Annotated in this window: 52 protein-coding genes and 2 pseudogenes (1 of these 54 only partly in view); 31 read left to right on the forward strand and 23 right to left on the reverse strand. The window is 72.0% G+C overall.

All coding sequences use genetic code 11. The features are described from left to right. Together BMY74_RS33520 and BMY74_RS33525 are read left to right on the forward strand one after the other, a co-directional pair. Positions 1–282: pseudogene (locus BMY74_RS33520) on the forward strand (cytochrome bc1 complex cytochrome b subunit); the annotation flags it as partial. A 278-nt stretch (positions 283–560) separates the two neighbouring features. Then, complete coding sequence (locus BMY74_RS33525) at positions 561–944, forward strand: STAS domain-containing protein (RefSeq protein WP_177230050.1); 384 nt, start codon at positions 561–563, stop codon at positions 942–944. A gap of 17 nt (positions 945–961) precedes the next feature. On the opposite strand, the gene BMY74_RS33530 is transcribed toward BMY74_RS33525, so the two are convergent. From BMY74_RS33530 to BMY74_RS33540, 3 genes are all read right to left on the reverse strand, one after another. After that, positions 962–2,293 carry a jacalin-like lectin gene (locus tag BMY74_RS33530; RefSeq protein WP_089922543.1) on the reverse strand — a complete coding sequence of 444 codons (1,332 nt, stop codon included), beginning with the start codon at positions 2,291–2,293 and terminating at the stop codon, positions 962–964. Between the two features lie 127 nt (positions 2,294–2,420). Next, on the reverse strand, positions 2,421–3,305 hold the full coding sequence (locus BMY74_RS33535) for a helix-turn-helix transcriptional regulator (protein WP_089922544.1): 885 nt from the start codon (positions 3,303–3,305) through the stop codon (positions 2,421–2,423). 189 nt (positions 3,306–3,494) lie between these two features. Continuing rightward, positions 3,495–4,298: an SDR family oxidoreductase gene (locus BMY74_RS33540; RefSeq protein WP_089922545.1), complete on the reverse strand. Its 804-nt coding sequence runs from the start codon at positions 4,296–4,298 to the stop codon at positions 3,495–3,497. A gap of 156 nt (positions 4,299–4,454) precedes the next feature. Between BMY74_RS33540 and BMY74_RS33545 the strand changes: the two genes are divergently transcribed. The 5 genes from BMY74_RS33545 to BMY74_RS33565 all read left to right on the forward strand — a co-directional run bounded on the left by BMY74_RS33545 (position 4,455) and on the right by BMY74_RS33565 (position 9,167). Continuing rightward, a complete protein-coding gene (locus BMY74_RS33545) occupies positions 4,455–5,309 on the forward strand; it encodes a helix-turn-helix domain-containing protein (protein ID WP_089922546.1) in 855 nt (284 codons plus the stop codon). Positions 5,310–5,337: 28 nt separating this feature from the next. After that, on the forward strand, positions 5,338–6,570 hold the full coding sequence (locus BMY74_RS33550) for an ATP-binding protein (protein ID WP_245786496.1): 1,233 nt from the start codon (positions 5,338–5,340) through the stop codon (positions 6,568–6,570). A 118-nt stretch (positions 6,571–6,688) separates the two neighbouring features. After that, complete coding sequence (locus BMY74_RS33555; RefSeq protein WP_089922547.1) at positions 6,689–7,156, forward strand: cupin domain-containing protein; 468 nt, start codon at positions 6,689–6,691, stop codon at positions 7,154–7,156. Positions 7,157–7,250: 94 nt separating this feature from the next. Further along, entirely contained in the window at positions 7,251–8,189 is a 939-nt protein-coding gene (locus BMY74_RS33560) for an NADP-dependent oxidoreductase (protein ID WP_089922548.1), read from the forward strand. A 27-nt stretch (positions 8,190–8,216) separates the two neighbouring features. Next, on the forward strand, positions 8,217–9,167 hold the full coding sequence (locus BMY74_RS33565) for an alpha/beta hydrolase (protein ID WP_089922549.1): 951 nt from the start codon (positions 8,217–8,219) through the stop codon (positions 9,165–9,167). 125 nt (positions 9,168–9,292) lie between these two features. Here the strand turns inward: BMY74_RS33565 and BMY74_RS33570 are convergent, their stop codons facing one another. Then, entirely contained in the window at positions 9,293–9,556 is a 264-nt protein-coding gene (locus BMY74_RS33570) for a UBP-type zinc finger domain-containing protein (RefSeq protein ID WP_089922550.1), read from the reverse strand. 56 nt (positions 9,557–9,612) lie between these two features. Between BMY74_RS33570 and BMY74_RS33575 the strand changes: the two genes are divergently transcribed. The 3 genes from BMY74_RS33575 to BMY74_RS33585 are packed head-to-tail and all read left to right on the forward strand — an operon-like array spanning position 9,613 to position 13,066. Then, positions 9,613–11,280, forward strand: a complete 1,668-nt coding sequence (locus BMY74_RS33575) for an NAD(P)/FAD-dependent oxidoreductase (RefSeq protein ID WP_089922551.1) — start codon at positions 9,613–9,615, stop codon at positions 11,278–11,280. Then, entirely contained in the window at positions 11,281–12,693 is a 1,413-nt protein-coding gene (locus tag BMY74_RS33580; protein WP_089922552.1) for an ATP-binding protein, read from the forward strand. A 25-nt stretch (positions 12,694–12,718) separates the two neighbouring features. Beyond that, a complete protein-coding gene (locus tag BMY74_RS33585) occupies positions 12,719–13,066 on the forward strand; it encodes a hypothetical protein (RefSeq protein ID WP_089922553.1) in 348 nt (115 codons plus the stop codon). 35 nt (positions 13,067–13,101) lie between these two features. Here BMY74_RS33585 and BMY74_RS33590 read toward each other — a convergent pair whose 3' ends face one another. Further along, positions 13,102–14,067, reverse strand: coding sequence for a LysR family transcriptional regulator (locus BMY74_RS33590; RefSeq protein WP_089922829.1), 966 nt, complete (start codon positions 14,065–14,067; stop codon positions 13,102–13,104). A gap of 115 nt (positions 14,068–14,182) precedes the next feature. Here BMY74_RS33590 and BMY74_RS33595 point away from each other — a divergent pair, with 115 nt between their 5' ends. From BMY74_RS33595 to BMY74_RS33610, 4 genes are all read left to right on the forward strand, one after another. After that, positions 14,183–15,028, forward strand: coding sequence for an alpha/beta fold hydrolase (locus BMY74_RS33595; RefSeq protein WP_089922554.1), 846 nt, complete (start codon positions 14,183–14,185; stop codon positions 15,026–15,028). Next, a complete protein-coding gene (locus BMY74_RS33600; RefSeq protein ID WP_245786497.1) occupies positions 15,025–16,401 on the forward strand; it encodes an MFS transporter in 1,377 nt (458 codons plus the stop codon). The genes BMY74_RS33595 and BMY74_RS33600 overlap by 4 nt, the downstream gene beginning before the upstream one ends. Before the next feature lie 178 nt (positions 16,402–16,579). Further along, a complete protein-coding gene (locus tag BMY74_RS33605) occupies positions 16,580–17,122 on the forward strand; it encodes an SRPBCC family protein (RefSeq protein WP_089922555.1) in 543 nt (180 codons plus the stop codon). Beyond that, the gene (locus tag BMY74_RS33610; protein ID WP_089922557.1) at positions 17,119–18,294 is read left to right on the forward strand and encodes a zinc-dependent alcohol dehydrogenase; all 1,176 of its coding nucleotides are present in this window, start codon (positions 17,119–17,121) and stop codon (positions 18,292–18,294) included. Before BMY74_RS33605 ends, BMY74_RS33610 begins: the two co-directional genes overlap by 4 nt. Positions 18,295–18,340: 46 nt before the next feature. On the opposite strand, the gene BMY74_RS33615 is transcribed toward BMY74_RS33610, so the two are convergent. Further along, the gene (locus BMY74_RS33615; RefSeq protein WP_143091796.1) at positions 18,341–19,381 is read right to left on the reverse strand and encodes a hypothetical protein; all 1,041 of its coding nucleotides are present in this window, start codon (positions 19,379–19,381) and stop codon (positions 18,341–18,343) included. A gap of 363 nt (positions 19,382–19,744) precedes the next feature. Here BMY74_RS33615 and BMY74_RS33620 point away from each other — a divergent pair, with 363 nt between their 5' ends. After that, a complete protein-coding gene (locus tag BMY74_RS33620) occupies positions 19,745–20,839 on the forward strand; it encodes an ATP-grasp domain-containing protein (protein ID WP_089922563.1) in 1,095 nt (364 codons plus the stop codon). A 133-nt stretch (positions 20,840–20,972) separates the two neighbouring features. Further along, a pseudogene (locus tag BMY74_RS33625) lies at positions 20,973–21,134 on the forward strand (TetR/AcrR family transcriptional regulator); the annotation flags it as partial. Positions 21,135–21,344: 210 nt separating this feature from the next. On the opposite strand, the gene BMY74_RS33630 reads toward BMY74_RS33625, so the two are convergent. Then, on the reverse strand, positions 21,345–21,980 hold the full coding sequence (locus BMY74_RS33630) for a TetR/AcrR family transcriptional regulator (RefSeq protein ID WP_089922565.1): 636 nt from the start codon (positions 21,978–21,980) through the stop codon (positions 21,345–21,347). Positions 21,981–22,112: 132 nt separating this feature from the next. Between BMY74_RS33630 and BMY74_RS33635 the strand changes: the two genes are divergently transcribed. Then, entirely contained in the window at positions 22,113–22,865 is a 753-nt protein-coding gene (locus BMY74_RS33635; RefSeq protein ID WP_089922567.1) for an SDR family NAD(P)-dependent oxidoreductase, read from the forward strand. A gap of 32 nt (positions 22,866–22,897) precedes the next feature. Here BMY74_RS33635 and BMY74_RS46720 read toward each other — a convergent pair whose 3' ends face one another. Then, a complete protein-coding gene (locus BMY74_RS46720; RefSeq protein ID WP_281245018.1) occupies positions 22,898–23,026 on the reverse strand; it encodes a hypothetical protein in 129 nt (42 codons plus the stop codon). Positions 23,027–23,162: 136 nt separating this feature from the next. On the opposite strand from BMY74_RS46720, the gene BMY74_RS33640 reads away from it, so the two are divergent. Beyond that, positions 23,163–24,617, forward strand: a complete 1,455-nt coding sequence (locus BMY74_RS33640; RefSeq protein ID WP_089922569.1) for a serine/threonine-protein kinase — start codon at positions 23,163–23,165, stop codon at positions 24,615–24,617. 6 nt (positions 24,618–24,623) lie between these two features. On the opposite strand, the gene BMY74_RS33645 is transcribed toward BMY74_RS33640, so the two are convergent. After that, positions 24,624–27,767 (reverse strand): GH92 family glycosyl hydrolase, encoded by a 3,144-nt coding sequence (locus tag BMY74_RS33645; RefSeq protein ID WP_089922572.1) that lies wholly within the window; start codon positions 27,765–27,767, stop codon positions 24,624–24,626. Between the two features lie 432 nt (positions 27,768–28,199). Between BMY74_RS33645 and BMY74_RS33650 the strand changes: the two genes are divergently transcribed. From BMY74_RS33650 to BMY74_RS33665, 4 genes are all read left to right on the forward strand, one after another. Next, the gene (locus BMY74_RS33650) at positions 28,200–28,862 is read left to right on the forward strand and encodes a hypothetical protein (protein ID WP_089922574.1); all 663 of its coding nucleotides are present in this window, start codon (positions 28,200–28,202) and stop codon (positions 28,860–28,862) included. Beyond that, positions 28,849–29,265: a phage holin family protein gene (locus BMY74_RS33655; RefSeq protein WP_089922576.1), complete on the forward strand. Its 417-nt coding sequence runs from the start codon at positions 28,849–28,851 to the stop codon at positions 29,263–29,265. The genes BMY74_RS33650 and BMY74_RS33655 overlap by 14 nt, the downstream gene beginning before the upstream one ends. Continuing rightward, positions 29,241–29,858, forward strand: a complete 618-nt coding sequence (locus BMY74_RS33660) for a DUF3618 domain-containing protein (protein ID WP_089922581.1) — start codon at positions 29,241–29,243, stop codon at positions 29,856–29,858. The genes BMY74_RS33655 and BMY74_RS33660 overlap by 25 nt, the downstream gene beginning before the upstream one ends. 194 nt (positions 29,859–30,052) lie before the next feature. Continuing rightward, positions 30,053–31,027 carry a DMT family transporter gene (locus BMY74_RS33665; protein WP_089922583.1) on the forward strand — a complete coding sequence of 325 codons (975 nt, stop codon included), beginning with the start codon at positions 30,053–30,055 and terminating at the stop codon, positions 31,025–31,027. Between the two features lie 61 nt (positions 31,028–31,088). On the opposite strand, the gene BMY74_RS33670 is transcribed toward BMY74_RS33665, so the two are convergent. Genes BMY74_RS33670 through BMY74_RS33725 form a run of 12 tightly spaced genes read right to left on the reverse strand, consistent with a single transcriptional unit; the run spans position 31,089 to position 42,844 of the window. Continuing rightward, a complete protein-coding gene (locus tag BMY74_RS33670) occupies positions 31,089–32,348 on the reverse strand; it encodes an aminotransferase family protein (protein WP_089922585.1) in 1,260 nt (419 codons plus the stop codon). Between the two features lie 13 nt (positions 32,349–32,361). Then, positions 32,362–33,156: an enoyl-CoA hydratase-related protein gene (locus tag BMY74_RS33675; protein ID WP_089922587.1), complete on the reverse strand. Its 795-nt coding sequence runs from the start codon at positions 33,154–33,156 to the stop codon at positions 32,362–32,364. A 9-nt stretch (positions 33,157–33,165) separates the two neighbouring features. After that, positions 33,166–33,654 (reverse strand): flavin reductase family protein, encoded by a 489-nt coding sequence (locus BMY74_RS33680; RefSeq protein ID WP_089922590.1) that lies wholly within the window; start codon positions 33,652–33,654, stop codon positions 33,166–33,168. A 21-nt stretch (positions 33,655–33,675) separates the two neighbouring features. Further along, positions 33,676–35,004, reverse strand: a complete 1,329-nt coding sequence (locus BMY74_RS33685; protein ID WP_089922593.1) for a TrpB-like pyridoxal phosphate-dependent enzyme — start codon at positions 35,002–35,004, stop codon at positions 33,676–33,678. Next, positions 35,001–35,651 (reverse strand): 4'-phosphopantetheinyl transferase family protein, encoded by a 651-nt coding sequence (locus BMY74_RS33690; RefSeq protein WP_089922595.1) that lies wholly within the window; start codon positions 35,649–35,651, stop codon positions 35,001–35,003. The genes BMY74_RS33685 and BMY74_RS33690 overlap by 4 nt, the downstream gene beginning before the upstream one ends. Continuing rightward, positions 35,648–36,838: an acyl-CoA dehydrogenase family protein gene (locus BMY74_RS33695; protein WP_245786498.1), complete on the reverse strand. Its 1,191-nt coding sequence runs from the start codon at positions 36,836–36,838 to the stop codon at positions 35,648–35,650. Before BMY74_RS33695 ends, BMY74_RS33690 begins: the two co-directional genes overlap by 4 nt. Beyond that, the gene (locus BMY74_RS33700; protein ID WP_089922597.1) at positions 36,835–37,095 is read right to left on the reverse strand and encodes a phosphopantetheine-binding protein; all 261 of its coding nucleotides are present in this window, start codon (positions 37,093–37,095) and stop codon (positions 36,835–36,837) included. Before BMY74_RS33700 ends, BMY74_RS33695 begins: the two co-directional genes overlap by 4 nt. A 14-nt stretch (positions 37,096–37,109) precedes the next feature. Continuing rightward, a complete protein-coding gene (locus tag BMY74_RS33705) occupies positions 37,110–38,642 on the reverse strand; it encodes a type III PLP-dependent enzyme domain-containing protein (protein WP_177230051.1) in 1,533 nt (510 codons plus the stop codon). Continuing rightward, positions 38,639–40,120, reverse strand: a complete 1,482-nt coding sequence (locus BMY74_RS33710; RefSeq protein ID WP_089922600.1) for a class I adenylate-forming enzyme family protein — start codon at positions 40,118–40,120, stop codon at positions 38,639–38,641. The genes BMY74_RS33705 and BMY74_RS33710 overlap by 4 nt, the downstream gene beginning before the upstream one ends. Beyond that, entirely contained in the window at positions 40,117–40,395 is a 279-nt protein-coding gene (locus BMY74_RS33715; protein WP_089922603.1) for an acyl carrier protein, read from the reverse strand. The genes BMY74_RS33710 and BMY74_RS33715 overlap by 4 nt, the downstream gene beginning before the upstream one ends. Continuing rightward, positions 40,395–41,888 (reverse strand): amino acid adenylation domain-containing protein, encoded by a 1,494-nt coding sequence (locus BMY74_RS33720; RefSeq protein ID WP_089922605.1) that lies wholly within the window; start codon positions 41,886–41,888, stop codon positions 40,395–40,397. Before BMY74_RS33720 ends, BMY74_RS33715 begins: the two co-directional genes overlap by 1 nt. Continuing rightward, the gene (locus tag BMY74_RS33725; RefSeq protein WP_143091797.1) at positions 41,885–42,844 is read right to left on the reverse strand and encodes a cysteine peptidase family C39 domain-containing protein; all 960 of its coding nucleotides are present in this window, start codon (positions 42,842–42,844) and stop codon (positions 41,885–41,887) included. Before BMY74_RS33725 ends, BMY74_RS33720 begins: the two co-directional genes overlap by 4 nt. Before the next feature lie 538 nt (positions 42,845–43,382). Between BMY74_RS33725 and BMY74_RS33730 the strand changes: the two genes are divergently transcribed. The 8 genes from BMY74_RS33730 to BMY74_RS33765 all read left to right on the forward strand — a co-directional run bounded on the left by BMY74_RS33730 (position 43,383) and on the right by BMY74_RS33765 (position 51,268). After that, on the forward strand, positions 43,383–44,684 hold the full coding sequence (locus tag BMY74_RS33730; protein WP_089922611.1) for a glutamate-5-semialdehyde dehydrogenase: 1,302 nt from the start codon (positions 43,383–43,385) through the stop codon (positions 44,682–44,684). Then, positions 44,681–44,971 (forward strand): acyl carrier protein, encoded by a 291-nt coding sequence (locus tag BMY74_RS33735; RefSeq protein WP_089922614.1) that lies wholly within the window; start codon positions 44,681–44,683, stop codon positions 44,969–44,971. Before BMY74_RS33730 ends, BMY74_RS33735 begins: the two co-directional genes overlap by 4 nt. Beyond that, a complete protein-coding gene (locus BMY74_RS33740; RefSeq protein WP_089922616.1) occupies positions 44,968–45,951 on the forward strand; it encodes a hypothetical protein in 984 nt (327 codons plus the stop codon). The genes BMY74_RS33735 and BMY74_RS33740 overlap by 4 nt, the downstream gene beginning before the upstream one ends. Next, positions 45,948–46,985, forward strand: a complete 1,038-nt coding sequence (locus tag BMY74_RS33745; protein WP_089922619.1) for a saccharopine dehydrogenase — start codon at positions 45,948–45,950, stop codon at positions 46,983–46,985. Before BMY74_RS33740 ends, BMY74_RS33745 begins: the two co-directional genes overlap by 4 nt. Beyond that, positions 46,982–48,139 carry a saccharopine dehydrogenase family protein gene (locus tag BMY74_RS33750; RefSeq protein WP_089922621.1) on the forward strand — a complete coding sequence of 386 codons (1,158 nt, stop codon included), beginning with the start codon at positions 46,982–46,984 and terminating at the stop codon, positions 48,137–48,139. Before BMY74_RS33745 ends, BMY74_RS33750 begins: the two co-directional genes overlap by 4 nt. 138 nt (positions 48,140–48,277) lie before the next feature. Beyond that, positions 48,278–48,637 carry a zf-TFIIB domain-containing protein gene (locus BMY74_RS46840; protein ID WP_089922624.1) on the forward strand — a complete coding sequence of 120 codons (360 nt, stop codon included), beginning with the start codon at positions 48,278–48,280 and terminating at the stop codon, positions 48,635–48,637. Positions 48,638–48,980: 343 nt separating this feature from the next. Then, a complete protein-coding gene (locus BMY74_RS33760; protein ID WP_089922627.1) occupies positions 48,981–50,516 on the forward strand; it encodes an MFS transporter in 1,536 nt (511 codons plus the stop codon). 134 nt (positions 50,517–50,650) lie between these two features. After that, a complete protein-coding gene (locus tag BMY74_RS33765; protein ID WP_089922840.1) occupies positions 50,651–51,268 on the forward strand; it encodes a TetR/AcrR family transcriptional regulator in 618 nt (205 codons plus the stop codon). A gap of 273 nt (positions 51,269–51,541) precedes the next feature. Here BMY74_RS33765 and BMY74_RS33770 read toward each other — a convergent pair whose 3' ends face one another. Together BMY74_RS33770 and BMY74_RS33775 are read right to left on the reverse strand one after the other, a co-directional pair. Next, a complete protein-coding gene (locus BMY74_RS33770; protein ID WP_089922630.1) occupies positions 51,542–54,097 on the reverse strand; it encodes an ATP-binding protein in 2,556 nt (851 codons plus the stop codon). Between the two features lie 40 nt (positions 54,098–54,137). After that, on the reverse strand, positions 54,138–54,404 hold the full coding sequence (locus BMY74_RS33775; RefSeq protein ID WP_089922632.1) for a hypothetical protein: 267 nt from the start codon (positions 54,402–54,404) through the stop codon (positions 54,138–54,140). Positions 54,405–55,080: 676 nt separating this feature from the next. Here BMY74_RS33775 and BMY74_RS33780 point away from each other — a divergent pair. Beyond that, positions 55,081–56,988, forward strand: partial view of an AfsR/SARP family transcriptional regulator gene (locus BMY74_RS33780; protein ID WP_089922634.1) — the 5' portion only. 1,077 nt of this gene lie beyond the right edge of the window; 1,908 of the gene's 2,985 nt are visible here — the first part of the coding sequence; it begins with the start codon at positions 55,081–55,083; its stop codon lies off the right edge, out of view.

Genomic DNA, 56,988 nt, shown 5'->3' on the forward strand with positions numbered 1-56,988 from the left:
CTGCCGCATGGTGAGTTCATCGAGATCCACCAGCCGCTGGGCCCGGTGGACGACCACGGCCACCCGATCGCGCTGGCGTATCAGGGTGCGTCGGTGCCGAAGAAGATGAACAAGCTCGGCTCGGCCGGTCACCCGGTCGCGGGCAGCACGTGGTCGCCGGACCCGGTCGAGGAGACCGTGGCCCTGCAGAACGCGCGCAAGCACATCCACGCCTCCGAGGGCACCAGCTCACAGGACGAGGCGAGCGAGCTCGCGGGCAGGCCCTCCGACCCCAAGGCCTGACCCCCGGTGTGCGGTCGACTCCGGTGAGCCGGCGGTGGCGAGCCGCCACCGGCTCACCGGCCGAGCCGTCGTGGACGCCAGTGCCGGCTCGGGGTCGGTGAGATCGCGGCAGGCCGCTTCACACGCCCGGCAGGCTTCGACGCAGGTGCACCCGACGGGCCCGCCTCGCGCCGGTCTTGCGATCGTCGCCGAGACGAATAAAATCTCTGCCCGCAAGCCCGGCACGCGGACGCGTGCCCGTCCCGACGTCAGGCCGCGAGAGCGATGGGAGCGCTACCGTGACCAACACCCTTACCTCGCCGCTGCACGTACAACGTGAAGTGGAGGGGCTCGCGATAGTGGTGCGAGCCACCGGCGAACTCGACCAGAGCACAGCACCGGCGTTCCGCGCCGAGCTGCGGTCCGCGCTCGCGATGGCGACGTCGTCGCTGCCGGTCGTGGTGGACCTGACCGGGGTCACGTACTTCGGGTCGATGGGCCTCAACGAACTCCTCGCCCACCAGCGGCTCGCCGACGAGGCCGGTGTTCCCTTCCGGATCGTCGCGGCGCATCGGGCCGTGCTCCGGCCTGTCGAGGTGTCGGGACTGGACCAGGTGCTCGACGTGCACCCGGACGTGGAGCGGGCCCTGCTCCCCCGGCAGCGCGACCGGTCCGCCGGGTGATCTGGACCCGCACGCGGTCACGGCACCCTGGTGAAGATCACGCCCAGCGAGTCGACCTCGCTTCCCGCACGCCCGTGGAAGCCCGCGATCTGCCAGCCGTCCGGTGCCGTGAAGGTGGTGGCGCTCGACGTCGTGCCACCACCGGAGAGGGTGCGGCCGGTGGTGGTCGTGAAGCTCGCGTGGAAGATCCGCGTGTGCCCGTCGCGCTGACCTGAGTGCAGGGTGAGCGAGCGCAGGTGCTCCCCCGGCGCCAGCACGAGCTCGTGAGCCGTGCCACCGCTGCCGCCGTGGCTGACGGCTGTGCCGTCTGCGAACGCGAGTCCCACCTGGTCCACTCGCGTGCCGGCGCGCAGGCTCACCTTCGTGACGCGCTGCGCGAGGGGAACGGCGGCCACGTCGGTGAACGCGGTTCCGTGCGGGCCTCCGAAGGGGTCGGTGAGGGACAGCGCGGGATCGAGCGTCCAGCGGAGGTCGGCCGCGATCGGGTAGTGGTCGGAGAGCATCCTGTCGTCCGCGGTGCGGAAGGCCGCGTTCTCGTTGGCGTAGCGGACGAGGTCGAGCGTGATGTACCTGTTGCCGCGGAACAGGATCTTGTCGACCACCTCGCAGGCGTCGGTGACGGCGCGGTCGTCGCACACCAGCGCGGGGCCGCCCGCCGCGGGTGGCACGCCGCCGCGTTCCTCCCGCACCCAGGCGTCGGTGAGGCCGTTGGCCGTCACCAGTTCGCGGATGTTGTCACCGGAGCGGGTGTAGCGGGTGTTCGTGTCACCCGCGATCACGACGGCGTTGCCCGCGGAGTTCTGGCCGACGAACCGGGAGAGCTCGCTGATGTTCGCCCGCCGGGCGGCGAGGTCGGCCTCGGTGTCCCCGGCGTTCGCGTGCACGTTGTAGAAGTCGACGAACACCCCCTCGGCCAGGCGGATCCGCGACCAGGTGAACCCCTTGGGCGTCAGGCAGTCCGTGCCGTTGCACCGGTCCCAGCGGTCACGGGTGAAGTCCGAGTACGCGTTGTCCGACAGCGTGTTGAGCCCGTCGCCGAACGGGACGCCGCCACTCGTGGGGGTGCGGAACGGGTGGGTGTTGTTGGCGTAGAGCGACGCGTGGTAGTTGAAGTCCTCTTGCACGTGCACCACGTCGTACGGCCGGATCCGCTGGCCGATGATCGGCGTGTTCACCCTCGGGTTGCCACTGGACAGGCCCTCCGGCAACCCCGCGACGTTGTAGCTCAGCACGGAGAACGTGCCGGTGGCCGGTGGCGCCGCGGCGGCGGTACCACCCGCGACCGGCACCGCGCTCACCACCAGGAAGCCGATCGCCGCAACGGTTCTCGTCAACTGGACCACGCGCATACCGGAACTCCTCGCAGGGTGGGGAGCAGGACGCCGCGAGGCTAGAACAACACGAGACAGTTTCACATATCACGGAGATGACAACATCGTGTGCACATCGCAACGGCGATGACAACGGGAGTGGCCGTCAGCCGGGTGCCCGGACCCCGGTCGCCGGGCTCTCCTGGCCCGCCGCCCACGACGCCAGCAGGGCCAGGCCGTCCGCGGCCACCGTGCCGGTGGGCGCGGTGTAGACGGTCAGGACCAGACCGGGATCGGCTGGCATCTCCAGCGACTCGACGTCCAGGTCGAGCCGGCCCACCACCGGGTGGTGCAGGCTCTTGCGCCCGGACCGGTGGAGCCGCACGTCCTGCGACGCCCACCGCCGCCGGAACAGCTCGCTGCGCGTCGACAACTCACCGACCAGGGCGATCAGCTCCTCGTCGTCCGGGTCGCGGCCCGCTTCCATGCGCAGCTTCGCCGCCACGTCGCGGGCGATGCGGTCGTGGTCGACGAAGAACGCTCGCGCCGCCTCGGGCTCCAGGTAGACGAACCGCGCGGTGTTCGCCGGCCGCCGGGGGTCGGCCAGCACCGGCGAGAACAGCGCGCGGGCGAGACGGTTCGCGGCCAGCACGTCGTAACGGCCGTTGCAGATCCACGCGGGTGCGTCGGTCATGGCGTCGAGCACCTGCTGAAGCGCCGGACGCACCGGTACGGCGGGGCGGCGGGACCGGCCGGGTGCGCTGGACCGCCGTGCGAGGTGGAACAGGTGGTCGCGCTCGGCCTCGTCGAGTCGCAGGGCGGACGCCACCGCGTCGAGCACCCCGTCGGAGGCGCCGGCGAGACCGCCGCGCTCCATCCGCACGTAGTAGTCGACCGAGATCCCCGCCAGCAGAGCCACCTCTTCGCGGCGCAGTCCCTTGACCCGCCGGTTGCCGCCGTAGGCGGGCAGTCCGGCCTCCTCGGGGGTGATGCGCGCGCGGCGCGAGCTGAGGAACTCCTTGACCTCGGTGCGCTGGTCGATCTCGGCCACCCCTGTCCACGGTCGAAGGGAGGTGTCCAGTGGTGTGGCGCAGAAGGTTGCCGGGGGAATCCGTGCTCAGACGGGTGCATCGTGGTGCCGCCCCCACGTCCTCGTACTGGTGGTACGGGGGCGTGGGGGCGGCACCACGAGGCGCCCTGCTGGGCGCGCATTACCTCGCCGACCTTCTGCGACGCACCACTAGGTACCCGATGCGGTCGTGGCGATGCCGCCGTCCACGGGGATGACGGTACCCGTGAGGTAGGAACCGGCCCGGCCGGCCAGGAACACGGCGACGCCCGCCATGTCGTCGTCCCGGCCGAGGCGGCGCAGAGGGGCCTTCGCCACGATGGCGTCGCCGACGGAGTCGAGCGTCGACGCCATCATCTCCGACGGGAACGGTCCCGGCGCCACCGCGTTCACGGTGATGTGCTGCGGGCCCAGTTCCCTGGCGAGCACCCTGGTGAGCTGGTGCAGACCCGCCTTGCTGCTGGCGTAGGAGTAGTTGGGGGACGCGGCGACGTGGACGGCGGCGATGCTGCCGATGTTGACGACGCGCGCGGGGTCGTCGGCGGTCCCGGCCTTGCGCAGGGCCGGGAGCAGTGCCTGCACCAGCCAGAACGGCGACTTGAGGTTGAGGTCGAGCACCTCGTCCCAGGCCTCGTCCGGGAACGTCTCCAGCGGCTCGCGCCACATGGCTCCGGCGTTGTTGACGAGGACGTCGAGGCGGCCCGACTCGGCGGTGACGAGATCGGCGAGGCGCCGGCACTCGTCGTGCCGCGCCAGGTCGGCGGGGATCGCCAGGACGTCGCCGAACTCGGACAGCAGGTGCTGCGCCTGTGCGCACCTGTCCGCCTTGCGCGAGCTGATGGTGACGCGGGCGCCCGCCTGCAGGAGGCCGCGCGCGATCATCATCCCGATGCCGCTGGTGCCGCCGGTGACGAGGGCGTGCTTCCCGCTCAGGTCGAAGAGCTCCGCGTGGGTGGTGAAACGGTGGTCCGCCATTGGTGTTCGTTCCTTCTGCCGTGGAGGCGTGCTCGACCAGGTTCACAGGCGTGCGGGACGTCCGGGAGACCCTGCTGACACAGGTACTGCGAGAACCCCCTTTCCAGGGCCAGGGCGATCCAGAGCCGCATTTGCTCCATAAGGGACACTGGCGTCATGGCGTTGCAGGATCTCGGCGCGGAGGTGCGCCGCTTGCGCGAGACCACGGACCCCGCCGCGATCGGCCTGCCGGCGGGGCGCAGGCGGGCCCGGGGTGTGCGGCGGGAGGAGCTCGCCGAGCTGGCCGGGGTGTCGGCGGACCACGTGCGGCGGCTGGAGCAGGGGCGGCGGCACCCGTCGGCCGCCGTGGTGAACGCGATCGCCCGTGCGTTGCGCGTCGGGCCGGCCGAGTACGAACGGCTGTGCGCCCTGGCCGGGTACGCCGCGGCCGACGGGCGGGTGCCGCGGGAGGCCGGGGCGGCGGCGATGCGGTTGCTCGAGCGGTTCCCCGGCACCCCGGCGTTCCTGACGGACGCGGCGTGGAACGTCGTCGCCGTCAACGGTGCCTGGATGGCGTTGGGGGCGGGCAGGTCGAACAGGGTGGCGCGGGACTGGAACGTCGCGTGGCGCACGTTCTCCAACGCCCACCGCGAGATCAGCCGCGGGGACGACCACGCGGCGGCGTTCCGCGCCACGCTCGCCACGCGGCTGCACAGCACGTTCCTGCGCTACCCCGGCGACGAGCCGCTGGCCGAACTCGTCGACGAGTTGCGGACCACCAGCCGTTCGTTCGACGTGCTGTGGCGTGCGCCCAAAGCCGTTGCGGCCTATGACGATCGCGCGGTGTTCCGGCATCCCGGCCTGGGTGACATCGCGCTCGACGGCACGTTGCTCGACGTGCCGGGGGACAACCTCCAGGCGGTCGTCTTCACGGCCGCGCCGGGATCGGGTGACGCGGGACGGCTCGGCGAGGCCGTCCGCGCCTCGGCCGGGCCCGCGATCATCAGGGTGGGACAACCTGGCCCAGGCTGATCGCCCCCGCTGAGGTGATCCTGGGGCGGTGTTGATCAACACCTCGCTCCGGGACGCTCGCCTGGTGGGCCGGGACGCCGAAGTGGCGGTGCTGGACCGGGTGCTGGCTGGCGCCGGGTGCGTGGTCCACCTGCACGGGCCCGGCGGCATCGGGAAAACGGCGCTGTTGCGCCACCTCGCGCGGCAGGCACGCCTCGCCGGGCGCGAAGTGGTGGAAGTGGACGGACGGCTGAACGACGACCGGCACCGCGTGGAGGAGGCCGCCGCGCTCGCGTGCGTCAAGCCGGACGTGGTGCTCCTGATCGACGCGGCGGAACGGTGCCGACACCTCGAACCGTGGCTGCGCGACACGTTCCTGCCCCGGCTCGCGGACGGCGCGGTCGTGGTGCTCGCGAGCCGGGCCTCCCCCGATCCCGAGTGGACGCTCGATCCCGGCTGGGCCCGGCTCTTCACCGCGGTGGTGGTGCGCCCGCTCGACGCCAGCGCGTCCCGGACCCTGCTCACGCACCGGGGCCTCGTCGCGGACCAGCGGGACGCGGTCCTCGCCTTCGCCGCGGGCAACCCGCTCGTGCTCTGCCTCGCCGCCTCGGCCGGCGGGTGGGAACCCAGCGGTGACGCGCTCACGACGCTGCTCGACCGGCTCGTGGGCGAGGTGCCGGACGCCGCCCACCGGCTCGCGCTCGACGTCCTCGCGCAGGCCGGTGTCACGCGCGAGTCGTTGCTGCGCAGGGTTTTGGACGACGAGGACGCGGCGACGGCGTTCTCGTGGCTGCGGCGGCAACCCTTCGTCGAGAGCATCGCGGACGGACTGGTCCCCCACGACGCCGTGCGGGCCGTGCTCGACGCCGACCTGCGCTGGCGCGATCCCGAACGGCACGAGGACCTGCGGGTCGCGGTGACCCGCGCGGCCGAGCCCGATCGCCTGGCGCACAAAGCTTTCGAGGAAGGCGTGATCACCGCGTTGCGCACGTGGCGGACTCCACGCGAGTTCGCGACCAGCGTGCTGCTGCGGTCGCACCTGGTGCCACCGGACTCGGCCGACCCCGTCTCGGATCTGCGCGGTGCCATCGGAGCGGCCGTCGACGCGTTGCGGGTCGATCCCGCCGGGGTCAAGGCGCACGACGCGCTCGTCGCCACCTACATCGCGGCGTCCGGCACGCACCGGGCCACCGCGCGCCGGCTGGGCGTTCCGTACGGCACGTACCGGCGCCATCTCACCGCGGCCAAGGAGCGGCTCGTCGAGCACCTCCTGGCCCGGTGAGGTGAGCACTGCTGGACACAGGTGGACACGTCGAGGACGTGGCGACCGGACGCCTTGGCACACCAGGGTTTCCGCACGAGGGAACGGCGCCACCGCGCCCCACGACCGGAGGACGACCTTGAGCATCCCCTACCTCGCCCAGCGGGAGGACCAGCAGCGGCTCGAGTGGATCGGCGGGAGCGTGTTCAGCGTCCTGCTCGACGCCGAGGCGACCGGCGGGCAGCTGACGGTCGGCCGTTTCGACGCCGGACTGGGCGAAGCGCCGCCGTGGCACCTGCACACCAACGAGGACGAGGTGTTCCTCCTGCTCTCCGGCTCCGCGCTGGTGTGGGCGGGCGACGAGGAGCACGAACTGCGCGAGGGCGGCGTCGTCTTCCTGCCCCGCCGGATCCCGCACAGCTACCGGATCACGTCCGACCGGGCGGACCTGCTGCTCATCTCCACGCCCGGCGGGCTGGAGAAGATGTTCCGCCACGCCGGGCGCGACCTGCGGGAACCTCGCCCCGACGGGTTCGAGATCCCGCTGTCGCTGCTCGCCGAGGCCGCCGAACTCTCCGGCAACGTCGTGCTCGGTCCTCCCCGCTGACGTGCCGCACGTCATTTTGCTTCGAATTCGAAGCAGGTCTACCGTCAGTCCCAGTTGCTTCAAGTTCGAAGCAAACGGCAGAGGGAGAGCAGTCATGAAGGCAGTGCGTTTCCACGAGTTCGGCGGCCCCGAGGTCCTGCGGTACGAGGACGTCGAGCAGCCGGTGCCCGCGGCCGGTGAGGTCCTGGTCCGGGTCGCGGCCACGACGTTCAACCCGGTCGAGGGCAACATCCGCCTGGGCGTCATGCAGGGGCCGATCCCGGTCGACCTGCCGCACACCCCCGGCCTCGACGTCGCCGGCGAGGTCGCGGAACTGGGTGAGGGCGTCGAGGGCCTCGCGGTCGGTGACGAGGTGATCGGGTTCTTGCCGATGACCAAGCCCGGAGCCGCGGCCGAGTACGTCATCGCGCCGGCCGCCGCCCTGACCCCGGCGCCCAAGGGGGTCCCGCTGGCCGATGCCGCCGCGTTGCCGCTGGTGGGCCTCACCGCCTACCAGGCGCTCTTCGACCACGGTCAGCTGGAGGCCGGGCAGCGGGTGCTGGTCAACGGCGCGGGCGGACCGGTCGGCGGTTACGCCGTCCAGCTGGCCAGGCAGGCAGGGGCGCACGTGATCGCCACGGCCAGCCCGCGCAGCGCCGAGGCCGTGCGGGCCGCCGGTGCCGACGAGGTCGTCGACCACACCACCACCAGCGTGCTCTCGGCCGTGACCGAGCAGGTCGACCTCGTGCTCAACCTCGCCCCGGTCGACCCGGACGTCCTGGCCGGGCTGCCGTCGGTGGTCCGTTCCGGCGGCGCCGTCGTCAACACGACGATCTGGATGCCCGCCCCCACCGACGAGGAACGCGACGTGCGCGGCGTGAACCTCTACGTCCGCAGCGACGCCGAGCAACTGGCGAAGCTCGTGGCACTCGTCGACTCCGGTGACCTGCGGGTCGACGTCGCACAGCGCGTGCCGCTCACCGACCTGCCCGAGATCCACGTCCAGGCCGCGTCCGGCGAGGTCCGCGGCAAGGTCGTCTTCCTGGTCGCCTGACCACCCCCACCCGCAGAGGAGCACGCCATGTCACTCGGCCTGGACCCCGAGATCGCCACCGCGCTGGCCCCGATGGCCGGCGCGATGGCGGAAGCCACCCCACCGGCCGTCGGCGACGTCGAGGCGCGCAGAGCCCTGTGGGAACCGATCATCGGCGCCGCCGGAACCGCTCAGCCGATCCCGGCCGACGTGACCACGACCGACCACCACGCCACGGCGGACGACGGCGCCCGGATCATGATGCGCTGGTACGCCAAGGAAGGCGCGGAGCCCGGCCCGGCCGTGCTGTTCTTCCACGGCGGCGGCTACATCTTCGGCCACGTCGACCTGTTCGACGGGCCGGTCTCCCGGTACGTGTCCGCGAGCGGGGTGCCGATGCTGTCCGTCGAGTACCGCCGCGCGCCCGAACACCCCTTCCCCACCCCGCTCGAGGACGCCTACACGGCACTGCGCTGGCTGCACGACCACGCCGCGGCACTCGGCGTCGACCCCGCCCGCATCGGCGTGATGGGCGACAGCGCCGGAGGCGGGATGGCGGCGGCGCTCGCGATCCTCGCCCGCGACCGCGGCGGCCCGGCCATCGCCCGGCAGATCCTCGTCATGCCGATGCTGGACGACCGCACCACCGAGGTCGACCCGCACGTCGCGCCCTACGCGCTGTGGTCCTACGACGACAACCTCACCGCGTGGCCCGCGCTGCTCGGCGACGCCGCCGGCGGACCGGACGTCCCGGCCACCGCGGCACCCGCCCGGCTGGAGGACGCGACGGACCTGCCGCCCGCCTACATCGAGGTCGGCCAGCTCGACGTATTCCGCGACGAGGACCTGGCCTACGCCGTGAAGCTCAGCCGCGCCGGGGTTCCGGTCGAGTTCCACCTGCACCCCGGCGCACCGCACGAGTTCGACTCGATCGCCTTCGAGTCCGACGTCGCGAGGCGCGCCGTCGCCGACCGCGTCCGGGTGCTCAGGTCGATCTGACCGCCGGAGCACGTCGTTGGTGTGGCGGGGGGTCGAGCTCGCCGGGCGGCACACGGTGATCGTCAGGCCTGCCGACCCCGCGGCACCGGCGCTGTGCCTGGCCGGACGTCACCGTCCGGAGCGGGTCACACGAGCGTGTTGTCCACGAAGCACCAGCGCCAGGTCTCCCCCGGCTCGAACGAGCGGATGACCGGGTGGCCCTCGTCGGCGAAGTGCTTCGAGGCGTGCTTGGCGGGCGAGGAGTCGCAGCAGGCGACCTTGCCGCAGCCCAGGCACAGCCGCAGGTGGACCCACCTGCCGCCGACCTTCAGGCAGTCCTCGCAGCCCTCCTGCGTGGACGGGGTGGGCTCGGCCCCCAGCTCGGCGATGTGTTCGCACTTGGTCGTCACGAACTGACCGTACCTCGGTTGCGGCCGGCGGCCGGATGTGGTGTTTGACTGGACGCATGACGACTGCCGGTCGCGTCGCGCGGCCTTCGATCCTCACGGTGGACGACGACCCCGCCGTGTCGCGGGCGGTGGCGCGCGACCTGCGCCGGAAGTACGGCGAGCAGTACCGGGTCGTGCGCGCGGAGTCCGGGGCCCAGGCGCTGGAGGCCCTGCACGAGATCAAGCTGCGCGGCGAGGAGGTCGCGGCGCTGCTGGCCGACTACCGGATGCCGCAGATGAGCGGCATCGAGTTCCTCGAGCAGGCGATGGACGTGTTCCCGCAGGCGCGCCGGGTGCTGCTGACCGCCTACGCCGACACCGACGCCGCGATCCAGGCGATCAACGTCGTCGACCTGGACCACTACCTGCTCAAGCCGTGGGACCCGCCCGAGCAGAACCTCTACCCGGTGCTCGACGAGCAGCTGCGCGCGTGGGCGGTGAGCGACCGGCAGCCGCCGCAACGGGTGCGGGTGGTCGGGCACCGCTGGTCGCCACGCTCCTACGAGGTGCGCGACTTCCTGGCGCGCAACAACGTGCCGTTCCGCTGGCACGCGCTCGACGAGCCGGAGGCGCGCTGCCTGCTCACCGCCGCGCACCAGGACGGCACGACCCTGCCGGTCGTCGTCACCGCGGACGGCAAGGCGCTGGTCGACCCGTCCGACGCGGAACTGGCCGCGGAGGTCGGCCTGAGCACCGAGCCGTCGGCCGACTTCTACGACCTGATCGTCGTGGGCGGCGGACCGGCGGGACTCGGCGCCGCGGTGTACGGCGGGTCGGAGGGCCTGCGGACCGTCCTGGTGGAACGGATCGCGACCGGGGGCCAGGCGGGCACCAGCAGCCGCATCGAGAACTACCTGGGCTTCCCGGACGGCGTGTCCGGCGGCCAGCTGACCGAACGGGCCCGCAGGCAGGCGGTCAAGTTCGGCGTCGAGCTGCTCACCACCCGCGACGTCGTCGCCCTGGAACGCCGTGGCGCCGCGCGGGTCGTGCGGTTCGGCGACGGCACCGAGCTCGCCGCCCACACCGTGATCCTCGCGACCGGGGTGTCCTACCGGCTGCTCGACGCGCCGGGACTGGGCGCACTGACCGGCCGCGGCGTGTACTACGGCGCCTCGACCACCGAGGGCCCGAACTGCGCGGGCCAGGACGTCTACCTCGTCGGCGGGGCGAACTCCGCCGGGCAGGCGGCCGTCTACTTCTCCGGCCACGCGCGCAAGGTCGTGCTGCTGGTGCGCGGCGACTCGCTGGAGTCGTCCATGTCGCGCTACCTGATCGACCAGCTCGCGGCGATCCCGAACGTCGAGGTGCGCACGCACACCGAGGTCAGCGGCGGCACCGGTGAGGACCACCTGGAGACGTTGACGTTGCTGCACAACAAGTCCGGCGAGACGACGACGGTGCCGGCGGGCTGGCTGTTCGCGTTCATCGGCGCCGCCCCGCGCACGGACTGGCTCGACGGCACGCTGGAACGCGACGAGCACGGCTTCCTGCTCGCGGGCCCCGACCTCGGCGGCACGCCACCCGGCTGGGACCTCGACCGCGCGCCGTACCACCTGGAGACGAACCTGCCCGGCGTGTTCGTGGCGGGCGACGTGCGCGCGGACTCGGTGAAGCGCGTCGCCTCCGCCGTCGGCGAGGGCGCCATGGCCGTCACCCTGGTCCACCGCTACCTGGAGAGGTCGTAAATGGACAGGCTCACCGCGGCCGAGCTGCGCACGCTGTTCCTCTTCGAGAAGCTCGACGACGCCCAGCTCGACTGGCTCGCCGCCCACGGCCACGTGGAGACCCGCGCCGCGGGCACGCCGGTGATCACCGAGGGCGAGCCGGCGACGTGCTTCTTCGTGCTGCTCGGAGGAACCGTCGCCCTGAGCCGCACCATCGGCGGCCAACGCATCGAGGTGAGCCGCAGCGACCTGCGCGGCTCGTACTTCGGCGCCACCCAGGCGTACCTGGAGCTCGACCAGCCGACCTACCAGATGACCGTGGAGTCGATCACCGCCACCTCGATGCTGCAGTTCGACGCGGACGAGATCGGCCCGATGATCCGCACTTGGTTCCCCATGGCGATGCACCTGCTCGAAGGCCTCTTCTGGGGCATGCGCAACACCCAGGCCACCGTCGGCCAGCACGAACGCCTCACCGCCCTGGGCGCGCTGTCCGCGGGCCTCACGCACGAGCTCAACAACCCGGCCGCCGCGGCGGTCCGCGCCACCGCCGCCCTGCGCGAACGAGTGGCCGGCATGCGCCACAAGCTGGCCCTCCTCGCGCAGGGAGCCCTCGACCCCGCCACGCTCCCCTCCCTGGTGAAGCTGCAGGAGAAGGCGGTCGAACAGGTCGCGAAGGCCCCGAAGCTCAGCCCGCTGGAGACCAGCGACGCCGAGGACGAGGTCTCCGACTGGCTCGACGACCACGGCATCACCGGGGGCTGGGACGTGGCGCCCGTCCTGGTGGCGGCGGGCCTCGACGTCGAGTGGCTCGAGAACTCGCTCCGAGCCTGCCCGGTCGCCGTCACCGGCTCCGCCGTGCACTGGCTCAGGTACACGGTCGAGACCGAGATGCTGATGAACGAGATCGAGGACGCCACCACCCGCGTCTCCACGCTGGTGGGCGCGGCCAAGCAGTACTCGCAGATGGACAGGGCCCCGTTCCAGGTGGTCGACGTGCACGAACTGCTCGACTCCACCCTGGTCATGTTCGGCGGCAAACTCGGCGGCGTGCGGGTGGTCAAGGACTACGACCGCACGCTGCCCGCCATCCCGGCCTTCGCGGGCGAGCTCAACCAGGTGTGGACCAACATGGTCGACAACGCGCTGAGCGCGATGGGCGGCGCCGGGACGCTGACCGTGCGCACGTCCCGGCAGGACCGGCACCTGGTGGTGGAGATCGGTGACACCGGGCCCGGGATCCCGGCCGGGGTGAAGGACCGGATCTTCGAGCCGTTCTTCACGACCAAGCCCGTCGGGGAGGGCACGGGGCTCGGACTGGAGATCTCGTGGCGGATCGTGGTGAACAAGCACCAGGGGAGCATCCGGGTGGAGTCGGAGCCCGGGGACACGCGGTTCCAGGTGCTGCTGCCGTTGGAGGTTCCCGCCGCGTAGGGACCACGCCAGCTAGGGTGACCGCGTGGGCGTCTCCCTCTACTACACGGCTCGCCGCGCGACCTCGCTGGCCGATGCCGAACTCGCGGCGGTCGGCCAGGTCGTCGACACCTACAACGCGAACGCGCCGTTCTCCTCGGAAGAGGAGGGCCTGTACCTCTACGACCGGTTGGAACCGGGAACGGTGCTCGACGGGTCGACCAAGATGCCCTCCGTGGACGACCGGGCGGTCCCGTCGCTGGTGCACTGGCTGGCCGCGGTCACCGCGCTGCGCGGCGCGGTGCCGGACGCGGACTGGACCTTCACCCTGGACGACTACGAGATCGAGTGGGACGACCACACCGGCTACCACCTGCCCGGCCTCGGCGACTGATCCGCGAACGCCCGTCCCGAACCGCTCGCCGGGTCTCAGCCGGGCGTCGTGCCCGGCACGGCCGAACGGCGGGCGTGGAGGGCGAGGACCTCGTCCAGGCGGGAGCCGACGTCGCGGCAGTTCGCGCGGACGACGTCGAGGAACGCGGCGAGCACGGGCGAGGTGTCGTCGGCCCGGAACGACAGCTGCAGGTCCGGGAGGCGGAAGTGCGGCGTGACGTCGCAGAACCAGACGTCCCCGCGGGTGATCAGCCGCATGCGGGCGGGTCCGAGGCCCACTCCGACGTCGCAGGCGGCGAGGCCGATGATCGTGTGCACGTCCCGTGACGTGGTGGCCGCCTCCAGTGCCGTGGTGTCGGCGGCGAACACGCTGCGCAGGTGAGCGGCCACCGCCGGTTCCTGGTCGGGAGCGGACATGATCAGGCGCTCGGCGGCCAGCTGCTCGAAGGTGATCTCGGCGCGCCCCGCGAAGGGGTGGGAGGTGGCCACGACGGCGATGAGGTGGTCGGCCCCGATCGGCACCGTGACGAGACGTTCCGCTCCCGCGCCGCGCGGGTTGCCGCGGCCGACGGCGACGTCCAGGTCGCCCGCGACGAGCGCGGCCGCCGCCTCCGGGCTGCTCATCTCGCGCAGGTCGAGCCGCACGTCCGGCCTGCTCCCGCGGAACCGGCCCAGCACGCCGGGCAGCGGGTCGAGCAGGGCCGAGCCGATGAACCCCATCCGCAGCAGCCCGGTCTCGCCCCGTGCGGCGCGGCCGGCTTCGACCGACGCCGCGCTGATCTCGTCCAGTGCCCGGCGAGCCCGGTTCAAGAAGGCCGTGCCGGCAGCGGTCGGGAACACCCCTCGCGGCGTGCGGTCGAACAGCCGCTGGCCGACCTCGCGTTCGACCGCGGCGATCTGAGCGGACAGCGGCGGTTGTGCGATGCCCAGGGACGCGGCCGCACGGCCGAAGTGCTGGTGCTCGGCCAAGGCGATGGCGTACCGGAGGTGACGGGCTTCCACTCCGCCGATCATACGTAGAAAGTATCGCGGTGGCCCATGTCAGATATGAGAGTGGATGACGGCATCCGGAGCGGATGAGTTGGGACCCGTCCCGCAGTCGTTCCGGAAGGCAGTCATGAACGAGACCACCGTCATCGTGTTCGTGCACGGTGCTTGGCATTCGTCCCTCCACTGGGCCGCGACCCAGCGCGCGCTGACGGCACGGGGGCTGCCCTGCGTCGCCCTCGACCTCCCCGGCCACGGCGCGACGGCACCGCTGCCCTCCGGCTACCTGGAACCAGGGCAACCCGGTCTGGCCACGGAACGGTCCGCGCTCTCCGGGCTCACCACCGACGCGCTCGTCGGCGCCCTGCTCACCGACCTCGCCGAGATCCGCCGCCGGTTCGGCCGCGTGGTGCTCGTGGCGCACAGCGCGGGCGGTGGCCCCGCCTCGGCCGCGGTCGAGCAGCACCCGGACCTGGTCGACCACCTCGTCTACCTGTCGGCCTTCGTGCCCGCCGGACGGCCCCGCTTCGGGGACTACGTCACCGACCCGCGCAACGCCGACGCCGTGCAGGTGCCCCGGGCAGGCGACCCGGACGCCATCGGCGCGTTCCGGATCAACCCGCTCTCCCCCGACCCCGCCGAGATCGAGACGATCCGGCGGGCCTTCCTCGGCGACTGGCCCGAAGACCGCCACGGCTGGCGGCTCACCCTCCACCCCGACGAACCGCTGGCGTCGCTGGCCGGCGAGTTCCCGGTCACCCCCGGCCGGTGGGGACGGGTCGCACGCAGCTACATCCGGCTGACCGACGACCTGGCGCTGCCCCCGGTCACCCAGGACCTGATGATCGACGAGGCCGACCGGACGACCCCGGACAACCCGTTCGCGGTGCACTCCCTGCCCGGCGGGCACTCGCCGTTCCTGACCCGGCCCGACGAGCTCGCCGAACTGCTCGCCCGGATCGCGAAGCAGCGGTGAGGCCCGCCGCACTCGCCGTGCTGCTGTCGGGGACGTTCGTCCAGCTGATGAGCGTCACCGTCATGCAGCTGGCGGTCCCCCGCATCCGTGCCGACCTCGCCGCCGGGGCGGGCGCGGGTCAGCTCGCGCTCGCCGGGTACACGCTGACCTACGCCTGCGCGCTGATCACGGCCGCCCGGCTCGGCGACCGGTACGGCTACCGGCGGCTGTTCGTCCTCGGCACCGGCGTGTTCACCCTCGCCTCGCTGGCCGCGGCCCTCGCCCCCGGAGCGGACGCACTCGTGCTGGCGCGGCTGGTGCAGGGCGCCGGCAGCGGGCTGGTGGCACCGCAGATCCTGTCGTTGATCCAGACCGCGGTGCCCGCCGGCCACCGGGCGCGGGTGCTCGGCCGGTACGGCGCCACGATGGCCATCGCCTCGCTCGCCGGACCGTTGTGCTGCGGCGTCCTGCTGCACCTCGACCCGTTCGGGGCCGGTTGGCGCGTGGCGCTGGCCCTGCCGGTGCCGGTCGGGATCGCCGCGCTGGCGCTGTTCCGGGTCCTGCCGGACGGGCGTGGAGCAGGTGCGGCGAGCCGGGTGGACGCGGTCGGGTCCGCGTTGTCGCTGGCCGGGCTCGCCATGCTGGTGCTGCCACTGACCCTCGGCCAGGACGCGGACTGGCCGGCCTGGACGTGGTGCAGCCTGGTGGTGTCGTCGGCGTTGCTCGCCGCGTTCGCCTACTCGCAGAAACGCGTGCGGCACCCGATGGTGCATCCGGAAGCGCTGTCCGCGGCCACGACGCGGTGGGGAATCGGAGCGGTCCTGCTGTTCAACGCCGGCATCCCGTCGTTCAGCCTCCTGCTGTCGCTGCACCTGCAAGGCGCGTTGCACCGCGACCCGCTCGCCACCGCGCTGACCGTCGCGCCGTACGCGGTCGGAGGGCTGCTGGGCAGCGGGATCGCCGAAACCGCGGCACGCCGGTTCGGCGTGGTGGCCCTGTCCGCCGCGTCCGGGAGCCTCGTCGTGATCTCGCTGCTGGTCGTTCCCGCGCTCGCGGCCCCGGCGCCGGTGCTGTGGGTAGTGCTCGCCGCGGGTGGCTTCGCCTTCGGCCTGTTCACCGCGTCCGCCTTCGCCTTGGTCCTGCGCGAGGTGCCACCGCACGCGGCGAGTTCGGTCTCGGGCCTGCTGCCGACGGCCCAACAACTGGGCGGCACGTTCGGCGTGGCGCTGGCCGGGATGGTCTACACCGCGGGCGCGATGGGTGCGGCGATGGTCTACGAGGCCGTCGTCTTCCTGCTCGCGGCCGCCGCCACGGCGCGTCTGATGTCCGGACGGCGACGCCGCGCCCGACCGCCGGCCAGCACTTTCCCGTTCCGCGTCGATCAACGGGGTTAGGCGGAAGTACGAGGGGTAGTTCCGATCGAGTAGGACACATCCCGGGCTCGAGCGGCGCGGTGGACCCGGCCGTGCCGGGACGTCGTCCACGAGCGTGCCGAGCCCCCAGCGGACCTGCGATGTCATCGGCGCCGTCCTTCGGACTCGCCGGTGGCGCGGGGCACGCGGAGGAGGATCCATGGAATTGACTGCTACGACCACGGTGCGCAAACCCGTGACGGAGGTGTTCGCGTTCTGGCGCGACCTCCAGAACCTCCCGACGTTCATGGGACATCTGGAGGAGGTCCGCACCACCGGCGACCGGACGAGCCACTGGGTCGCCGACGCCCCGTTCGGGCAGAACGTCGAGTGGGACGCGGAGATCGTCGAGGAGGTGCAGGCCGAGAGGATCGCCTGGCGGTCCACCGGCGACGCCGACGTGCCCAACGCGGGCGTCGTCCGGTTCGTGCCCGCCCCGGACGGGGAGAGCACCGAGGTCCACGTCGGACTGGTGTACGACATCCCGGGCGGCGCGATCGGCAAGGCCGTCGCGCGGTACTTCGGCGAGGAACCGCACCAGCAGCTCGACGACGACCTGCGCAGGTTCAAGCAGGTGCTGGAGACCGGCGAGGTCGTCCGGTCCGACGGGGCCCCGTGGGGCAAGCGGGCGCGCAAGGAGTTCCCGCAGCGCCCGGCACAACCGCTGTCGGACGCCGAGCTGGAGAAGGGACCGGACGCATGAGGGCGAACACCTGGGCGGGCCGCAACAAGGTCGAGGTCCGCGACGTGCCGGATCCGAAGATCCTCAACAGTCGCGACGCGATCGTCCGGATCACCTCCACCGCGATCTGCGGCTCGGACCTGCACCTGGTCGACGGCTACGTGCCGACCATGCAGGACGGCGACGTCCTGGGCCACGAGTTCATGGGCGAGGTCGTCGAGGTCGGCTCCGGTGTCGCCGCGGACCGGCTGCGCGTCGGGGACCGGGTCGTCGTGCCGTTCCCGATCGCCTGCGGCGCGTGCGCCGCCTGTGCCGCCGGGCTGTACTCGTGCTGTGAGAACACCAACCCCAACGCCGGGATCTCGGAGAAGATGTTCGGCCACCCCACCGCGGGGATCTTCGGCTACTCGCACCTGACCGGCGGTTTCGCGGGCGGGCAGGCGCAGTACGCGCGCGTGCCGTTCGCCGACGTCGGGCCGTTGAAGATCGAGTCGGACCTGACCGACGAGCAGGTGCTGTTCCTCTCCGACATCCTGCCCACCGGGTACATGGGCGCCGACATGTGCGACATCCAGCCCACCGACGTCGTGGCGGTCTGGGGTGCCGGCCCGGTCGGCCAGTTCGCCATGGACAGTGCCAGGGTCCTCGGCGCCGCGAAGGTCATCGCCATCGACAAGGAGCCCTACCGGCTGCAGATGGCCGAGCAGGCGGGCCACACGCCGGTGAACTTCGAGGAGGTCGACGTCCGGTCCCGGCTGCTGGAGCTCACCGGCGGACGCGGACCGGACAAGTGCATCGACGCCGTGGGCCTGGAGGCCACGCACGGCAGCGCGCACATCTCCGCCTACGACCGGGTCAAGCAGGCCGTGCGGTCCGAGACCGACCGCCCGCACGCGCTGCGCCAGGCCATCATGTCGTGCCGCAGCGGCGGCGTCGTCTCGGTGATCGGCGTCTACGGCGGACTGATCGACAAGTTCCCGGCCGGCGCGTGGATGAACCGCTCGCTGACCCTGCGCACCGGGCAGTGCCACGTCCACCGCTACATGAAGCCGCTGCTGGACCGCATCGAACGCGGGGAGCTCGATCCGACCCGGATCATCACGCACACCCTGCCGCTCGACGAGGCGGAGCGCGGCTTCGAGATGTTCAAGAACAAAGAGGACAACTGCGAGAAGGTCGTCCTCAAGCCCTGACCGAACGCGGACCAGGAAGTCCACAATGGACTTCCTGGTCCGCGGGTCAGCTCCGCAGCTTCTCGCGGCGCGCCTGCTGGCGGTGACCGTAGGCGGCGTTGCGCACCGCTTCGTCACTCTCCAGGCGCGCTCCGAGCGCACCGGCCACGGTCGCGACCGACGCCGCCAGCCACGCCAGTCCCAGGTAGTCGCCCACGGCCGGAGGGTGGCCGAGCTGCTGTCGCAGGACGGACGGTTCGAGCACCAGCACCGCCGATGCGAGCACCACCAGGAACAACGCCACGTACAACGTGGAGATCCCCAGCACCAGCGTGACCACCGTCGTGAGGTTGTACAGCCGCGCCCGCTCCTTCCCGAGCGCGTCGGACGGGCGCTCCCACAGGTCGTGGGTCACGACCAGCCACGTCACCATCGCCGCGATCGACAGCACCATCGCGGACAGCAGCCTCACCACGCTCGACTGCGCGCCGAGCATCCACATGGTCGGGCTGATCAACGTGTACGCGCCCGTGCCGAACGCGGCGACCAGCACGCTGGACAGCCCCATCGCGAGCCGCCACGGCCGGTTCGCCCGGACCATGCCCGCGAACATCCGCAGCCGCCCGCGCAAACCCGGCGCCACGAACCGCACACCGATGTCGTCGGTCGGCGAGTCCACCCGCCGGGCCAACCGGTGCATCGGGACTTCCCGGTCCCTCAGTTCGGCGACGACGGCGCTGACCACGTCACCGGTCTTGCGGCGCAGGCCCCAGCTGCCGAGCGCCGGAAGCGACGCCACGGCGAGCCCGTCGTCGGCGCTGGCATCGGCCACCACCGGGTCGGTGCCCGCTCTGCGCGGCAGGTCGGTCAGGCACACCCAGAGGTCACACCGCTCCTCCACGACCTGATCGCGCACCGCTTCCACCACGTGGCGCACGGAGCCGTGCTCGTCAGCCGCGAAGTGGTCGCACACCGGCACCACCCGCCACTCGACGTCCCCGTCCACGTCACGACTCAGGCGCCGCGGCAGATCTCCGGCCAAGTCCTCCACGATGTCGGTCGCCAGCCCGGGATCGGCGAGCAGACCCAGCACAACGGTTTTCTGCATGCGGCGTCGAGTACCCCGCGAAAACCCGGATACTCGACCGGATTCCCCGACGCGTCACGGAATCCGTCCTGCCGAACGCCACAGCGGCGATGAGCACCGATGTCACCCGAAACCCTCGAGACGTGGGAGAGTTGAGGTCCACGCCGCCTCGGCTCCGCGCCGGAAGGCTTCGCCTCATCTCCGAGCACGTCTCACCGCTCGCCGAAGGTCCGCCCGACTCCACGCCCTCCACCGGGCACCCCCACCAGGGAGACCTCCATCACCGCTCCGGCACTCACCCCCGCCACGGCCGCACCCCGCACGCTCACCGACATCTACGGTCCCGACGTCGCCGTCTGCGCCCGTCCCGCCCAGGAGCCGGCGGTGCCGTCGAGCAGGCACCGCAACACCCGCGACGTCCTGTCCGCCCGTCCCCTCGCCGTGGCCGCCGGCACTCCCGTCATCAGCAGCGCGGGCGGGACCGAACCCAACCTGATCGCCACCCTTCGCGACGGCGGCCTGCCCGTCGGCACCGACGCGCGGGAGTTCCGCACCGAGGCCGAGTTCGCGATCCGCGTGAGCGAAGCCCTGAGCGACGGCCTGCGCCTTTCGATGGAATACCCGCAGCCCACCGGGGTGAGCCCCGACGAACGTTCGGTGAAGAGCGCCGAACTCGTCGGCCACCTCAACAACAAGGCCAGCATCAGCACCTTCGTGGACCCGCGGTTCCAGGCGCGGCGCCAGATCGTCGCCATCGGCGAACTCGCCCACGCCACCCCGGCCGAGAAGTCCTGGGTCCTCAAAGCCGCCACCAACGCGGCCCACGGTGCCAGTCTCGACGTCTACCTGCACCGCGCAGGAGACCGCGTGACGCTGCCCGCGTTCACCGACCTGCTCACCGAGGTCGTCGTCGAGGAGTACCTGGACCTGCACCGCAACTGGGGCGTCCAGCTCTACGTCGCCGCCGACGGGAAGGCCCGCCTGCTCGCCGTCACCGACCAGCGCGTCGACGCCCTCGGCGTGTACGCCGGCGGCCGCTTCGGGCTCGTCGTCCCCCTCCCCGCCGACCTGCTCACCGAGTGCCTCGCGATCGCCCAGCGCGCCGCCGACGTCGGCTACCGCGGCATGTGCAGCCTCGACTGCGCGCAGACGCACGACGGCAGACTGGTCATGCTCGACCTCAACTTCCGCATCACCAGCGGTTCCATCCCCCTGCTGGCGCTGCACACCGTCCGCCCCGACGCCCTCGACCGCCCGTCGGAGTCCACGAAACTCACCACCACAGCACCGATCGCCGCACTGCTGGCCGCGCTGCGTCCTGCCCTGCAACGGGGAGGGCTGCTTGTCACCGGAGGCCACGACACCCGCCGCACCGACCACCCGGTCAGGCTGACCACACTGCACCTGGTCGTCTTCGGAGACGACCCCGGCGACGTCACCACCCGCCGCACCGCGCTCGAAGCCATGTACAACCACTGACGCGTCGCGAGCTCCGGGTTCCGCGGCGAGGAGATCGCGGAACTGCAACCCGTTCTCGGCGAGGACCGGCGTTCGAAGCGGCCCGGCAGAACTGGCCGGTGTTCGTGCCGAACCCGCGGACCACGCGACCTCCGTGCGCAGGCCGCCAGAGGACACGAGGACGCGCATCCTCGAGACCGCCGAACGCATGTTCACCGAGCACGGCGCCTTCTCGGTCTCCCACCGGCAGATCAGCGACGAGGCGGGCCTGGGCGACAACTCGGCGGTCAGCTACCACTTCGGCAGCAAGACCGAGTTGGCCCGGGCCAGCTACCTGCGGCACTACGGACGCGGAACCGGCCCTGCGCGTGGCTGCGGAGCACCACGCCTTCCACGAGGCGCCGTCGACCGCTGGGGCCGTGTTCCGGACGGTGCGGGAGACCCTGGCGCCCGCGGTGCGCTGCCTCGGGGGAACGCTTCCGCGCGACGCCGGCTGAGCCATGCCGACGACCTCGTCGGCCGCGCGTCAGCGGTCCTTCACGTCCGCCACGTTCAGCCGGGGCGGCCAGCTCTCCAGGACCGCGTCGACGATCACTCCCAGGTCGGCGCGCCCGGCGCCACCGGCCGCCTGCACCGCCACCCCGTTGCCGATCATCATGAGGTACCTCGCCAGCAGTGCCGGGTCGGTCTCCGCCGGCAGGTCGCCCTCGTCGACGGCCCGCCGGAAGCGGTCCGTGAGCATGGCCCTGGTCTCGTCGCGCCAGGTGGCCAGCAGTGCGCGGATCACCTGCCCGTCCTCGCCCCCGATCAGGGAGGCCCGCAGGCTGAGGCATCCGGCCGGGTAGCCCGGCAGGGTGGCACTGAGGACCGCGCCGTGCAGGAACTCCATGGCCACACCGCGGGCAGTCGGCTCGGCAACGGCCGCGACGCCGTAGGACGCCGGGCCGTCCGCGTAGCGCGCGAGGGCCTTGCGGAAGAGCTCCTCCTTGTTGCCGAAGACGGCGTACATGCTCGTACGGCTGATCCCCATGGCCTCGGTCAGGTCGGGCAGGCTCGCGCCCTCGTAGCCGTTCTGCCAGAACACCCGCATCGCCTTCTCGAGGGCCTCGTCCACGTCGAAGCTCCGAGGCCGCCCGACGGGCGCGCTGCGCTGGCTGTCCACGTGACCGAGCCTACCAATTCCGTACCGATCGATCCAAAACTGCTGCCGTAATTTAGTACCGATCGATCGGTACGGAATTATGCGCTGGTCAAGCGCGTTACGAGCGGTACCGAACAGAAGAAGGGCTTCATCATGAACGAGCTGATGGGCAAGACCGCCCTCGTCACCGGTTCCACCTCCGGCATCGGCCGGGCGACGGCCATCGCCCTGGCCGCGCGCGGCGCGAGCGTCGTGGTGACCGGCCGCGACGCCGGGCGCGGTGCGGAGGTGGTCCGGGAGATCGAGTCCGCCGGTGGCACGGCCCGCTTCGTCGCGGCCGACCTGACCAGCCAGGAGGACGTGGCCCGGCTGGCCGAGCAGGCGGGCGAGGTGGACGTGCTGGTGAACAACGCCGCGGCGGCCAGCTTCGGCCCCAGCGCCAGCATCACCACCGAGCAGTACGACGCGATGCTCGACGGCAACCTGCGAGCGGTCTACGCGCTGACCGCCGCCCTCGCGCCGAGGATGGCCGACCGGGGCAGCGGCAGCGTGATCAACGTCAGCAGCGGCGCCGCCACGCTCGGTGACCGCTACAACGCCGTCTACGCGGCCACGAAGGGAGCGGTCAACTCGCTGACCCGCGCCTGGGCGGCCGAGTACGGCCCGGCCGGCGTGAACGTCAACGCGGTGGCCCCCGGCCCGGTCTACACCAGCGCCCCCGCCGAGTGGCTGGACAGGTACAACCCGCTCATCCCCCTGCGCCGCGTCGCCCGCCCCGAGGACGTCGCCGAGGTGATCGCCTTCCTGGCGGGCCCCGGCGCGTCGTACGTCAACGGGGCCGTCATCCCCGTGGACGGCGGCCTCACCGCGGTCGAGCCCCCGAAGGCGGAGCTGTCGGCCGCCTGACAGCGCGGTGACGCACGACGTCGAGGACCGGGTCAGACCATCGGGTCGCCGTCGGCGGTCTGATCCGCCTCGACGCACGGCACGTGCACGGGATTCCAGCTGAACCCGTTGTCGTGGAACGGTTCGCGCATCGCCGTGAGCAGGGTGTCCTTGTTGGACAAGTCAGATCTTTCACGCTCCGAGCAGGACTCGTTCACCCGACTGATACCGTGTGGCCGGATCAGCTCGCCTGGACGGCGACTCCCCCGGAGGGTCTGCACAGTGATCGATCCCGGCAGTTCCGCTCCGGCAACGGGAATGTTCGGTCCATATCGGCTGGAGTCACTGCTGGGCCGCGGTGGCATGGGCGAGGTCTACCGCGCCTACGACACCGTCAAGGAGCGCACCGTCGCGGTGAAGCTCCTGCCGGTCGGTCTGGCCTCCGACACCGGGTACCAGGCCCGCTTCCGGCGTGAATCCCAGGTGGCGGCCCGACTGCGTGAGCCGCACATCATCCCGATCCACGACTTCGGCGAGATCAACGGCCACCTGTTCATCGACATGCGCCTGGTCGACGGCCTCGACCTGGGCTCGCTCCTGCGCCGGGAAGGGCCGCTGGACCCGGCCCGCGCGGTGCACGTCGTCGGGCAGATCGGCGCGGCGCTCGACGCCGCGCACGCCGAGAACCTGATCCACCGCGACGTCAAGCCCTCCAACGTGATCGTCGCCGGGACCGGCGCGGACGAGTTCGCCTACCTCATCGACTTCGGCATCGTCCACAGCTCGCTCGACACCACCGCCACGAGCGACACCGCGCTCGGCAGCCCCGCCTACACGGCACCCGAGCGGCTGCAACCGGTTCTGGCCGCGGACGCCTTCCAGAAGGCCGTCGACATCTACGCCCTGGGCTGTGTGCTCCACGAGCTCCTCACCGGGCAACTCCCGTTCCCGTGCGAGAACAACCTGGCGATGATGTTCGCCCACCTCAACACCGCACCGCCACGGCCCAGCGCCGTCCGCCCCGGTCTTCCGCCCGGACTCGACGACGTCGTCACCCGCGCCCTGGCCAAGGACCCCCGGCACCGCCACCCCACAGCCGGAGCACTGGCCGCGGCGGCGCGTGCGGCGCTGGCTCCCCCGCGTCAGGCCGTCCCGGCACCTGCCGTGAACGCGGGAGCGAGGAGACCTGACGGCCGGGCGGTGGAACCGCAGCACACCCGGTTGCTGCCGGACCAGGCCCCTCGCCCGCCGGCCCGGCGTCGTGCGCTCGGCTGGGGCATCGCCGCGTTCGTCCTGCTCGCCGTGATCGCGTCGGCCGTCGTCCTGTACCCGCACCTGCGGTCCTGGACGTCGTCCGCGTCGTCCACCTCCACCACGCCCGTCGCCACGCCGTCCTCCGGGCCGCCCTCCTCCGCCGTCCAGACCACGACGCGCCTGCTGACCATTCCCGCCGGTGGCCCGCTGTTCGGCAACGACGAGGCGCAGGCGAAAGGGCCGGCCATCTGCGAGCAGGTGGGCGGCAAGTTCAACGTCGCGTGGTTCACCCCGGGCCAGACCGTCGGTGAGTACAGCATGGTGACCTGCTCGTTCGTGTTCGAGCCGACCACGAGGCGCGTTCTGGACATCGACGCCGGCGGCCTGATCGCCGACGAGGACGACGCGCGGGACAAGGCCCCGCAGATCTGCGCCAAGGCGGGCGGCACGTGGAACGAGCGGTGGCACGACGTGGTCCCGGGCAAGTACAGCGTGGTCAACTGCACCATCGCGTTCTGAGTCGCCTTAGGACAGACCGATCGCGAACAAATGCATGTTCGCGTTGGACGGCAACGTGATCGACGCGATCCGCTTCCCCGCCGGTGCGTCGAACGGCGCGGTCGCGAAGACCAGCGCGCCGGGCTCGGGACCGTTCGGCCTGTTGCGGTACCCGGCTCGGGCGACGAGCGTGTTGCCGAACACCGGGTCCTGGCCTCCCCCAGGCAGCACCCAGTCACCGAACGACAGGTCGGCCTGGCCCGTGCCGCCGTCGGTGAAGGTCACCGTCGCGGTGGCGCGGTGGTCGCCGTTCGTGGCCGCGCCGATGAACGACAGGCGGGTCGCCGACGTGCCCAGGGTGATCGTCTGCCCGGCGGGAACGACGTTGTCCGGGCGGCCGGCGGGTGCCGCGGGCCAGGTGAACGACGTGCCGGCGGCCTGGTGCGCGCTGCCGCCGACGAGCCCCGCGGCCGCCAGCGACTCCCGGGAGAAGCTGTTCCCGGCGCCGTCGACGTCCGCCGAGCCGGTGTCACCGTCGTCGGAGATGCCGACGTTCGCGTAGGAGGCGGTGAACCCGTTCTTCGCCGCGACCAGCACGATCACCGAGCCGGGCGACGACGTTCCGCCGCCGCGCACGGTCACCGGCACCTCGTGGTAGCCCTCCGGCACGTCCGGCGCGACCGCGACGGTCAGCGTGGTGGTTCCACTGCCGGTCCGGTCGTCCAAACCGAGCGTCTGCGGGCCGGTGACGGTGAGGCCGGCCGGTGCGCCGGTCGTCACCTGGAGCGCTCGGTCGCGGCCGCCGAGGCGTTGCGCGCTCACCTCGAACCGGCCCGTGGCACCGGGTTCGACGGTGATCTGGCTCGTGGCCGCCGCCAGGAACGGCTTCTCACCGTCGCGATAGGACGGTGGGGTGCTGCCCGCGGCCCAGGCCGGGTCCGGGGTCGTGGCGAGCTCGAAGTCCAGCCTGCCGCCGTCCCGGACGGCGTTCTGCGGCAGGGAGGTGCGGTTCCAGCTCCGGCCGTCGAGCTTGAGCCCGTGCACGTACGGTGCGGTCGTGGAGGCCTTGGGCGCCCGGACGTCGATCTCCCGCCCGGTCGGCAGCGAGATCACCGCGCGTTCGAACAACGGGCTGTGCACGACCAGGTCCGGCGTGCCGGGGGTGGCGGGGTAGACACCGAGCGCGGCCCAGACGTACCAGGACGACATCGCGCCGAGGTCGTCGTTGCCGGGTGCGCCGTCGGGCGTCGCGCTGAACGTCGTCGTGGCGATTCGGCGGACGACCTCCTGCGTCTTCCACGGCTGCCCGACGTGGTTGTACAGCCACGGAACCCCGAAGTTCGGCTCGTTGCCGATCCACATGTACGGCTCGTTCGCCCCGATGTTGAGCTTCTGGAAGAACACGTCGAGGCGCTGCGAGACCGCCGCCGGACCACCCATCGCCGTCACGAGTCCCGCCGGGTTCTGCGGCACCATCCACGAGTACTGGGCGGCGTTGCCCTCGTCGAAACCGTTCTGGCCGAACCTGCCGGGCTTCGGCGGCACGTAGCCGGGACCGTCCGGGAACCGGCCGTCCCGGTCGCGTGGCGCGATGTGGTCGGTGATCGGGTTGAAGACGTTCTGCCAGTGCTGGCCGCGCCGGGAGAACCCGCGGGCGGTGGCGTGCTCGCCGATCGCCTGCGCGAACCGGGCGATGGCGAAGTCGTCGACGGCCCACTCCAGCGTGATCGACGCGCCGACGCGGGCGTGGTCGCCGCGGGCGGAGTCGTCGTTCGGCAGGTACCCGCGCTCGACGTACTGCTCGATCCCGGGCCGCTCCTGGTAGGCACCCGGCGTGTGGTCCACCGAGGTCGCACCTTTGACGAGGTACTTGAGCGCTGTCTTCACGTCGAAGTCCCGCGCACCGAAGGCGTGCAGCGTGGAGACCAGCGCCACCGAGCTGTCGCCGGTCATCTGGCCGGTGTAGTCGTTCGCGATCGGCCAGCGCGGCCACCAGCCGCCCTGCACGGCGTCGTTGGTGAGCGACTGCGCCATGTCGCTGGCTTCGCGCGGGAAGAGCATGGCCTGCAACGGCGCCAGCGAGCGGTAGGTGTCCCAGTCGGAGAAGTTGGCGTACTGGTGCCGGCCCTTCGGCAACGTCCTGATCTGGTCGTCGAAACCGATGTAGCGCCCGTCCACGTCGTCGAAGGTGTTGGGGTGCATCAACGAGTGGTACAGCGCGGTGTAGAACGACTTGAGCTGTGCGGTGTCCCGGCCGGCGACCCGGATCTTGCCGAGCGCGCGTGCCCACGAGTCCCTGGTGGACTTCCGGACGGCCGCGAAGTCCCAGCCGGGCACCTCTTCCGCCATGTTGGCCCCGGCGCCGTCGACGCTCACGTAGGACATGGACACCTTCGCCCGCACCACGGTGCTCGAGCCGAAACTCAGGTACGCGCCCGCTCGGGGCGCGTCCGCGCTGTCCGCGCCAGGAGAAACCGTGCGGCCGTCCCAAGTGCCGTGCGCGGTGAACGGCTGGTCGAAGGTGATCTGGTAGTACAGCGTGTATTCGTTGCCCTTGCCGCAGAAGTCGCCGGTGGTGGCCGAGCCGCTCAGCCGACGGTCACCGGTGATCCGCACGTCCGCGCGGGAGTTCCCGGCGAGACTGCCGCCCGCCTTGACGAGCACCTGCGACGCCGACCCGGCCGGGTAGGTGAAGGTGGCGAGACCGGTGCGGGTGCTCGCGGTCAGCTCCGCGCGGACGTCCCCGAGCGTCACCGCGTAGTAGCCGGGCTCGGCCTGCTCGCCGTCGTGGGTGAACTTCTCGGTGCGGTCCCAGGGCGCGGCGCCGACGTCACCGGCCACGGGCAGCACCGGCACGTCACCGAACGCCGTGCACCCGACCGACGCGTGCGTGAGGCTGAAGCCCCTGATGCGGTCGGAGTGGTACTGGTAGCCGGCGTACGAGCCCTGGGTGTCGGGCGAGAACTGCATCATGCCGAACGGCGTCGAGGGGCCCGGGAAGTTGTTGATCTCCCCCACCGTGGCGCCGCCGCGGCCCGTTCCGATCATCGGGTCGACGTACGCGGTCGGATCGGCCACCAGCGGTGACATCGTTGTCGGAGCCGCTACCACGGAGCCGGGTGCGCCCAGCACCGCCGCCACGACCACAGCCACCGCGAGCCTGTACCGCATCGGGCCTCCTTGCCGTTGACGCTGCCTCCTCCGAACCTTCCGGTCGGCACGGGCGGCGTCAACGTTTTGACAAGGACTTGGCTCGTCCAGGTGGCCGGCCAGGTGACAACCATGTCAGCGACACGCCGACCGGGGTCACCGGCCACCGACCCGACGGACGAGGCGGCGCCGGGGCCGACCCGGTCCACAGTCGACAGTCACGGAGCAGCTCCACCACTTCGTCCCGTTGCGGCACTCGGCACCGCTGGGCTGACGCCGGCACACCGAGATCCGACAGAGCCCGTCCTGGCCGGCCCCGCACCCGCGCTTACCCGCATTGGTTCTCCTTAATCCCTGTCTCGCAACAACTTTCTGTTGAGCCGTCCCGGTTTGCCCCGGCTTGTGAGGGGTAGCTGGCACTGCGAACACACGTCGACATTTGAGGAGCCAGTCGTGACCGAGAACCAGACGGGCGGTGTTCGTGACACCGCCAAGCAGGAAGGCGCCGCGGTGGTGGACCACGCCAAGGACGCCGCCGGGGAGGTGCGGGCGACCGCCCAGGACCAGTTCGGCCAGGTGGCGCAGGAGGCCAAGGCGCAGGCGAACCACGTGCTGCACGGTGCGCGGAGCAGGATCGCCGAGGAGGCCGAGCAGCAGGCCAGGAAGGCGTCCGGCCAGCTGGGGCGGATCGCCGACGAACTGAGCTCCATGGCCGACGCCACGCCGCAGGACTCGCTGTCGGCGAGTGCCGTGCGACAGATCGCCGACTCCAGCAGGCAGGCCGCGCGGTACCTGGACGAGCGCGGTGCCCGGGGTCTGCTCGACTCCGCGCAGGACTTCGCCCGGCGCCGGCCCGGCGCGTTCCTGCTGGGCGCCGCGGTGGCGGGGTTCCTCGTCGGGCGCGTCGCGAAGAGCGCCACCGGTCAGCAGCCCGCCGCCGCGCCCCGGCCGGCCCCGGACCCCGGGTTCTCGGCGACGCCCGTCCACCAGGAGGGCACGCTGACCGACGCGCTGCCGTTCGAGGAACGGGGCGCGATCGGCACCGAGCCCGCGCCGCGCGACCCGTACTCGCCGGATCCCGTCGTGTCCGGAGGTGCGCGGTATGTCCAGCCCTGACACCGGTCTGCCGCCCGCTCCCGCCGAACGCGAGTCGCTCGGCGAACTCGTCGGGGACCTGGCGCAGGACCTCTCCCAGTTGATGCGCCAGGAACTCGAACTGGCCAAGGCGGAGATCCGTGAAGAGGCGAAGAAGGCGGGCAAGGCCACCGGCATGCTCGCGGGCGCGGGCTTCGCCGGGTACATGACCGCGGTGCTGCTCAGCCTCGCCCTGGTCTTTGCGCTCGGCGCCGTTCTGCCGCTCGGCTGGGCGGCGCTGATCGTCGCCGCGCTGTGGGGCATCGCCGGTTTCGCCTTGTACAGCAACGGACGCACCAAGCTCCGCCAGGTGGCGCCCAAACCCGAACGCACCGTCGAATCCCTCAAGGAGGACGCCGAATGGGCCCGACACCCGACCAAATAAGGCGCGAGATCGACCACACCAGGGCCGATCTGGTCGACGACGCCAACCGCCTCGTCGACCGCACCAGCCCCAAGCGCATCGCGCAGCGCCGCACGCAGCGGATCCGCAACGGGCTCTCGTCGTTGAGGGACAACATCATGGGCACCACCACCAACGCCACCTCGTCCGTGCAGGACGGGGCGCACCACGCGAAGGAAGCCGTCGCCGACAACGCCGGTCGCGCCGTCGAAGCGGTGCAGGAGGCTCCACGCCAGGCGATCCGCCAGACGCAGGGCAACCCGATCGCGGCGGGCATCATCGCGTTCGGCGGCGGCCTGCTGGTCGCTTCGCTCCTTCCCCGGTCGCAGGCGGAGCAACAGCTCGTCACCGAGGTGAGCGACCGGGCGAGCGACGCGATCGAGCCCGTCAAGCAGGCGCTGACGGAGTCCGCCGAACACCTCAAGGAGGACGTCGGCTCGGACGTCCGCGACGCCGCGGACGAGGTGAAGCAGACCGCCACGGACGCGGCCAGGACCACGGCCGAGCAGGGCAAGGCCTCCGCGCAGGACGTGGCGCAGCACGGTCGCGACGCCGCACGCGAAGTCCGGTCCTGACACGGCCGTGAACGAGGGCCTCGAACTCCGCGGAGTTCGAGGCCCTCGTCGGCTTGCGGCGACACAGCGTCTTTTCTCCCAATGCTTTCACCAGCAAGTGGAATTCATCTCTCCCCAAAAGGACGTACTGCCCGTCGTTTACCGCCCTGCCGATTCGTGCAACCTCCTTGAGCAGGACTCAGGGGAGGAGTCGCATGTCCTTCGGCCGTGGTTCAGGTGCGATCGCGCTCGGGGCCGGCGTCAGCGCGGGCCTCGTCTGGGGGCTCGCGTTCGTGCTGCCGGACCTGTTGACCGGGTGGTCGGCGGTGGCCGTGACAGCGGGCCGCTACCTCGCCTACGGGGTGCTGTCGCTGGGTCTGTTCGTCGTCGGCGGCGCGGGGATCCGGCGGATCGCCCGGCGGCACTGGGCACCGGCTCTCGGGTTCGGCATCGCCGGCAACGCGGGGTACTACCTGTTGCTGGTCATCGGCATCCAGACCGTGGGCGCGCCGGTCACGAACATGGTGATTGGCTGCATCCCAGTGGTGATGGCGCTGGTGGGCAACCGGGTGTCGAGGCTGTGCTCCTGGCGCAGCCTCGCGCTGCCGGTCACGCTGGTGGCGGCGGGCCTGGTGGTGGTGAACGGGCTCGAGATCTCCGGTGCGCAGGCCACCGAACCGACATCGGTCGCGACGAAGGTGTTCGGCCTGCTCGCGTGTGCCGGGGCGGTGGCGATGTGGACCTGGTACGGGATCGCGAACGCCAGGTTCATGGCGGAGAACCCCGACGTGCCGGCCGGCCAGTGGGCCACGGTGGTCGGTGTCGCGACCGGCGCGGTCACCGTGGTGGCACTGCCGCTGGCCGCCGTGACCGGGCAGTTGAGCGTCGCGCCGGGAGGAACCGGAGTCGCGGGCTTCGTGGTCGTGGCGCTCGTCCTGGGCGTTCTGGTGTCGTGGGTGGCGACGTGGCTGTGGAACGCCGCCTCGGCGAAGCTCTCCCCCACCGTTGCCGGGATGCTGGTGAACGTGGAGACGTTGTCCGGCTACACCTACGTCTACGCGGCCCGGCAGGAGTGGCCGCCGCTGGGGCAGGTGCTGGGGTTCGCGCTCATCATGGTCGGGGTGGTGCTGGTCATCCGCGTGCAGCAGCGGGCGGCGGCCGGGGAGCCCGTGCCGGTGGGCCAGAGCTGATCCCGCGAACGACGAGTGGGGGCGTGCGTCAGAGCACGCCCCCACTGCTGTGCCGTTCGGGTCAGCCCGCGAAGGACGCGACCTCGGCGGGCAACGTCGCCCGCATCGACCGGTCGAGCTTCGTCACCAGTTCCTCGCAGTCCGCCGCGGTGATCACCAGTGGTGGCGTGAGGACGACCGTGCTGCCCGCCGTGGACAGCAGCAGCCCCTCCTCCCGGCAACGCAGGCGCAGCTCGGCCACGGTGCCGGCGTCCGCGTCGAGGTCGACGCCGATCATCAGGCCTTGGGCGCGCACCCCGAGCACTCCGTCCAGCTCCGACAGCGCCCGCTCCAGCTGAGCGCCCCGCTCCCGGACGTTGGCCAGCACGCGGCCGTCCGCCAGTTCGTCGAGGACGGCCAGGCCCGCGGCGGCGGCCACCGGGTTGCCGTCGCCGGTCGACCCGTGCGGCAGCACGACGCCGGGGCGCGCGGTGGCCGCGGCCAGCACCTCGCCGGTGGTGGCGATCGCGGCCAGCGGGACGTAACCGGAGCTGATCCCCTTGCTCAGCAACAGCATGTCCGGCCGCAGCCCGAGCTCGCCGGTGACGGTGAGCGCGCCGGTGCGGCCGAACCCCGTGGACACCTCGTCGACGACGAAGTGGATGCCGTGCTCCTGGCACAGGCGCTGCACCTCGGCCAGGTGACCGGGAGGTGCCGCCACCACACCGGTGCCGAGGACGGGTTCGAGCACGATCGCGGTGATCCGGTGCGGCCCGATCCGCTCGACCTCGGCGCGCAGGTGGTCGAGGTCCCACGGGCGCACGTGGTGCACGCCCGGCGTGAGCGGTCCGTGCAACGCGTGCACGGGCGGCTCCCCGGTGATCGCCGTGGCGAGGCCGCCGATGCCGTGGTAACCGTCGAGCTGGGCGATCACGTGCGTGCGGTCCGGGTCGCCGCCGACGATGCGGGTGAACCGAGAAAGGAACACCGCGCCTTCCACAGCCTGGGCACCGGTGGTGCACAACCGGACGTGCCGAAGATGCTCGGGCAGCACGGCGACCAGGCGCTCGGCGTAGCGCAGCGTGGTCTCCGCCGGCTGGTCGTGCCGGATCGACTGGGCGACGGGCAGCGTCGCGAGCTGGCGCGCCACGGCGTCGGCGACGGCCCGGTTGCCGTACCCGAGGCTCGCGTTCCACAGGGCCGACCTCGCGTCGAGGTACTCCCGGCCGCTCGCGTCGGTGACGTGGCAGCCCCGGCCGGACACCAGCGCCCGGCCGCGCACCTCCTCGGCCGAGGTGTCCCGGGTCAGTGCGCTGAACCACAGCGCGGTGGTCTCGCTCATCGTTCCTCCTGGGTCAACGTGATGACTTGAGTGCCGCGGCGAGCAGGTCGGGCAGCTCCGGGGACGGCAGGAACGCGGCGTTCCACAGCGCGACGTGGCGCAGCCCGTCGGCGACGGGCAGGTCCCTGGTGCGGTCGAGCACGGCCTTGACGCCCGCGACGGCGGCGGGCGGGTTCCCGGCGATCTGCCGGGCGGTGGCGAAGGCGTTCTCCCACAACGCATCGGCGTCGGGCGCGACCCTGGTCACCAGCCGCAGCGCCAGGGCCTCGTCCGCGCCGACGTCCCGGCCGGTGAGGGCGAGCTCCCTGGTGGCGGCCGTGCCGATGACGTGCGGAAGCCGTTGCAGCGCACCGAGATCGGCCACGATGCCCAGACGCACCTCGCGCAGGGAGAAGGACGCCGAAGGCGAGGCGAGCCGGATGTCGCACGCCGAGGCGAGGTCGAGTCCCGCGCCGACGCACGGGCCGTGCACGGCGGCGATCCACGCGAGCCTGCTGCGGTTGACCGCGCCGAGCGCGTCCTGCATCGCCGTCGCCTCGGCGAGCAACCGCGCGGGCAGGTCGTCACGGCGGGCGAGCCTGCGGTAGTGCGGGAGGTACCACCGCAGGTCGAGCCCGCCGCTGAAGCACTCCCCCGCTCCCCGCAGGACGACGGCCCGCACGTCCGCGTCGGCGTCGAGCGCGGCCACCACCGCAGGCAACTCCGTCCACACCAGACCGCCCATCACGTTGCCGTCACCGGTGCCGTCGAGCGCGACCTCGGCCACACCGGCGTCCAGGCGTCGCACCGAGAACGTCCGGAAGTCCACGGAAACCCCCTACCCGAGCGCCCGGAACGCCCGCTGGTGCAGCACCAGCGGGGCGCTGGCGGCGTCGACCTCGTGCCACAGCGGCACGCCGACCAGCAGCGCGTGGTCGCCGTAGACGAGCTCGTCGCGCAGGTCGCACACCATCGCGGCGGCGGCGTCCGCCAGCAGTGGCACTCCGCGCACGACGCGGGTGGGCACGTCCCGGAACCGGTCGGCCTGGGCCCCGGTGGCGAAGCGGCCGCACAGGTCTCCCTGGCGCGAGCACAGCACGCTCACACCGAACAGCCGCGATCTGCGGATGACGCCCAGGGTGCCGCTGCCGGTGGCCAGGGACACCAGCAGCGTCGGTGGCCGGACCGACAGCGACATCATCGCGTTGACGGTGCACCCGGCGGGCGCGGAGCCGTCGTCGGTCGTGATGACCGTGACGCCGGTGGGCCACTGGGTCATGAAGTCGCGGAACTCGGTGCCGGCGGTGAGCCGGTCCTGGGTGCGCATGGCGTCCTCCTCCAGCGGCCGTCAGACGCCGGCCGGTTGGTGTTGTGGTTGCGGCGGCAGGTGTTCCAGCGACCGCTCGATGTCCTCGTCGGTGACCACGACCTCCTCGTCCACCTGACCGTCCAGATAGGACCGGTAGGACGCCATGTCGAACAGCCCGTGCCCGCTGAGCGAGAACAGGATCACCGGCGAGGTGCCGTCCCGGTCGGCCTTGGCCGCTTCGACGACGGCGCCGTGCACGGCGTGGGCGCTCTCGGGAGCCGGCACGACGCCCTCGCTGCGGGCGAACAGCACGGCGGACTCGAACACGTCGCGCTGCTGGTAGGCGGTCGCCTCGACCAGACCGCGGTCGTACAGGGCGCTGACCACCTTGGCCGTGGCGTGGTAGCGCAGACCGCCCGCGTGCATCCGGGGTGGCGCGAACCGCGACCCCAGCGTGTACATCTTCTGCAACGGGTTCTGCTCGGAGCTGTCGGTGAAGTCGTAGGCGTAGCGGCCCCTGGTGAGCTTCGGGCACGCGGCGGGCTCCACCGACACGCACCGGACGCGGCCCTGACCGGGACGCAGGAACGGGAAGGCGAGCCCGCCGAAGTTGCTGCCCGCGCCGAGGCCCGCGACCACGACGTCGGCCCGTTCGCCGAACTCGGTCAGCTGGTCGATCGCCTCCAGGCCCATGACCGTGTTGTGCAGCAACGAATACGTTTCGCCGCTGCCCGCGCAGAACCGGGTGCCGGGCTGCCGGGTGGCCTCCATGGCCTCGGCCAGCGCGATGGACAGCGTGCCCGCCTGCTCGTGGGCGAACCGCCGGCCCGCGGCGGTCCCCTCGCTGGGGCTCGCGATCACCTCCGCGCCGAGCATCTCCATGATGGTGCGGCGGTGCGGCTTGTTCTCGAGGCTGGTGCGGACCATGTAGACCACGCACTCCAGGCCGAACATGTGGCACGCCGTGGCGACCGCCGTGCCCCACTGGCCCGCGCCGGTGGCGACGGCGAGCCGCTTCGCACCGGCCGCCTTGTAGTAGTGGGCCTGGGCGATGGCGGTGTTGAGCTTGTGGCTGCCGGACGGGTTGCCGCCCTCGTACTTGTAGTAGACGCGGGCTCGCGTGCCGAGTGCCTTTTCGAACTCCCTGGCGCGGCGCAACGGCGTGACGCGCCACTGGGCGTAGCGCCGGGCGACCTCCTCGGGGATCGGCACCCAGCGCTCGCGCGTGACCTCCTGGCGGATCAGGCTGAGCGGCACCTGCGGGTCGAGCCGGGCGTCGGCGGGCCGTGCGGGCGGCGGCAGGTCCGGCGGCAGCTCGAAGTCGAGGTCCGCCAGGACGTTGTACCAGGCAGTGGGCGGTGTGGTCACCGGATCTCCTCGTGGTGGGACGGCCGGACGGCCAGGGCGAGGGTGCAGGGCGGTGGGACGTCCACCAGGCGCCAGCGGACGCGGCGCCAGCGGCCCGCGCGCGCGTCGGGGTGGACCGGGATGCGCCACGGCAGGTCGGCGAGCCCCATGCCGGTGACCTTCACGCACGCCTCCTGGACGGCCCAGACGCGGCTGAACGCGTGCGCCGCGTCGGGCCGGGCGAGCACGTCGGCCGCGTGCGGGCCGCAGCAGCGCCGGACCAGTCCGCGGTGCGGCCGCTCGGGTGGCTCGGCGACGTCGACACCGACCTCGCCGCCGGTCCACACGGCCGCGGCGGTGTGGTGGTCGGTGTGCGAGATGGACACGCCGACACCGGGCAGCAGCAACGGCTTTCCTCTGTCGGTGGTCCGCAACGGCCGGGCCGCCGCGCCGGGACCGAGCACCCGTGCGACGAGCTGCCGCAGCAGTGATCGTCCGCGCAGGAACTCGTTGGCGCGCAACGGCCCCATGCCTTCGGCCGCGGCGTGCTCGGTGGCGTCGGCGAAGCGGGTGTCGGTGGCGTGCGCCGGGAGGACGGCGACGTGGGCGGGGTGCAGCCGCGGGCCGACGGGCACGGCCAGCACGGGTGGGGTGAGCGACGTCGTCACAGCGCCAGCCCCACCCCGCGGTCGACCAGCACCAGCGCGCCGTTGGCGCCGAGCAGCCGGTCGTTCGCGTAGTTCAGCGAGGCCGACCGGAGGTCGCGGAACATCCGCTCCAGCGGCAGCGGCGCGTCGCGCAGGTAGCCGTGCCGCAGGCCGACGACCTCGACCAGCGCGTCCACGACGGCGAACGAGCGTTCGGCGGCGTGCACCTTGAGGCCGTTGAGGCGCAGCTGCACGTCCGGTGCCTCCGGGTCGGGCGCGAGGCCGGTGTCCCGCACCACCTGCGCGATCAGCGCGGCCGTGGTGTCGAGGTCGAGCCGCACCCTGGCGAGCCGGGCGCGCAGCAGGTCCGAGTCGAGGTCGAACTGCTTGCGGCCGGCGGGGCTGCGCACCAGTTCGAGCACGGCCCGCAACGCCCCGCGCGCGGCGCCGAGCCAGCACGACGCCCACGCGATGTGGCCGACCGGGACGAACGTGCGCAGCGCCACCTCGCGGAACCCTCCCGCGCCGCCGACGATCGCGCTCTCGGGGACCACACCGGAGAGCTGCAGTGGTCCGCTGTGCGTCCCGCGCATGCCCATGGGGTCCCAGGAGAAGCCTTCGGCGTGCCGCACGGTCAGCTGGGCGCGGTCGGCGTAGACCAGCGACACGTCGGCCGGCTGCGCGGTGTCGGAGTCCTTCATGGTGATCAGGAAGCCGTCGGCGTTCGAGCCCCCGGTGACGATCGGCGCGTCGCGCTCCAGGTGCACCCGGTCGCCTTCGCGGCGCAGCGGCGCGTGGGCGCTGAGGAGGTGGCCGCCCTTGACCTTCTCGCTCGTGACCGAGGCGACGTACACCTGTCCCGCGGCCAGCCGGGGCAGCAGGTCCGCCCGCAGCTCCGGGCCCGCGTGCACCGCCAGCGCCGCGACCTGCTGGCAGTGCATCGCCCAGATCATGCCCGTCGACAGGCATTCGCCGGACAGCTCGGCGGCGACGCGCACGAGGTCGTCCAGGCCTCCGCCGAGACCGCCGTGCGCCGTCGGCACGAGCAGGCCCATCAACCCGCTGTGCCGCAACGCGTCCAGCGGCGCGGTGGGGAAGGTGGCGTCGGCGTCCACCCTCCGGGCGTGCTCGCGCAGCACCGGCAGCACCGCCGCGACCCGGTCGCCGATCCCCTGCCGCGCGACCGGCGGGGCCTGCGTGGCGGTCACGACATCTCCGCGGCGGGCTCGTCCACGGCCGTTCCCACGGCCCGGCGCAGGCTTTCGGCGGTCGCGAAGGTGTCACCGGTCATCATCTCGTCCGGCAACACGACGCCCAGTTCGTCCTCCAGGTCGAACAGCAGCTCCACGGCCTGCATCGAGTCCAGGCCGTACTTCTTGAGCGGCGCGTCGCCCGGCAGTTCCGCGTCCTCCGGCAGGTTCTTCAGGTGCCGGCGCAGCACCGAGTCGAACTCGTTGTCTTCCATGACGGATCGTCCTTTCATCCACTGTGGACAGGGAGTTGCCCGGCACCGCGCACGAGGCGCAGGCGTGACACGTCGAGCACGGAGTCGCCGCGCACCACCACTTCGGCGGGAGGTGTGTGGCCCAGGAAGCCGATCAGGCTCGCGGTGAGCCCGTAGGCGCCGACGTTGGGCACGACGACGAGGTCGCCGGGCCGCACGGCGGGCATCCGCAGGCCGCGGCCGAGGGTGTCGAGCGGCGTGCAGAGCGGTCCGACCAGCGTCGCGGTCACCTCGCCCGGTTCGCGAGCGCCGACGGACACGACGTCGGGCGCGAGCCGGGGCAGGCGGCGCAGGCCGGACATGCCGCCGAGGTGGTTGACGCCCGTGTCGAGCACGACGAACAACTCGCCCTTGGAGCGCTTGACGTCCACGACGCGGGCGACCAGGACGCCGGAGTCGCCGACGAGATGACGTCCGGACTCGAACGCGATCCGCGGCGCGCCGTCACGCCATCCGGGCAACCGCCGGTCCAGCAGTGCGCTGAGCCGCGCGGCCAGCCCGGGGAACCGCGGCCGCACTCCCCGGTGCGCGTAGGGCGCCCCGAACCCGCCACCGAGGTCGATCTCCTCGAACCGCCCGAGCCGGCCTGCCAGGGAGGTGGCGAGGTCGACGGCCACCTCGAACTGGCGCAGCAGCGCGTCCTCGTCGACGAAGTTGCTGCCCATGTAGAGGTGCAAGCCCGTGACGGTCGCGGCGGCGTGGCCGACGAACGACCCCGGATCGGCGGCGACCCACGACGCGTCGGCGCCGAACTGGGAGGCGGTACCGGTCATGGTGAGGCCGGTGCCCGCCACACCCTCGTCCGCGTTCACCCGCAACAGGCACTTCGCCTCGACACCGTGCCGCGCCGCGCTCTCGCCGACCGCGCGCAGGTCGGTGGGCGAGTCGACGGAGAACCGGGTCACCCCGAGGCCGAGTGCGTGCTCCAGCACCGCGGCGGACTTTCCCGGTCCGGTGAGCAGCACCTGGTCCGGTGGCACGCCCGCCTGCAAGGCCGCGTCGACCTCACCGTCGGAGCTGACCTCGGCCCGGCACCCGAGGCGGGCCAGGGTGCCGACCACGGCGGGGTGCGGGTTGGCTTTGAGGGAGTAGTAGAGGACGGATGGGTGCGGCAGGGCTCGGCGCAGGTCGATGTGTGCGGCTTCGACTGCGTCGAGGTCGTAGACGTAGGCGGGGGTGCCGGCCAGTTCCGCGATGCGTTCGGCCAGGGGTGTGGGGTGCGTGTTGGTGGAGGGGGCCGCTGGGGTGGGGGCGGTGTTGGAGGCGGTGGCGGACGGGTTGTGGGCGGAGGGCGTGGCCGGAGCGTGGGTGGCGCGTGCGGCGGTGGCCGCCGGGTTGTTGGCGGTGGTGGCCGGGTTGTCGGTGGTAGCGGCCGGGTTGTGGGTGGTGGCCTCCGAGTCGGTGGCGGCAGCCGCCACCGAGTCGGAGGCGGTGCCCGCGGCAGTCGCCCCCGGCTCGCCGGCCGCACCTGCGACCGTCCCCGCACCCGCGGCCGTCACCGCGGTCATGACGCACCGCCCTGACCGGCGAGCAGCTCCGCCAGCCCCTTCTTGTCCACCTTGCCGTTGACGCTGAGCGGCAGGGCGTCGAGCACCACGACCTGGCTCGGCAGCTTCTGCTCCTCCAGGCGGACGCCCAGCTGTTGCACCACGTACGGCACGAGCAGGTCGCCCGCGACCGCCAGCCGCGCGCCGGAGGCCTCGTCCGGGGGCAGCAGTGCGGCGAGCTCCACCCCTGGCACGTCCAGCGCCGCCGCCTCGATCTCGAGACAGCTCATCCGGATGCCGCGCTGCTTGTAGATGTCGTCGTCGCGGCCGACGAAGTAGAGGTGGCCGTCCTCGTCGAAGCGGCAGCGGTCGCCGGTGTGCAGCACCGGCTGGCCGAACGCGTCGCGGCGGAAGCGGCGGGCGGTCAGGTCCGGTGCGCGCCAGTAGCCCGCCATCACGTTCGGGCCGCGCACCACCAGCTCGCCGGTCTCGCCCGCGGGCAGGCGGTGGCCGTCCTCGTCGGCGGCGTAGGCCTCGGTGCCGGGCAGCGGCAGACCGCAGGAGCCCGGGCGGGTCAGGTCGGCGTTCGGCTCGGCGATGGAGACGCGCTTGCACTCGGTCAGCCCGAACATCGCCACCACCTCGAGCCCCGGCACGGCCTCCCGCAGCCGCACAGACGCCGTGACCGGCAGTGCGGCGCCGGTGTTGGTGACCATGCGCAGCCGCTCGGGAGGACGTCCGGCTCGGCCCACGAGCCGGCCGAGGGTGGACGCGAGGCTCGGCACCAGTGGGAAGACGGTGGTGCCGTGCTCCGTCAACCGCCGCAGCAGCGTGGGTCCGGCGTCGCCGTCGTCGCCGACCACCAGGCACGCCCCGGCCCGGCAGGACAGGAACATCTGGTACTGGCCGTAGTCGAACGACAGGGGCAGGCAGCAGAACACCACGTCGTCGGCGCGGTAGCCCAGGCGGGCGTTGATCGCGGACGCGGCGAACAGCACCTGGGCGTGGGTCGAGATGACCGCCTTCGGCATGGACGTGCTGCCCGACGTGTAGATGAGGGCCACCGGGTCGGTGGCCGCGCACGGCTCGCCGGCCGGCAGGGATCCGGACGGGGTCGCGGGCAGCTCGGCCAGCCGGTGCACCGGTACGCCGACCGCCAGGCCCGCTGCCTCGTCGGTGGCCAGGACGAGCCGCGGTTCGCTGTCGCCGAGGATGTGGTCCAGGTGGTACGGGCGGATGCGGTCGCTGAGCACGACGTGCAGCGCGCCGAGGCGGGAGCACGCGTGCACGAGCGCGGTCGTCTCCAACGCGTGTGGCGCGAGCAGCAGCACACGGTCGCCGCGCACGACGCCCCTGTCCCGCAACCACTCGGCGTAGGCGACGGACCTCGTGCGCAGCTCGTGGTAGGTCCAGGTCCGCTCGCCTCGGCGGACGGCCGGGGCGTCGGGGGTGAGCTCGGCCCGCCGGTCGAGCAGGTGGTGCAGCAGGAAGGCCGTCATCGGATCGCCTCCGGGGTCGCGCCCGCGACGGTGGTCGCGAGCAGGTCGGTCAGCGAGGCCAGCGAGTCGAACGCCTCGGGGACGATGAGGTCCGCGGGCACCTCGACGCCCAGGTCGGTCTCGAGCCTCTCCAGCACGGTGACGACCGCGATCGAGTCGAACCCGGGCAGGTCGAACAGCGAGTGCGCCGACCGCGGTGCGCCGGGCTCCGTGCCCAATACCGCGGCCACCGCGTGCGCGGCCCGGTCGGCGAGTTCCTGTCGTGGGGGCCGCATCAGACTTCCTTCCCGATGGAGGTGACGAGGGCGGGCAGGTCGGCGCGGGCGACCTTGCCGGTGCTGGTGCGGGGCAGGTCCGGCACGACGTGCACGGCGCCTGGCACCATGTAGCCGGGCAGCCTGGCCCGGCAGTGCGCGAGGACGTCCGCGCCGGTGAGCCCGCCGCGGCCGGGCCGGGGCACGACCAGGGCGTGCAGCCGGTGGGTCAGTTCGGGATCCGGGACGGCGACCACCACGACCTCGGCGACGTCCGGGTGGGTGCCGGCCGCCGCCTCGACGTCGCCCAGCTCGACCCGGTAACCGCGCGTCTTGACCAGTCCGTCGCGGCGGCCCAGCAGGTGCAGCAGGCCGTCGGCGTCCCGGCGGGCGATGTCGCCGGTGCGGTAGCAGCGGCGCGGCCCACCGGGGGTGGGCAACTCCACCGTCGCGGCGGCCGTCAGGTCGGGCCGGCCCAGGTAGCCGGGGGTGACGCAGTCACCGGCCACCACGAGTTCGCCCTCGCCCGCGCCGTCGAACGACGCGGTGCCGTCCGCGGCCAGCAGGCCGATGAGGGCGCCCCCGACCGGGCGCCCGACGGGCACGCGGGTGTCGGGGCCGGGAGGGCCGTCCAGCACGTGGCTGGTGATGACGTTGGTCTCGATCGGACCGTAGAGGTTGGCGACCGCCGCCTGCGGGAGGGCGTGCATCAGCTCCGCGAGCGCGGCGGCGCGGAACTCCTCCCCCGCGTACAGGACGCGCCGCAGGGCGGGCAGGCCGTCGGCGCGCACCGTCGAGCGCCGCAGCAGCGCGGTCAGCGCCGACGGCACCGCGTACAGGTGGGTGATCGCGCGCTCGGCGAGAAACCGTTGCAGCGCTTGGGGGAACAACGCGTGACGCTCCGGCACGGGGTGCACTTCCGCACCCGCGCCCAGCCCGACGTAGACGTCGTAGACCGGCAGGTCGAAGTGCAGCGGCGCGTGCACCGCGACCCGGTCGCCCGGCCCCAGCGGGAACGCGGACGCGGCCCAGTCGACGAACGCCGAGGCGTTGCGGTGCGTGATCACGACGCCCTTGGGCGTGCCGGTGGAGCCGGAGGTGTAGAGGACGTACGCCTCGTCGTCGTGGCGGAGGTCCGGGAAGGCGGCGGCCGGGGTGTCCGACGCGGTGACTGCGGTGGGCACGCCCAGGTAGTCACCACCGATGGCGACGGCACAGGCCGAGTCGGTCACGACGAACCGCTGCCGCCGCACCGGCGCGGACGGGTCGACCGGCACGTAGGCGCACCCGGCCCGCAGGACGGCGAGCATCGCGAGCACCGTGCCCGGCTGCTTGGTGCTGACCACGGCGATCCGGTTGCCAGGACCGACCTGGCGCAGCAGTGCCGAGGCCAGGCCGTCGACAGCGGTCGCGAGCTCGCGGTACGACGTCGTCGCACCAGCGGCGTCCACGAGGGCGACGGCGTCGGGCGTGCGCCGGGCGGCGTCCAGGACTCGGTCGAGCACGGTGGTCATCCGGAGCTCCTCGTCGTCTCGAGCACCCAGTGGGCGACGGCGGTCTCCCGCTCGGCGGCGGTGCGGACGGCGTCGAGCACCGAGCGCGGCGCGGCCCGGCCGGCGTGGACGCGGCGCGTGGCCACGTAGGCCATCTCGGACGCCTTGCGCCACGCGGGAACCAGTTCGGCCTCGAACCGGCCGGGCAGGTCCTGCAAGCCCATTCGCCGCAACTCCGCGCGCACGTCGACCAGCCACAGCCGGTGCAGCGCCCGGTCCCTGGCGAGCAGCCAGACCTGCAGCGCCAGGTTCTCCACGGCCTCCCTGCCGAGCCCGGCGTGCCCGTCGAGCAGCCGGGCGAACGAGCCGTCGAGCCCGGCGGCCAGGATCCCCTCCGCGTTGGTGCGGACCTGGTGCGGCACGTCGACCGGCGCGGGTTCGCCCACCCGGTCGAGCACGGCCCACGACCCCTTGCCGAGTGCGAGCGCCACGTCCGCCAGACCGACCTTGACGCTCACCGGCGCGGCCCTGCCGTGGGCGGTGGCGTTGTCGTACGGGTCGACGACGTGCAGCACGGGTTCCCTGGATCCCCCCAAGGGGTCGATGCCCTCGACGACGAACCCGTGCGCCATGTGCTCGTTGCGGTGGTACGGCAGCCACGGCATGTGGAAGGCATCGCCGACGACCACCACGGCCCGTCCCGCGTGCAGTTCGGCGTGCCACGCCAGGACGGCCGCACCGACATCACCGCCGATCTCCCGCCAGCGAGGTGCGAACCCGGTCCGCCTCGCGAGCCACGTGTCCTGGTCGAGGGGCGGCAGGTTCAGCCGCGGCGGTCCGCTCGAGTCCTCGATCAGGCAGAACTTCCAGCGGGACGCGAACGGCGTCCGGACGTCGTCCACCCCGGCCTGCGCCAGCAGCAGCGCGAGGTCGTCGGAGACGCAGTCCAGGAAAGGTGAGTCGACCCGGCTCACCAAAGCCGCGCACGGTGCGAAAGCGAGAGAGTGAACAAATGCGACCACGCAAGTCCCCCCTAGGACGAATAACCGTCTGAGTCACACGAACAACTGGAGAGGCGAACCGAATACGTGTACACACACGGGCAAACGCCTCAAACCAATTTCCCCAGACCGGACGTGCGGACCGCTCTCTGCTTGACGGCGCTCGTTCCGGGTCTCCCGGATTACCGCTGAGAGCTCATTCGTACTGCCGCCACACGGCGCACGCAAGTACGACGAAAACCGGACAGACAGGTTTACCCGGCAAACAACACCTGCGGAGAGACGTGATCGTGGACCTAAACTGTGCCGCTTGGCGCAACACGCCGACCGACTGGACCAACCGGACCGAGTCCAAGCGCACGAGCAGGACCGCAGAATTGATCCGTAGGGGTCACAGTTCTTCTTCGTCCATTTCGGACGTACGATTTCCGATCAATTTCTCCCGCTGAGTTGTGACCCGTCCGCACTTCTGCTTCCGTGAGCGAAAGCCTTTCTCGCAGATCCGGATGGAGCCATGATCGAAACCATTGTGTCGAACGCGCGCCGGGCCGCCGGTGCCGCTCCGCCGGTGGGCGACCCGGCGTACGCCGCCTTCGCCGGAGCGGTCCGGAGACGGCTGGTGGAGTGCTGGGAGGAGGTGGTGGCGGCCAACGAGGCGGACGTGCGCTCCGCGCGTGACGCGGGCCTGTCGTCCGCGATGGCCGGGCGGATGGGACTGACCGCCGCGCACCGCGACGCCCTGGTCGAGCTGACCCACCGCGTCCAGGAGGACCTGCCGGGGGTCACCGCGCCGGGACCGCGGGTGCGGGGTGCCGGACGCAGCCGGGCCCGCACGGTCGCCAGGCCGCTGGGGGTGCTGCTGATGATCTACGAGTCGCGGCCCATGGTGACGCTGGACAGCGCCGTGCTCGCGGTGTGCACGGGCAACGCCGTGCTGCTGCGCGGAGGCAGCGAGTGCCGCGGGTGCAACACCGTGCTCGCCGGCGTCATCGCGTCGGCGCTGCGGGAGTCCGGCCTGCCGGAGCACCTGGCCCAGGTGCTGCTGGACACGGACCGCGCCGGCCTGCGCGAGTTGATGAAGCGCGACGACGCGATCGACGTCCTGCTGCCCCGCGGCGGCGCGGGTCTCGTGTCGTACTGCCGCACCGCGTCCCGGATCCCGGTGATCGCGGGCGGCGCGGGGGTGAACCACCTCTACGCGCACTCCTCCGCCGACCCGGACGAGGCGGTCCGCCTCGTGCTGGACAGCAAGCTCCCCGATCCGGCCGGGTGCACCGCGCTCGAGATGCTGCTGCTCGACGAGGACCTGGCCGACGACTTCTTCACCGCGCTGAGCGGCCGGCTCGGCGAACCGGACGTGCGCGGGCTCGTCCTGCGAGCGCCCGCCGATCTCGTGAAGCGCCTGCCGGACGCGCTCACCGAAGCGCTGGAGGTCCGGGAACTGGCGGAGAACGACGACGGGAGGGAGTTCCTCGACACGACGCTCGGTGTTCGCGTCGTGTCCGATGTGGACGAAGCGGTGCGGCACGTGCGGCGGTTCGGCACGGGACACACGGAAGGTGTCGTGGCGCGCTCGGCCGAAGTGGTCGACCACTTCACCGCACGCGTCGACGCGGCCGCCGTCGTGGTCAACGGCTCGTTGCGGCTGCACGACGGACCCACGATGGGCACGGGCCCGGAGATGGCGATCAGCACCGGCCGGCTGCACGTGCGCGGCCCGGTCGGCCTGGCCGCCCTGCTCACCAGGAGCTGGGTGGTCGACGGCGGCGGGACCGTCCGGTTCCGCCGTGACGGCGCGGAAGGGGAGGACCGATGACAGAGGCGGGAACGAGCACGCGCGACGAGGTCAACGCGGCGGTGAAGCGGATGGTGGTCGCCGAGTCGCGGCTCACGATCGACCCGGCGACGGTGGGCGACACCGAGCCGTTGAACGGCGAGGTGCTGCGGGTGACCTCGGTCGGCTTCCTGTCCATGCTGATCCGGCTGGAGGACGAGCTCGGCGTGACGCTGCCGGACGACCTCTTCGCGGGCCGCAGCTTCCACACCGTGGCCGACCTGGTGGACGTGGTGACGCCCACCTGCACGGGTCAGAGGGCCGGATGAGCACCCCCACCGCTCCCGAGCAGGCCGGCACGCGGGCGTTGAGCTGCTACACCGCGAACCTCGCCCGCTACCTGCTGCGCGACGACCCGGACGCGCTCGACGCCATCGCCCGCTCGGTGCGGCTCGCCGTGCGGGTGGACCCGGCCGGGGACGCGCTCGCGGTGTCGCACCACGCCGTGCCGCTGCACGAACTGCCGCGCGACGGGGTGCTGGCACACGCCTCCGCGGCGACCGGGGAGTCCGCACTGGCGGGCGTCGCCGAGGAGCTGGACCGGCACGGCCAGGTCCTCGTCGCCGCCTCCAGCGCGGCGTTGCCGTGGTCGGTCGCCCTTCCCGAGGACAGCGCACCGCACCTGCTGCTGGTGGACGGCCGCGGCTCAAGCCGGTGGCACGTCGTGGACGACTTCTCCGCCCTTCTCCCCGAGGGACGGCAAGAACCGTTCGAGGGGTGGCTGGAGGACGCCGCACTGCTCTCCGCGATGGCGCCGCCCGCCGCGCCGGAACCCGAGCACCGCGTGCGCGACGAGCACCTGTTCGGCGTGCCCGTGCCGCCACCGCCCGCCGACCGCCACCGGTGGTTCGTGCTCGGCTCCCCCGGACGCAGCTCCCCCGGGCTGCCCGGCGACTGGCTGCGCGGGGCCGACGCGATCGGGGCGCTGAGCGAGTTCTGGAGCGGGGTGGGCGAGCACCCCGGCCGGGCGAGGTTCCTCGACGACGTGTGGGCCGCCTCCCAGCACCACACGTTCCGCTACGCGCGGCTGCTGCACACCCGGCAGCCGTCAGACCAGGACGCCGAGACCTTCCTCGCCGCCTCCGCCGCCTGGCGCGACCTGCCGATGGCGCTGCACTTCGCCGTGCGGTCCGCCGAACGCGGCCGGTCGCGGCCGTCCGTCGTCAAGGCGACCTTCGACCACCTGCTCGCGGTGGAAACCGCTGCCCGGCGGGTGATCGGTCACTACGGCTACCTTTCCACGACATGACGGTCGAACTCTGGATGCGCAACGAGGTGCGGGCCACCGAGCGCCGCGCGCCGATCACGCCCGCCGACGCCGCCGCACTGGTGCGGGACGGCTTCGCCGTGACCATCGAGGAGTCCGCGCAACGCGTGTACCCGATCGGCGACTACGCCGCCGCGGGCTGCTCCGTCGCCGAGGCGGGCAGCTGGGCCGACGCGCCGGAGGACGCGGTGGTCGTCGGCCTCAAGGAGCTGCCGGAGGAACCCTTCGCGCTGCGGCACCGGCACGTGTTCTTCGGCCACGCCTACAAGCAGCAGGAAGGCGCGGAACGGTTGCTGCGGCGGTTCGACGCGGGCGGCGGCGTGCTGCTCGACCTCGAGTACCTCACCGACGACTCGGGCCGGCGGCTGGCCGCGTTCGGCTACTGGGCGGGCTACGTGGGCGCGGCGCTCGCCGTGCTGCACCACCGGGGTGCGCTCGACGCGCCGCTGCAGCCCACGTCCGTGCCCGAACTGGACGCGCGGCTGGCGGGCGGCGCCCCGCTGAGCGCGGTGGTGGTCGGCGCGCTCGGCCGGTGCGGGCGCGGTGCGGACCGGGCGCTGACCGCCGCGGGCGTCACGCCGACGCGCTGGGACCTCGCCGAGACCCGCGACCTCGACCGGCCCGCGCTGCTGCGGCACGAGGTCATGGTCAACGCGGTGCTCACGTCCGAGCCGGTGCCCCCGTTCCTGCGGCCCGCCGACCTCGACGAGCCGGGCCGGGCACTGCGGACGGTGTGCGACGTGACCTGCGACGTCGGCTCGCCGTTCAACGTCCTGCCCGTCTACGACCGCACGACCACCTGGGACGAGCCGGTGCGGGCGCTGCGCGACGAGCCACGGCTGGACCTCATCGCGATCGACAACCTCCCGTCGCTGGTACCGCTGGAGGCCACCGACGCGTTCTCCGCCGACCTGCTGCCGCTGCTGAGGGACCTGCCGCGGGAGACCTCGCCCTGGCAGCGCGGTGAAAAGCTGTTCCACGACACCGTCACGTCCCTCAAGGAGGCCTCCCGATGACCGATCTCGTCCCGCCCACCGGCCGGGTGCACTGGATCGGCACCGGTCTGTCGACCGGCAGCGGGCTGCGGGTGCTCGCCACGGCCCACGACGTCCTGCTCTGGGCGCGCACCGAGGAGAAGGCGGAGCGGTGCCTCACCCGGCTCGGCCTGACCGGACAGGTGGGCGTGCGGCGGTTCGGGCATGACGCGCTCGCCGCCGAACTGCGCGCGGGCGACGTCGTCGTGTCGATGCTGCCCGCACCCGAGCACCCGGCGCTGGTACGGCTCTGCCTGGACCGCGGCGCGCACTTCGCGTGCTCCAGCTACACCTCCGACGAGCTCGTGGCGCTCGGGCAGCAGGCCGCGGAGCGCGGTGTGGTCGTGCTGACCGAGGCGGGCCTCGACCCCGGCATCGACCACCTCTACGCACACCTGCTCATCGAGCGCGCACGGGCGGAGTTCGGGGCGGACACCCCGGCCTCGGCGGTGTTCACCTCGTACTGCGGAGGCCTCCCGGCCGAGCCGAACGACTTCCGTTACCGCTTCAGCTGGGCGCCTCGCAGCGTGCTCACCGCGCTGCGCACGCCCGCCCGGTACGTGCGGGACGGGAGCGAGCACGTCGCCGACCGGCCCTGGGAGGCGACCAGGTCGCAGGACGTCGGCGGCGAGACGTTCGAGGTGTACCCCAACCGCGACAGCGTGCCGTTCGTCGAGCAGTACCAGGTGCCCGGCGCGTGGCGGCTGGAGACGTTCGTCCGGGGCACCGTGCGCCTGGCCGGCTGGCGCGAGGCGTGGTCCGAGGTGTTCGCGGTGGTGCGGGACGGCGACGACGACCAGGTCACCGCGCTGGCGGCCGAACTGGCCGACAAGTACCCGATGAGGGAGCAGGACCTGGACCGCGTCGTCCTGTCCGTGGCCCTGTCCCTGGAGGGTGAGGACGGGCGGCGGTGGTCGGGCGAGTACGTGCTCGACCTCGTGGGCGCCCCGGAGGAGACGGCGATGGCGCGGACGGTGTCCCTGACGCTGGCCTGCGGTGTCACGGACGTCCTGGCGCGCCGCACCGCGCCGGGCCTGCACCGGGCGACGGCCGGATCTGCCGCGCGCTGGCTCGGCTTCCTGGCCGAGCACGGTGTGCGGAGCGAACTGCGGGTGCCGGCACCGTCGAATCCCTGATACGTCCGATGGCGGCATTCGCCCTCCCGGATGCCGCCATCACCGAATTGATGTCGGGTGGACGCGTGATTACCGGGTAGTTACCGCAACCACCGTTCGAGTGAGGTGCGTGCGCGCGAATCGCTCTATCTTGGACATATGATCTGCCCGAAATGTCAACACGCGATGCACACCTACAACCAGAACGGGATACACCTCGAGCAGTGTGAGAACTGCCGGGGAATCTATCTCGACGCAGGCGAGTTGCAGCAGATCCTGCTGGCCGACCGCGCGCAGCAGCAGTCCGCCCAGCTGCACCAGGCCCCACCTCCCCTGTCGGCGCCGCCGCCCTACCAGCCCGCGCCGATGCAGGCACCGCACCACCCGGCGCCGCCACCCCGCAGCACCAGGAACGACGACGACTGGGACGACGACTTCTTCGGTCCCAGCAAGAACTCCCGCGGCAAGAAAAAGAAGAAAGAGGACCGCTGGGGTTTCCTCGACGACATCTTCGGATGATCCGACTCGCAAGAACTGAACTGCCGACGGTCCGCGCGGGTGTTCCCATTCGCGCAAGTCGGGGAATGGCCCCGGCACGTGACCACCGGGTGAAGTGATGCCACCGGACTGATCGAGGTCGCGACGCCGAGCGTGGCGCGACCCCGTTCCCGCGCTCCGGAGCGATCGTCACCGCAGCCCCCCATGCACACCATCCGCGACGGACGACCGAGATCCGCGCTGGAGGAGGAATGTCCGAAGTGGCGATCGACTTCTTGACAAGCAGAGGCGACGTGGGCCTCGAGTCCGAGCACAGCGACCTCGTCCCGGCTCGCGCCGGGCGCCGTGCCGAAGCGGTCGTCGCATGAGCAGCCGGGTGACGGGCTACGCGACCATCGCCGTGGCGTGCCTCGCACAGCTCATCGTCACGGTGGACATGACCGTGCTGCACCTGGCGGCGCCCGCGCTGTCCGCCCAGCTCGGCGCCTCCAGCGTGACGATGCTGTGGATCGTCGACATCTACGGGCTCACGATGGCGGGCCTCCTGGTCACCCTGGGCAACCTGGGCGATCGGCTGGGGCGGCGGCGCATGCTGGTGTGGGGGGTCAGCGCGTTCGCGGTGGCCTCCGTGCTGGCGGCCTACGCGCCGAACGTCGAGATGCTGATCGTCGCGCGGGCCGTGCTGGGCGTGGCCGGTGCGGCGATCCTGCCCGCGACGACGTCGTTGCTGCGGGTCGTCTTCACCACGCAGAAGGCCCGCACGGCCGCGGTGGGCGCCAGCGCCGGCTTCTCCGCGGCGGGCTTCGCGGTCGGGCCGATCGTCGGCGGCCTGCTGCTGAACCAGTTCTGGTGGGGCTCGGTGTTCCTGGTGAACGTCCCCATCCTCCTGCTGGTCCTCGCCGCGGCGAGGTTCATCCCGGAATCGCGTGCGCCGCAACGACTGCCGCTGGACCTGACCAGCGTGCTGCTGTCCGTGGTCGGCGTGGTCGCGGCGGTCTACACGATCAAGGCCGTCTTCTTCGTCGGCCTGTGGCACCTGGACGTGATGATCGCCCTGGTCCTCGGAGTTGTCGCGCTGGGCCTCTTCGCCCGGCGGCAGCGACGGCTGCCCGTCCCCCTGATCGACCTGAGGCTGTTCCAGAACCGGCAGTTCTCGACGTCCGTCGGGTCGAACCTGGTCGCGGTGTTCACCCTCTCCGCGTTCGGCCTGATCATCAGCCAGTACTTCCAGGTGGTGCGCGAGTGGACGCCGCTGAACGCCGGAATCGCCTACGTGCCAGGAGCTCTGGCGGCCGTGCTGGCAGGCGGGCTGCTCGCCGCGACGACGATCAACAGGATCGGCCGCGGGTTCGCGGTGGCGCTGGGGCTGGTGCTCGCCGCGATCGGCTTCGCCCTGCTCGCGAGCGTCGAGGCGCACTCGCCGTACGGACTGGTCGTCGTCGCGCAGATCGCGGTCGGCGCAGGCGCGGGTCTCACCCTGACCGTCACCAGTGACACGATCCTCGGCACCGTGCCCCGAGATCGCGCCGGCGCGGCCGCCGCGATCTCGGTGACGGCGTACGAGCTGGGCGGTTCGCTCGGCATCGCCATCATCGGAAGCGTCCTGTCCGGCATCTACCGGGCGCAGCTCGTCCTGCCCGACGGCCTCCCGCAGGCGGTCGTGGACCAGGTCCGCGGCTCGTTCAGCGCCGCCGTCGCCAACGGCCTGCCCGAGCCGGTCGCCACGGCCGTCCGCACCGCCGCCACCGAGGCGTACCTCAGCGGCATCCGGACGAGCATGGCCTTCAGCGCCGCCATCACGGTCGTTCTCGCCCTTGTCGTCGTGAAGTTCCTGCGCGGGGTCCCCAAGGTCATCGACCAGGAGCCGGTGCCCGAGCCGGATGCCGCGCGCGGCGCCTGAGCGACCCCTCCTCCGTCGCTGGTCCGGTCCCACCTGACGACGCCACCGTGCCCGAGGGTTCGGTGGCGTCGCGGGTGCAGACCGCCCAGCGACGGATCACGCCGTTCGACAGCACCGCACCGAAGAGGGAAACCGTGCCGAAGATCGTAGTGCCGTATGAGCGGCGGAAGGTCGTGAGCGACGCGGCGGTGCGCATCATGGCCCGGACGGGGATCGAGGGCGCGTCCCTGCGCAACCTCGCGACCGAGACCGGACTCTCCATCGGGGCCATCCGGCACTACTTCGAGAGCCACGACGAACTCATGGTCTCGACGATGCGCGAACTCGGCCGCCGGATCAGGCACCGGGTGACCACCCGCTCGGACCGCCTCCTCGCCGCCGACCTCACCAGCCCCGACGTGGTCGCGGACCTGCTGGCGGAACTGCTCCCGCTCGGGCCGGAGCACAGGGAGGACATGGCCGCGTGGCTGGCCTTCGTCGCCGCCGCGCGGACCCAGCCGGCGTTCCAGCTCGTGGCGGAGGAACACCACGAGCAGACGCTGCGCCTGATCGCCAGGATCCTCGAAGAGGCCACCGACCGCGGCGGTCTGCCCGCGGGGCTGGACCTCGGCATCGAGTGCTTCCGGCTGAGCGCGCTGCTGGACGGGCTCACCCTGCAGGCGGTCCTGCGTCCGCAGGCCGCCACTTCGGGGCTGCTGATGGACGTTCTTCGGCGCAACACGCGTTCTTTGGCTGCGCCAAGCGGTTCTTGAGCCTCGCCTGGCGGGTGGGAGGCGTGGGTTCGGGGGCCGGGCGCTTCGAGTGGCCGGGTCTGACGTGTGGAGCGGGCCGGGAGCTGGTCACCTCACAGCGCGGCCGAGCCTGACGCAGGGAGCGGGCCGAGGAGCTGGCCCAGCCGCACGCCCCAGGCCGCAGGCCTCGCAGACCCCAAACCCGCCACAACACGGTTCACCCCCCGCGCACAAAGCTGAACGCCGGACCGCGGGGGGGTGGGACGCGGTCCGGCGTTCAACGTTCCAGCGGGGTCACCCCGCCCGGCGGCCGGTGAGGTCGAGGGCCAGCCGGCTGTTCCACGCCCGCGCCCGTTCGTGCTTCGAGGCACGTTCGGCGCGCGGGATCTGCTCCGCGACGACGTCGCGCACGAGCAGGTGCCGGAACCCGTACTCGATCTCGCCGGTCTCGTTGTTGCGGCCGCGGCGGCGCAGGAAGTCGCGCTGCTCCAGCAGTTCGAGCACCTGGGCGACCTCGCGGACGTCCCGCCGGCCCGTCGCGGCCACCGCGCCCGGTGACACGAGGTCGCCGGTCAGGGCCGCGTCCTGCAGCACCGCCTTCACCTCGGTCGGCAGCGCGTCGAGCTGCGCGGTCAGCACGCCGCGCACCGAGGGCGGTACCGGGAGCGTGGCGTCGTTCTGGAGGCACACCGTGCGCGCGTCGGAGACCATGCCGGCGTATTCCGTGGCGAACAGCGGGTTGCCGCTGGCGTACGACACCAGCGCCTGCCACAGCTCGGGCGACAGGTCCCGCGCGTGCAGCAGCGAGTTCAGCAGCCTTCGGGTTCCGTTGTGGGACAGCGGTTCCAGGCTGATCGTGGTCGCGTTGCGCTTGCCGCCGAACCACGACGGCCTGCGCTGCAGCAGTTCCGGCCGGGCGGTGACGATCACCAGCAACGGCACGGAACCGGCCTGCTCGCCCAGTTCCTCCACGAAGTCGAGCACCACGTCGTTCGCCCAGTGCAGGTCTTCGAGCAGCACGATCAGCGGCTCGGACTCCGCGGCCTCCTCCAGGAACCTTCGCCAGGCCGGGAAGTCCGGCCGGACTCCGGCGCCGGGGTCGGCGAGGCACGCCAGGCTGCTGTGCAGCCGGTCCGCGAGTTCGCCGGCGCCGACCAGTTCCCCGAGGGCGGCGCGCAGGGTCGCGAAGGGCGCGAACCCGCTCACGACGTCGGCCAGCGGCCCGTAGCCGTGGTCGTCGCCGAAGGCGGTCGCGGTGCCGCGCAGGGCGGTCGTGCCGGAGGAGGCGACTTCGTCGACCAGCCGCGTCTTGCCCATGCCGGCCTCGCCGAGCACGGTTACGAAGTGCGGGCGGCGGCGCGTGCGCACCTCGTCGAGAAGTCCTTGCAACACCAGCAGTTCACGTTCGCGTTCCACGAACGGCACGGCGGCCTGCGAGCGGCGGTTCGCGCCGCGCGGGGACTCGCACGAGATCGCCTGCCAGCCTCCGGTCGGGGCGCCGTCGGACTCCCAGATCACGGAACTCGCGGCGTCACGGGTCGAAGTGCACGCCCGCACCGCGCCCAGCGGTGCCAGCGCCATCAGCTGACGGCACCGGTCGAGCAGGACTCCGCTGGCGGTCGGCGCGCTCGACGGGGACAGGCGCACGAGGGCGTCGCCGGTCGCCACGCCGACCTGCACCTCCGCGACGGCGTCCAGCCGGTCGCGGATGGCGATCGAGGCGCGCACGGCGCGATCGGCGTCGTCCTCGGCGGTCTTGGGCACGCCGAACAACGCGAGGAACACGGAGCCGACGCTGCCGCCGACGACACCGCCCAGGCGGGACACCTCCGCCGAGACGACGGAGGCGACCTCCTGGTGCACCGCGTCGACGTCCTCCGGGTCGCCGTCACCGGCCGCGAGACCGAGCTGGGCGGACACCATCACGACGCTGACGAGCTTGCGCTCCACGACCGGGGCGTCCGGCACCTCCGCGACGACCACCGGCGGAGCGGGCTCCACGACGGGCGGCGTGATGACGACGGGTGCGGGCGGGGAGGCCTGGTCGACGGCGAGCAGGTGCCTGCGTTGCACCGACGGTGGCAGGTCCAGCGTGGACGCGTGGTCGAGGATGGCGCGCTCGAGCTCCTGCAGTTCGCGTCCCGGTTCGAGACCGAGTTCCTCGACGAGAGCCGTCCTGGTGCGGCGGTAGACGTTCAGCGCGTCCACCTGGCGGCCGCACCGGTACAGCGCGAGCATCAACTGGCCGCCCAGCCGCTCGCGATAGGGCTCGAGCTCGATCAACGACTCGAGCTCGCCGATGATCTCCGCGTGCCGGCCGCAGGCGAGCTCCGCCTCGAAGCAGTCCTCCTGCGCAGCAGGCCTCCAGTCCTTGGTGGCCGTGAGCTCCGGCCAGTTGATCCCGGTCTCCGCGAGGTCCGCGAGCACCGGCCCGCGCCACAGGCCCAGCGCGTTGCGGAGCACCTCGGCCGCGGCGGGCCAGTTGCCCGCGGCGAGCTCACGCCGGCCCTGTTCGGTCAGCCGCTGGAAGTGGAACAGGTCGAGGGAGTCCTCGTCGACGCGCAGCAGGTAGCCCGGTGCGTGGGTCAGCAGCATTGGTGACCCATCGCGATCGCCCCCGTGGGCGGAGAGAACGCCTCGCAGCCCCGAGACGGCGTTCTGGAGCATCTTGCGCGCCGTGGGAGGGACGACGTCCCGCGGCCACATCGCCTGGAGCAGCTTGCTCGTCGCCACCACTCGGTTGGCCTGCAGCAGGAGGAAACCCAGAGCCGCGCGCTGCTTGAGGCCGCCCAACGGCACGGGCAGGTCGTCGTCGAGGACTTCCAATGAGCCCAGCAGGTGGAATCGCATGGTTCTGGCCTCCAGTGAAGGTTGTCCGGACGAGTAGAGGTCAGCCCCAGGGGGTGTCGCAGCGCGACGTGCGGCCGTCGATCGGGTGGACGGGCACCGGGTGCTTGCGGCCCCACGGGGTGTCGTCGGATGTCACCGAGCCCCAAGGCGTGTCACCGTCGGCGGCGATTCGTGTCGCGTGGGTGTCGCACCGGTGGCCATTGCCCCAACGGCTGTCGTCGGCCTGTGCGGTGCCGGCGAGGAACGTCATCGTCAGGACCGCCGGGATGGCGGCCAGAACCAGGGCGGCAGTCTTCTTGCGCGTCATGTCGGCTTCCTCTTGCTCGATCGGACTTTGGCTCGAGTCGTGCTGAAGACACCTTCGACCGGCGTCTGAGGAAGAAGTTAGGAGTGCGGCCCATCGTCGTTCTATCGCGAATCCACCGCGTATCGATTGGTTGCGATGGCGGCGGCCGCGAGCCGATGTCGCGCAATGACTAAGTCGTCAGTCAGTTACGACCACCGCCACGCTGAGTGATCAAGAACCGGGAATTGTTGGTTGCGGTCCGCGCAATGATTAGCGCGCGTTTAGCGATCCGAACGAGCGGATTTCCGCCTTACCGCCGACGATGTTGAGCCGTTCGGACCAGCACGACCACCGCCACACGGAGCACCGCGACGCTTGCCTCCCACAACGATATTTCGCGGGCGCGCGCGAGTTTATCCCCGTCGATGCCTTCGTGGTGGCGTTCCCCAAATGAGACGAGTATTGAGGGGGAGCATTGTCTTCGATCGTACAATGATGGACAAGAAGATCTTGACAGCTTTCGCTCCCAGGGCTAACTTTGCAGAGGTCACATGCTGAACATGAAGATACTTCGTGTTGAGATCAACGTTGAGTTAATGTTGCGAAACCGCTCTGCGAAATCCCGGTCGGCCCAACTGGACAAACGTGGAAGTGACCGATTCATTGCACCGAACATAGGTACGAGGGGTCGCCCATCATGAACCCCACCCCTGACGACGAACTGATTTTCAAGCTGCTGGGCATGATCGAGATCATCGGGACCCACGAACAGGTACCGGTACCGCCGCGGCGTCAGAGGACCGTCCTGTGCGCGTTGCTGCTCGAGGCCAACCGCGTCGTCAGCATGGAGCAGCTGATCGACGTCGTCTGGGAGCACACCCCGCCGTCGACCGCGCGAGCGCAGATCCAGATCTGCGTGTCCGCGCTCCGGCGGGAGTTCGCCAGGGGCGGCGTCGACGCCCAGATCGAGACCCGCCAGCCCGGCTACCTGCTGCGAGTCGCCGCCGACAAGATCGACGTCTTCCTCTTCGAACGCCGCGTCGCCGCCGCGGACCTCGCCGTCCGCCAGGGCCGGCTGGAGGAGGCGGCGACGATCCTGCGCTCGGCTCTCGCCCTGTGGCGCGGACCGGCGCTGAGCGCGGCCGGTCCCGCACTGCAGAGCAAAGCGCTGCGACTCGACGAAAAGCGCCTGTCCGCGCTGGAGAACTGCATAGAGGCAGAACTGTCGCTCGGCCACCACCACGCTCTCATCGGCGAATTGCAGAGCGCGGTCACCGAAAATCCGTTGCGGGAACGCCTGCGCGGCCAGTTGATGCTCGCGCTCTACCGCTGCGGCAGGCAGCCCGAAGCACTCGACGTTTATCGCGCCGGTCGCGAACTGTTCATCGAACGCCTCGGCCTGGAACCGAGCGACCAGCTGCGCAAGCTCGAGACGGCGATCCTCATCGAGGACGAGGCGCTGCGGCTCGACCAGGACGAGCCCGTTCCGGTCGTCGTGCAGAACGTCGTGTCACCGCACCAGCTCCCGGCCACGATCTCCGACTTCATCGGCCGCCAGGACGTGGTGGCACGGGCCGAGAACGTGCTCTCCGGCGACCACATGACGATGCATGTGGTCAACATCTCAGGCAAGGCGGGCATCGGTAAGAGCGCTCTCGCGGTGCACGTGGCCCATCGCGTCGCCGCCGAGACCTATCCGGACGGTCAGCTGTACTGCGACCTGCGCGGTACACACGCCGAACCCGCCACGCCGACGGAGGTCCTCGGCCGATTTCTCGCCGCCCTGGGCGTCGTGGGCTCCACGTTGCCCGACAGCGTCGACGAACGCGCGGACATGTACCGCAGCATGCTCGCGAACCGGCGCGTGCTGGTCGTCCTGGACGACGCGGGGAGCGAGTCGCAGGTGCACCAACTGCTTCCGGGCTCGCCGTCCTGCGGCGTCATAGTGACGAGCAGGACCCGGTTGACCGGTCTCGCCGGATCTCATTTGGTCGACGTCGACTGCATGGACTCCGGTGATTCCCGGGAACTCCTGGCGCGCATCATCGGCCGGCAACGCCTGGAGAACGAACCGGCCGCCGTGGAAGCGTTGGTAGATGTCGTGGGAGGGCTCCCACTGGCGCTGCGCATCATCGGCGCCCGTCTCGCCGCGCGCCCGCACTGGACCCTCGCCTCGATGGTCGGGCGCCTCGCCGACGAACGCCACCGCCTCGACGAGCTCACGCACGGTGACATGGTCGTGCGCGCCAGCCTCTCGCTCACCTACGACGGGCTCGAGCACGACGCGCGCCAGATGATGCGGCTGATGTCCTTGCTCGAAGCGGACAGCCTGCCGGTCTGGACCGCCTCCGCCCTCACCGACGGCCGCGGCCGCAGCTTCGACCTGGTGGAACGGCTGGTCGACGCACAGCTGCTGGACGTGGTGGGCAGCGACATCACCGGCCTGCCGCGGTACCGCTTCCACGACCTGATCCGCCTGTTCGCCAAGGAACAGGTCGCCGAGCACGAAACCCCGGCCGCACAACTGGAATCCGTGGAGCGGGTCGCCGGCGGGTGGCTCGCGATGGCCGAACAGGCACACCGCCGGCTCTACGGCGGCGACTTC

This window comes from Lentzea albida (assembly GCF_900111005.1).
GTDB classification, from domain to species: Bacteria; Actinomycetota; Actinomycetes; order Mycobacteriales; family Pseudonocardiaceae; genus Lentzea; species Lentzea albida.

Bases quoted from the DNA above. Each gene is read 5' to 3' on its own strand.
- BMY74_RS33540 (WP_089922545.1), bottom strand. From the start codon at position 4,298: ATGGCGGACCACCGTTTCACCACCCACGCGGAGCTCTTCGACCTGAGC.
- BMY74_RS33710 (WP_089922600.1), bottom strand. From the start codon at position 40,120: ATGACGGCCTTCCTGCTGCACCACCTGCTCGACCGGCGGGCCGAGCTC.
- BMY74_RS33655 (WP_089922576.1), top strand. From the start codon at position 28,849: ATGTCCAGCCCTGACACCGGTCTGCCGCCCGCTCCCGCCGAACGCGAG.
- BMY74_RS33645 (WP_089922572.1), bottom strand. From the start codon at position 27,767: ATGCGGTACAGGCTCGCGGTGGCTGTGGTCGTGGCGGCGGTGCTGGGC.
- BMY74_RS33740 (WP_089922616.1), top strand. From the start codon at position 44,968: ATGAGCACCCCCACCGCTCCCGAGCAGGCCGGCACGCGGGCGTTGAGC.
- BMY74_RS33760 (WP_089922627.1), top strand. From the start codon at position 48,981: ATGAGCAGCCGGGTGACGGGCTACGCGACCATCGCCGTGGCGTGCCTC.
- BMY74_RS33680 (WP_089922590.1), bottom strand. From the start codon at position 33,654: ATGCGCACCCAGGACCGGCTCACCGCCGGCACCGAGTTCCGCGACTTC.
- BMY74_RS33565 (WP_089922549.1), top strand. From the start codon at position 8,217: ATGTCACTCGGCCTGGACCCCGAGATCGCCACCGCGCTGGCCCCGATG.
- BMY74_RS33560 (WP_089922548.1), top strand. From the start codon at position 7,251: ATGAAGGCAGTGCGTTTCCACGAGTTCGGCGGCCCCGAGGTCCTGCGG.
- BMY74_RS33665 (WP_089922583.1), top strand. From the start codon at position 30,053: ATGTCCTTCGGCCGTGGTTCAGGTGCGATCGCGCTCGGGGCCGGCGTC.
- BMY74_RS33605 (WP_089922555.1), top strand. From the start codon at position 16,580: ATGGAATTGACTGCTACGACCACGGTGCGCAAACCCGTGACGGAGGTG.
- BMY74_RS33730 (WP_089922611.1), top strand. From the start codon at position 43,383: ATGATCGAAACCATTGTGTCGAACGCGCGCCGGGCCGCCGGTGCCGCT.
- BMY74_RS33720 (WP_089922605.1), bottom strand. From the start codon at position 41,888: ATGACCACCGTGCTCGACCGAGTCCTGGACGCCGCCCGGCGCACGCCC.
- BMY74_RS33660 (WP_089922581.1), top strand. From the start codon at position 29,241: ATGGGCCCGACACCCGACCAAATAAGGCGCGAGATCGACCACACCAGG.
- BMY74_RS33545 (WP_089922546.1), top strand. From the start codon at position 4,455: ATGGCGTTGCAGGATCTCGGCGCGGAGGTGCGCCGCTTGCGCGAGACC.
- BMY74_RS33770 (WP_089922630.1), bottom strand. From the start codon at position 54,097: ATGCGATTCCACCTGCTGGGCTCATTGGAAGTCCTCGACGACGACCTG.
- BMY74_RS33610 (WP_089922557.1), top strand. From the start codon at position 17,119: ATGAGGGCGAACACCTGGGCGGGCCGCAACAAGGTCGAGGTCCGCGAC.
- BMY74_RS33715 (WP_089922603.1), bottom strand. From the start codon at position 40,395: ATGCGGCCCCCACGACAGGAACTCGCCGACCGGGCCGCGCACGCGGTG.
- BMY74_RS46840 (WP_089922624.1), top strand. From the start codon at position 48,278: ATGATCTGCCCGAAATGTCAACACGCGATGCACACCTACAACCAGAAC.
- BMY74_RS33615 (WP_143091796.1), bottom strand. From the start codon at position 19,381: ATGCAGAAAACCGTTGTGCTGGGTCTGCTCGCCGATCCCGGGCTGGCG.
- BMY74_RS33575 (WP_089922551.1), top strand. From the start codon at position 9,613: ATGACGACTGCCGGTCGCGTCGCGCGGCCTTCGATCCTCACGGTGGAC.
- BMY74_RS33700 (WP_089922597.1), bottom strand. From the start codon at position 37,095: ATGGAAGACAACGAGTTCGACTCGGTGCTGCGCCGGCACCTGAAGAAC.
- BMY74_RS33705 (WP_177230051.1), bottom strand. From the start codon at position 38,642: ATGACCGCGGTGACGGCCGCGGGTGCGGGGACGGTCGCAGGTGCGGCC.
- BMY74_RS33530 (WP_089922543.1), bottom strand. From the start codon at position 2,293: ATGCGCGTGGTCCAGTTGACGAGAACCGTTGCGGCGATCGGCTTCCTG.
- BMY74_RS33750 (WP_089922621.1), top strand. From the start codon at position 46,982: ATGACCGATCTCGTCCCGCCCACCGGCCGGGTGCACTGGATCGGCACC.
- BMY74_RS33745 (WP_089922619.1), top strand. From the start codon at position 45,948: ATGACGGTCGAACTCTGGATGCGCAACGAGGTGCGGGCCACCGAGCGC.
- BMY74_RS33595 (WP_089922554.1), top strand. From the start codon at position 14,183: ATGAACGAGACCACCGTCATCGTGTTCGTGCACGGTGCTTGGCATTCG.
- BMY74_RS33775 (WP_089922632.1), bottom strand. From the start codon at position 54,404: ATGACGCGCAAGAAGACTGCCGCCCTGGTTCTGGCCGCCATCCCGGCG.
- BMY74_RS33640 (WP_089922569.1), top strand. From the start codon at position 23,163: ATGTTCGGTCCATATCGGCTGGAGTCACTGCTGGGCCGCGGTGGCATG.
- BMY74_RS33735 (WP_089922614.1), top strand. From the start codon at position 44,681: ATGACAGAGGCGGGAACGAGCACGCGCGACGAGGTCAACGCGGCGGTG.
- BMY74_RS33670 (WP_089922585.1), bottom strand. From the start codon at position 32,348: ATGAGCGAGACCACCGCGCTGTGGTTCAGCGCACTGACCCGGGACACC.
- BMY74_RS33580 (WP_089922552.1), top strand. From the start codon at position 11,281: ATGGACAGGCTCACCGCGGCCGAGCTGCGCACGCTGTTCCTCTTCGAG.
- BMY74_RS33635 (WP_089922567.1), top strand. From the start codon at position 22,113: ATGAACGAGCTGATGGGCAAGACCGCCCTCGTCACCGGTTCCACCTCC.